Below are 57671 nucleotides of genomic sequence, written 5' to 3'. Positions count from 1 at the left end.
GCCAATGCGGAACATCGCGCGTTTTACGAGCGGATGACCAGTGCCCCCGGCCTGCAAAGCCGGTTGCAACAATTCGGCGCGCCCGACGAAGGCGCCGCCTGGCAACGGTTTGCCGAAAAACACTTTCCCGCTCCGGCGGATAGCGAAGGGGAGAAAGTGAAGCGTATGGATTACCGCTGGTGGGCCGCTGCTGCCGTTATCGTAGCCGCCGTAGCCGGGATCTGGCTTTGGAAGCCGGGGCAGGAAGCCGCCCAGGCCCCTGTGGCCGCGGTGCAGCAATCGATTCTGCCGGCCACCAGCAAAGCCGTGCTCACCCTGGCAGACGGTACCACCATTCCGCTGGACAGCGCCGGTAACCAGACCATCCCGCAACAGGGCGCCACGGCCAGCCAGCACGGCGGATCGCTCGTGTACCAGCCCGGCGGAAAGGAAGGAGCGTTGCAATACAACACCCTGCGCACGCCGCGCGGCGGACAGTTCCGCATCGCCTTGCCCGACGGGTCGCAGGTTTGGCTGAACGCCGGATCGTCGCTGCGGTTTCCCGTGGCGTTCGGGCCGGGAGCGAGGAAAGTGGAACTGACGGGCGAAGCGTATTTCGAGGTGCGCCCGGATGCAGCGAAACCCTTTACGGTGGCAGTAGACGGGAAGGCCGAAGTAGCGGTGCTGGGAACGGAATTCAACATCAACGCCTATGCCGACGAGCCCGCGATCCGCGCGACTTTGGTGAAAGGCTCCGTGGCGGTGACGGCGGGCGGGCAAACGCGGAAACTGGCGCCCGGGCAACAGGCGGCGATCAGCGGCGGCGCCCCGGTATTAGATGCGCGGCCGGATGTGGAAGAAGCCCTGGCCTGGAGGAACGCCGTGTTCTATTTCAGGAACGCAGACGTAAAAGCCGTCATGCGGCAACTCCAGCGGTGGTACGACGTGGAAGTGGAGTATCGCGGGATTGTGCCCGACCGCCGGTTCGACGGCGAAATACAACGGAACCTGCCGCTGCAGGATGTGCTCGATGGCCTGCGGGTTTCGGGCATGTCGTTCACCATTGAAGGATCGAAGATCATCATACAACCATTATAAAAAAACAGAAACCGGAGGTGATTGGACCCACCCCCGGCGAATGTCAGGCATCTTAGCAACGAACTTGAATTACTATTAACCAGACAATGCAAATCTATGCAATTGACCGATCATGCCGGCCCCTGTTTTGGAAAGGGGCTGCTTTCAACCAAACTCAGACGAATCATGAGATGGACAGCATTTCTTATCCTGGCGGCCTGCCTCAACGTTTCCGCCACTACCTATGCCCAACGGGTGACCGTGAAGCTGCAGAACGCTTCGCTGGAGGAAGTGTTTTCTGCCGTGAAGCGCCAGACCGGCTACCTGTTCTTTTACGATAGGGAACTGTTGCGCAGTGCTGAGAAAGTGACGATCCAGGCTAGCAATCAACCCCTGGAATCTTTTCTGCTGGCGGTTTTTAAAGACCAGCCGCTGGATTATTCCGTGAAGGACAAGACCATCTTCATCAAACCGAAACCAGTTACTCCTGCCGCTCCTTCCGCCAATGCAGCCAGACAGGAAGTGACGGGTACCGTTACCGGAACGGACGGAACCCCGCTGCCCGGGGTCACCATCCGCATCAAGGGCACCCAGGCGGGCGCCACCACCGATGTTGACGGGAAATTCAAACTGAACGCTGAACCCGGCGATGTGCTGGTGATTTCCTACATCGGCTTCGAACAGCAGGAAGTGACCGTAGGCGCCGGCGCACTCAGCATCCGCCTCAAACCGAACATCAGCGCGCTCGACGAAGCCGTGGTCATCGGTTACGGCTCCGCCGTGCGGAAAAGCCTTACCGGCTCCGTGTCTTCCGTGAGAAGCAAAGACATTGCCAACAGTCCGGTAACGGATCCGCTTGCCGCGATGCAGGGCCGCGTGCCCGGGTTGTTCATCACGGCCAACAGCGGCTTGCCCGGCACCACTTTCAACGTGACCCTCCGCGGCCAGAACTCGCTGCTGAAGGCCAATGGACCGCTCTTTGTCATTGACGGGGTGCCTTATCTCGAGGAGTCGATGAACACTACCATCCCGGTTGCCGGCGGAAATCAAAGTCCGTTGGCCGCCCTCAATCCCGCCGATATCGAAAGGATAGATGTGCTGAAAGATGCCGATGCAACGGCGATCTACGGCTCGCGCGCCGCCAATGGCGTGGTGATGATCACGACGAAGAAAGGACGCGCCGGCAAAACGTCCGTTAATGCGAACGTTTACAGCGGCGCAAGCAGAGTCGTAAACCGGATGCCGATGCTCAGCACGGCCGAATACCTCGCCATGCGCAAGGAAGCATTCGCCAACGACAACCTCACGCCCACAACAGATAATGCGCCCGACCTGCTCGAATGGAGCCAGACCGAAAATAACGACTGGCAGAAACGGCTCATTGGTAATACTGCCAACCAGACCGAAGCCCAACTTTCCGCTTCCGGCGGTACTGCACAAACCCGGTATCTGCTCAGCGGTACCTTCAGAAGGGAAACCACTGTGCTGCCCAACGATCTCGCGTACAAGCGGGGGACCGGGCACTTCAGTCTCGATCATAAAAGTAAAAACAGCCGTTTCGGGTTCCGGGTTTCAGCCAACTACACCGGAGATAAGAACAATTCGCTGCCCAGCGATATGTCTTACGTTTTCAGCCTTTCGCCGAATTACCCGGTGTATGGGCCAGATGGCAAATTCTACTGGTTCAGCAGCGATCAAAACCCCATCGCCCCCCTGTCGCGCACATATAATTCCAAATTGCGGAGCCTAATCACCAACGGGGAAATCCGTTATACCGTGCTGCCAGGCCTCACGGCCAAGGTAACCGGCGGGTATACCAATACCACCATGGAACAGATGCAGATCACGCCGCCGTCGAGCCTGAACGCGCAGAGCTCCGCCAATGCGTCTACGTATTTCGGCGATACGAAAGCGCATTCCTATGTGGTGGAGCCGCAGCTGGAATTCAAGCGGGCCATCGGCAAGGGCGACCTTTCCGTGCTGGCCGGTACCAGTTGGCAGGAAAATATCCGCGACGGCAAGCGCACCGACGCCAGCCGTTTTTCTGGCGAAGAATTCATGCATATCATGGATTCGGCGGGCGTCCGCAATGAGAACCTTAACTATTATATGTACCGCTACAATTCCATTTTTGGCCGCGTGACATATAACCGGGACGGGAAATATATCCTGAATGCCAACTTTCGCCGCGATGGTTCCACCCGGTTTGGGCCAGACAACCGCTGGGGTAATTTCGGCTCCATCGGCGCCGCCTGGATCTTCTCCGACGAGCCCTGGATGAAGCAACTGAGCTGGCTTTCGCACGGGAAACTGCGCGGAAGCTATGGGTCCGTGGGAAGCGACAATATCGGTTACTACGATTACCTCGCCAGCTGGGCCGCCTCCAACAGCGCATACATTTATGATGGCAGTACCGGCCTCACGCCTTCCCGCATCGCCAACCCGGAATATCATTGGGAAGTATCCCGCAAATCGGAAGGCGGCATCGAGCTGGGATTCCTGAAAAACCGCATCCTTTTCAATGCCGGATATTATCACAGCCTGACCGATAACCAGCTCATCGATCTCTCGCTGACGCCGCAGGTGGGTTTCTCCGGCCTGCGCGACAATTTCGATGCCGTAGTGCAGAACGCCGGCTGGGAGATGGACCTGACGACAGATAACATCCGCCGCGATCATTTTTCCTGGACCACTTCCGTCAATATCACCATTCCGAAAAACAAGCTGAAGAAGTTCGATGGCATCGAAAAAACCGTTTACCGCGACAAGTATGTAGTGGGCGAACCGCTCACCATCGTGAAAGGATACCAGTTCCAATATGTGGACCCCGCGAACGGGAAGCCTGTATTTTGGACCAAAGATGGAAGCGGCGGCCGGCCGGTAGAGTTCACGGATTTCGTGATCCTCGGCAATGCCATGCCCGAATACTACGGCGGTTTGCAGAACTCGCTGAAGTATAAGAAAGTGGAACTCGATTTCCTTTTCCAGTTCGTGCAGCAGGAAGGTGGTGAATATAACTATGGACGACTGGCGAATGCATATGGCATGCGTTTCAACCAGGGCCGTGAAGCGTTGGACCGCTGGCAGAAGCCCGGCGACATAACTGACATTCCCCGCGCAACCACCACCCAGGCCAATACCCTGTTCGACGTTTACCGGTTGTCCAGCGCGGTGTGGGGCAATGCCAGCTACATCCGCCTGAAAAATGTTTCGCTGCGGTACGACCTGTCGGAGTATGCGCGTAAAATCAAGCTGAACCGTCTGGTGGTATATGCCAATGCGCAGAACCTGCTGACGTTCACGAACTACAAAGGGATTGACCCTGAAACACAAGGCATCCGCCTGCCGCCCGTGAAGGCCATTACCGCAGGTATCCAGCTGAGTTTATAACTATCATCCAAAAGCATCAAGATGAAACGAATTTCGCTTCTTATCATATTCGCCGCTACGCTTACCGCGTCGTGCAACAAATATCTCGACACGCCTACGCCGAAAACGGAAGTAGGAGACGAGAAGGTGTTCGCTACCGATCAGAACGCCACATCCGCCGTTACCGGCATTTACATCAGCATGAACAGCCTTAACTATCTCTGGGCCAACGTGATGATGAATTTTCTCGCCGGTATTCATGGAGACGATGTTTATTATGCCAGTAACTTCGAAGACTACGATGTATTCAAACAGGCGCGTCTGTTGCCGAACAGTACCTACGTTGAGCGGTTCTGGAACGCCATCTACAGTTATATTTATACGGCCAATGCCTGTGTGGAAGGGCTGACTGCGTCCACGACGCTGACGCCGGCGTTGAAAGATCAACTGCTTGGAGAAGCACGTTTCATGCGCGCCTACTTTTATTTCTATCTCGTAAATATGTATGGCGATGTGCCGCTGGTGCTCACGACAGATTATCGCGTTTCCGAGAAGCTTCCCCGGGAGAAAACGGAAAAAGTGTACGACCAGGTGGTGGAAGACCTGCGTGCGGCGAAGCAATTGCTGGGCGACAACTATCCAAACGGTAACCGGGTTCGCCCGAACAAAACGGCCGCATCCGCGATGCTGGCGCGGGTGTATCTCTATCGCCACGAGTGGGCGCTGGCTGAAACGGAAGCCAGTGCCGTGATCGGTAACGGAAATTATGAACTGTTGAAGGACCTCAATTCCGTGTTCCTTGCCAACAGCCGGGAGGCTATTTTCCAGCTGCAATCCGTGAACGTGGGTGGAGGAAGAAATACCTGGGAAGCGCAGGTGGCCATTCCCGCAAACGCTACCGCAGGCCCGCTGTTCCGTTTGGATACGATCAACCTGATCCGGAAATTCGAAACGGGCGATGCCCGCCTCGCCAACTGGACAGGTACCCGTACGCTCGCGAGTGGCGCCACCTATTTCTGGCCGGCCAAATATAAAGTACGCAATGCCACGCCGGTGCAGGAAAACACCATGCTGCTCCGTATGGGCGAGCAATTCCTCATCCGTGCCGAAGCGCGCATCCGTCAGCATAAGCTGGACGACGGCCGTTCCGACCTGGATTCCATCCGCCTTCGTGCCAATCTGCCCAAGCTGAACACTGCGCTCACGCAGCCGCAATTGTTACAGGCCGTGGAAAGTGAAAGGAAATTCGAATTGTTTGCGGAATGGGGCCACAGGTGGTTTGATCTGAAGCGTACCCAACGCTCTACCGACGTGCTGGGGCCCATCAAAGGCGCCGAATGGCAGCCGACCGATACGCTCTACCCAATCCCGGCATACGCTATCAGCACCAATCTCAACCTGACGCAGAATGAAGGCTATAAGAAATAAAATAAGCGTTGTAATCCTCCTCCTCATAACCACCGGCCTCACCGCGCGCTCGCAGGAGCGTGTGGTGATCGCGCCGGCGAAACCGGAGCCGGGAGACACCGTCACCGTTACGCTGGACCCCTCCGTGCCGGGAGGTCCTATCCCCGCCGGCGCAACCGCCGTAACGGTACAGTTCGTCACTTCCAACTTTTACGACCTGCCCATCCGCATCCCGATGGCTAAAACCGACGGTAAATGGACCGCCAGCTTCCGGCTGGCGCCTTACGCGGCCTTCGCCACGTTCCAGCTCACCAGCGGCAACACGATCGAGCGGCCCGCGGCCGACCGCCTTTTCGAAGTGATGGTGTACAAAAAAGGCCTGCCCGTCCGCCATGCCTTGTTGTACCGCGGCGGCAGCATGGCCGCGCAAATGGGCAAAGCGCCCGGGACGGCGGCGGCTTCCGCGGAGCTGTACGAACAGGAATTGAAGGCGTTCCCCGACAACTACGAAGCCCAATTGCGGCTGCTGGTATACCGGGAGCAGGTGGCGAAACTGGCTTCGGAAAAGAAAGCCATCCGCCGCCGGATGCACGATGTCATCGAAGCCAGGTGGAAAGAAGCGCCGTCCGACCGCGGGAACCTCAACCGGGTAACGATGGGCTACCTCATCATCGGGGAGCCCTCGCGCCTGGATTCCATCCGCAAGCAAGTGGGCGCCCGCTATCCGGAAACCGCACTGGGCCGGAGCCTGCATGCAGATTTCATCGGCCGGGAAAAAGATTCCGCGCGCCGCATCTCCCTGTTGGAACTGGCGCTGGACAAAGAAACGGAACAGAACGAAGCGGATTTCTCGCCCTTCCATGAACAGTTGTTCGAACTGTACGCCCGGGCGAAAGACTCCGCCAAAACAGTACTCCATGCAGGGAAAGTGCACCACGACATGGAAAGCCCCCATCTCCCGCGCTTCTACAAAAGCATGGCCGAAACCCTCATCGAAAACGCAGTGGCCCTGCCGCTGGCGCGCCAATATACAGAAATGGCACTGGCTATGGCCGACCGATGGCCCGCCGGGCTCATCCGGTACTTTCCGGAAACGGGGCATATCATTCCGCTGGTAGACGACAGCACCCGCCGGGCGGTAACCGGCCAGGCAAAAGGGAACCTCCTGTCCATGCTCGGCCTCATCGATATGCTGGAGGGGAAAGACGGAGAGGGTGAAGCGCACATGCGTGCCGCGCTCGCCGCTTCGCACGACCACGAAACCCTCGAAAACGTAAGCCGCTTCTACAAACAGACCGGCCGCGAAACGGCCCTGGCGGAAATCGGCGCACGGCGCCTCGGGGAACTGAAAGCGGCCGTGGCCAAACAAATGATCGACAAACCCGCGCCGGAGCTTTCGTCGTTCGTTGACCTGAAAGGCAATCCCGTAAACCCGGAAAGCCTCCGCGGGAAAGTGGTGCTGATCGATTTCTGGGCTACCTGGTGTGTGCCCTGCATGCAGGAAATGCCCTTCGTGCAGAAGCTCTACGATGAGTTCAAAAGCAATCCGGACGTGGTTTTCATGATCGTCAACAGCGGTACGAGAAACACTTTGCAGGATGCGCAGAACTGGAAGGGGAACAAAACGTATTCCTTCCCCGTGTATTACAATACCGATCCCAACATCGGCGAAAAATTCAATTTCAACATCATTCCCGCCACGTACGTCATCGACAAAAACGGGCGGATACGATTTGCCAATATAGGATTCGAAGGAGCGGAAGTGGAGTCTCGCCTCCGCGTCCAACTACAAATGGCATTAACACCTTGATACGGAAATCATGCAAATGCAACTGCCCCGGCTCTTTTGGGCCGGGGTTTTTTGTAACTTGGGCGGATGCGCTTCATCCGTTACTTTTTGTACCTCGCCTGGCATTGGGATCTTGAAATGGCTTTGTTCGTCATCCGCCGGGAAATTGCCGGTGAGCGGAAGTACGGCCTGCGCACCATCGGCACCCATTACCTGGGAGATGCCATCTCGGATTCGGCCAGAGCGCAGGCCACACAATATGAGCCCATCAATTATTATTCCGCCGAATGGCTGCTGAACCATGTAACCGATGCCGAAAAACAAACCGGTTTTCTCGATGTGGGCTGCGGGAAAGGGCGCGTGCTGGCCATGGCAGAATTTTATGGATTTGATGATATCACCGGGATCGAGCTGTCTCCCGAATTATGTAAATCCGTGAAGCCGGGGAAGTATGAAGTACGATGTGAAGATGCGCGGCGGATGGAAGTCTCCGATCGAACGGGCGTCATTTTCCTGTTCAACCCTTTCAACGAAGCGGCGATGGTGGATTTTGTGGAGCGGGTGAAAGAAAGCCGGGCCCGCCGCCCCCGGCAGATCAAGGTGCTGTATGCGAACCCGCAGCATAAAAATGTTTGGCTGAACGCGGGCTGGAAAGAAACGGCGGCTTTTGAAAAGTTGCGTTTTTTGAAGGGATCGGTGCTGGAGCTGGCGGATTGAATCACCGTTTCCCGTAATACTGCGGATCGAGCTGGGAGCGGTATTCCGGATGGCGCTCCACGAACCCCGCTACAAACGGGCAATACACCATCACCGGCTTTTTCAGGGACGCGGCCAGCCGGAAAGCTTCCTTCGCCAGGGCGGTGGCCACGCCTTTACCTTCCATAGCGGCCGGTACGGTGGTATGCATGAACGCGATATCTTTTTTATAATAGCGATAAGTGAGCGTGGCGGCTTCACCGGCTAACCAGACTTCCAGCTGCTGGCTCGCTTCGTTGTTGATGACGGCGTATTGCGCGGGTTCCATGATGCCGGGTCAGAGGTTGGTGACAGTTGGGTCTACGATGCGTTTCCATTCAGGGTGGCGCTTCAGGTAGGCTACCACCAGCGGACAAAGCGGCACCAGGGTATAATGGTTTTCTTCCAGGTACGCGAGTGTCTTTTCGATGAGCGCCGTGGCTACGCCTTTGCCTTCCAGCTCGGCGGGCGCTTCGGTATGGATGAGCCAGATCTTCTTCCCGCTTTCCTTATATACGATAATGGCGGTATGCCCTTCCACCGTTAGTTCGAATTGGTGGTCCGTTTCATTCTTCACCAACGGAAGTCCCATGTATTCTTCTTTCATGTCGTCAAGTTACAGATAATAACAACACCAGCCGCGTCATTGTTGTTGCAGCCAGGGGATGGCTTCGGGGGAAGTGGTGAGGTAATACAGCGTATACCCTACGTCCGTAACGGCATATGTCCGGAACCCGGCTTTGTTGTACCAGGACACGTTTTCCGGAACGGACGTTTCCAGGTAAACCGGGCGGTTCGCCGCAGCTGCCAGTTCGAGTACACCGTTGAGCAAATGCCGGCCCGCACACCGGCGCCGGGTATCCGGGTTTACGCCGATGAACCAGAGATAGGCCATGGGCACTTCCGGCCTGACGGATTGTACCAACTTCCTGCGGGCCGTTACATTCGGCAAATTTTTCCATCCGATCGAGCGCAAGACCAGCTTTAGATCGAGCCAGCGGGTGAGGAGGTTTTCCGGCTTCCGGTCGGGATACAGGACCAGGGCGCAACCGTTTCCGTCGTCAGACAGCAGCACATCGCCATGCCGGATGCAGAGATCAAACGCATATTCCATCAATCCACGGATATTCCGTTCTGTATCCCCGTGCCTGCGCACGGCGGCGAGCACGCTCCGGTTCTGTGCGAAGGAGCGGGTGAGGATATTGGTCACGAGGGCTTTATCGGCACGGTTAGCGTGTTTCATAGCTTAAAACTACTGACTTTTTTGTGGAATGGCTTCGGCCACCTGCCCGGGCGCTTGCTGCGTTTGTACGTAAGCATTGGTTACGCATACAGCCAGTTTATGAATACGAAACGATCGTGTGTACATAAGGGCCGTTGGCCCGTTGCAGGCATAGCATGGCAGGAAGCCCGGGTGGAAAGAATAAAACCGGCTACCGGGTTTACGGTAGACGGTTTGCAGAAGATTTCATTTTCAAGGAACAGAATATTATGGTGCAACGCAGGAGCGGCGTATTGCGCGGCGGGCAACAAGTTGCGACCGGAGCGCCATGGCAACGAGCGCGGCGATCCCGAAAGCAGCGCCAGCCCAGGGCGCAGCCGCGATCCCGTATCGCGCGATCACCCATCCGCTGACCGTTGTTCCCACCGTAATTCCCAAATTACCATACGATATCGCGAGTGTATTGGCGAAGGCCACGGCCCCCGGTGCCGCGGAGGTCAAATACGCAGCTGCGGTGAGATAACAGGGCGCATAGAAAAATCCCCACAGCGCCAGTACCACCGCATTCACCACGATCCCTCCGCCCACGGCGATGCTCATGAACGGTATGAACAGCGCACCGGCGAGAAACACGGCCGTAGTCAGCGATAGCTGCTTCCCGAGCAATCTTCCGGCGATCCAGTTGGCAGGGATGCCCGCCAGGCCAAACACCATCAGCATATAACTGATCCGTTCCTCATCCATTCCTTTCACCTTTCCTAAAAAATCCGCGAAGTAACTATATGTACAAAACCACGCGGCGATGAGCAGTACATTGACAATACTGCTGGTCACGAACACGGGATCGCGTAAAATGGCGGCCTGGCTGCCCAGGCTTTCCTTTTCGCTTTTCGGGATTTGCGGCAGCCCGATAAGGATCGCCAGCAGCGCGGTAAGACTGATGGCCGACTGCGCCCAGAACGCCGCCTGCCAGTTGATGCGCCCCGCGAGCCAGGTGGCGAACGGAACGGTAGTCACCATGGCGATGGCGATCCCGCCCAGCACGATGCCCATCATCCGCGTCGCCTCCTTCGGCGGCGCTGCCTGGATGGCCGCAGCGATGGCTGTGGATACAAAGACGGGGTGCAGGATGGCGGGCAATACGCGCACGGTGAGCAATAGCCAGAAAGGCGGCGCCAGCGCGGATACGACGCCGGTAACAATGAACATGCCGATGGCAAGGCTCATGATGAGTTTGCGGTTCACGCGGGAAAAAAGCAGCGTCATCGCCGGGCCGCCGAGCGCGATTACCATGGCGAACGCACTCAGCAGCCAGCCCGCTTTTTCAATGGGGATTCGGTAGTGTTCGGCGATCTGCGGCAAAATCCCGATCACGCCGAATTCGGTAGTAATGATGCCGATCAGCCCGAGGCATCCGATGTATGCGGTCTTTTTCATTTTATTTATCCAATGCGGTGTAGAAAACATTTTTGAACAGCGTGCCTAAATCCCAGTACGAATCCGGAAGATATTCCTGGGTATACACGATGCCGACGATATCATTCGCCGGATCGGCCCAATAATGCGTGTTGAACGCGCCGCCCCAGAAGAACGATCCCACCGGAACAGGGCCGGCAGCGTGGTTTTGCGGCGTAACGAGACTAAAGCCCAATCCGAACGAGAAATCGGGCCAGTCCCACTTCGCCGCGGCGCCCGGCGGAATTTGCGGGGTCGTCATCAGGCGGATGGCGGCGTTGCCGATGATCCGCTTTCCTTTATATACGCCACCGTCCAGCAGCAGTTGCAGGAACTTCGCATAATCAGTGGTAGTGGAACTGAGGCCCGCACCGCCGGAGACGATAATGCCGTCCTGCAGCGGATAGCCGGCGTCGTTGCCTTCGTATATCGGCGCGGTTTGGCGGTGTAAACGGCCGCCGGCAGCGGAGAACACGGGCACGAGGCGCTTCGCTTTTTCGTCGGGAACGCGGAAATATGTGTCGTGCATCTCCAGCGGGCGGAAGATCCGTTCCCGGAAGAACACCTCCAGCGGCTGGCCGCTCCAGATTTCAACGAGCCTTCCCAGCACGTCGATGTTCAGGCCGTAGGTAAAAGCTTCTCCGGGATTGTGCACCAGCGGTTGCTGCGCGATCTGGTCTACGAAGTCTTTCAGGTTGCCGGGACTGCCGATGCCGGTGGGCACTTTGTTTTTCGCGAAAATGGCCTGGAACCGCGGATCGCCGGTGATCAGGGGGTACGAAATGCCGGAAGTGTGCCGCAGCAGATCGCGCACGGTCACGGGCCGGTTGGGCGCTACGGAAGTATACGTCGTGTCTGCCGCGTTGAAATCTTTTATGACACGAAGGTCCGCGAAAGATGGAATGTAGCGGGATACCGGCTCGTCCAGCAAAAAGCGCCCTTCCTCCCAAAGCATCATCACGGCAAGACTGGTAACGGCTTTGGTTTGCGACGCGATGCGGAAGATATCGCCGGTTTGCAGCGAACGGTTTTCATCTGCTTTTCCGAAGGCTTTGCGGTAGATGATTTTCCCGTTTTGGGAGAAGAGCAGGTTTATGCCCTGGACTTTTCCGGTGCGGACGAGCCTTTGTGCGAGGGAGTCTATTCGGGCTTCCTGAAATGTAGCGGGGGCGGGCTGTTGGGAGAAAGCGGGCTGCGTCAGCAGGAGGGCTCCCAATGCAAGCATGGTTGTATTTTTCACGTAAAAAGAAATTTGATACAGCAAATGTAGAGGGGTTACCCTTACCTTTGTATGCATACAACTAGTTGTATGGTACTAACAAATTTGTAAGTAATGAGCAAGCGTAAGGAAAATTCATCGAACAGCATTAACCGCGATTACATCATCGAATGTGATCTCACCTATGCGATCTGCCTCGTGGGCGGCCGCTGGAAATTGTTGATCCTATGCAGGCTGGAAGAAGGAGCGATGCGTTTTAGCGAATTGCGCCGTTCCATTCCCAACATCACCGAAAGGATGTTGACCTTGCAGTTGAAAGAACTTGAGCGCGACGGGTTGGTCCGCCGGACCGTATACGCCGAAGTGCCGCCGCGGGTAGAATATGAGCTGGCGCATGTGGCCAAAGAATTGATTCCCGTGTGGAAACAGTTGAGCGATTGGGGCCAGCGGCATCGCAACTGCCGGATGCAGGCGGTGAAGGCGAGCTGATTGCGGAAAGTTTCATATAAAAGGAGGATGGAGCGCCTGTTTAGGCCGATCCATCCTCCTTTCTTTTTGTATTTCGATCTATTGTATTGATAATCAGTCAGGTTAGCTCGAACCCATCCATTCTTTCATTATATTTCATATCTAGTTCTAAATAATTACAGGTAATTATTTTTTGTTTAATTTTACTTTTGTTCTACTTTAGCGAATGTCCCTCAGATGAAGTGTAAGTTCCACGATCATCCGGTTTAATCCGGCTGCATCATTCGCAAGGTTTTACGGGAAAACACCCGGTGGCGCCACCGGGAACGATCATCCAGGTTACTACCGGTTATGCACCGGCACGATGAATTTATGTATTGAATGAAAGGCTGAGTAAACATTGAATGAAACCAAAATCATCCACAGTATGAAGAAACATCTTTCCACTAATCCGTTCCGCTACGCGGTCTTCCGGCAGGAGTAATAACGGTTACCAATATACGCTGACTTGAAAGGTACTGGCGGGATCGCTCATCCCGCAGGAGGGGTGTTTTTTCCTGGAATTACCGCCGGCGCAGGTTCCCGGATCGCCCACGGGCCGCGCGCCCACATTGCCACAAGGGGAATCATTACATTATAAAACTTGTTGAATGAAACATTTTTTCCTTCTCATGACCGGCATGCAGTTCGGGGTATTCGCCCACGCAGCCACGGAGGACGTATCGCGGAAACCCGCCGTCTTCCGGCCGGGCATTTACGACAAAGCACCCGCCAGGCCGCATCCTTTCCAGGATTCGGCGATCGTTGTTCGCGGACGTGTGACCGACGTTAACGGCGACCCGCTCATCGGGGTCAACATCAAAGTGAAAGGCACGAGTAAAGGCGCTACATCAGACGCCACGGGCGCTTTCTTCGTTTCCACCACTTCGGCCAGCAAAGTGCTGGTTTTCTCGTACGTGGGTTACATCACCCGTGAAATCACCGTACAGAAAACCCAGCAGCTCAACGTGCAGCTCGCCGCCGATCCCAAAAGCCTCAACGAAGTGCTGGTAACGGCGCTCGGCATCAAGCGGGAAGAAAAAGCCCTCGGATATGCAGCCTCCGTTGTTAAAGGCGAACAACTGACCGAGGCCATTTCCGGTAACTGGACAGACGCGCTGTCGGGCAAAGTAGCCGGTGTGAACCTCGTCCGCTCCAACAGCGGCCCCACCGGTTCCAATAAGATCATCCTCCGCGGCGAAAACAACCTCACCGGCGAAAACGAAGCCCTCATCGTGGTAGACGGCGTCGTGATCAACCAGGGCAGCGGCCGCAGAACGGCCGTGGGCGGCGAAGCTACTTACGGCACCGGAAGCGATAACATGCCGGCCGACTATGGCAGCGGCCTGAACGATATCAACCCGGAAGACATAGAATCGCTCACCGTGCTTAAAGGCCCCGGCGCTGCGGCGCTGTACGGCGGCCGCGGTGCCAACGGCGCCATCATCATCACCACCAAATCCGGTAGCAGCAAACGCAAGGGCATCGGCGTTTCCCTCAACTCCAATGCGTCTATCGAACAGGTGAACCGCTGGCCCGACCTCCAGTTCGAATACGGCCAGGGCCTCGACGGCGCCGCGTATTATTCCTATGGCGCAGGTCCGGACGGCGGCTCCACCAGCAGCACCAGCTCGGCTTACGGGCCGCGGTTCGACGGGCAGATGTTCCACCAGTTCGACCCCGTTACGCAGAAACAGGGAACGGAAAGAACGCTGTGGCAACCGTATCCCAACAAGGTCAATTCCTACTTCGACGACGGCAAAACCTTCACCAACACCATCTCGCTGGACGGCGGGACCGACAAAACGACGGCCCGCTTCTCCGTGACCAACGTCCACAACACCTGGATTTTGCCCAACACCGGGTACGACCGCAATACCGTGGCACTGTCCGTTAACTCGAAAATCAACGACCGGTTGCAGATTTCGTCGAAGGTGAACTATACCAATAAATATTCCGATAACCTCCCCGGCGCGGGTTATGGCAACCAGTCGATCATGTACTGGTACATTTTCTGGCAACCCAACGCCGACATCGACTGGCTGAAGAATTACTGGGAACTGGGGAAAGACCAGTTGAAGATCATGTTCCCCTTCAGTACGTTCCCCAGCAATCCTTACGCGGTAGCGTACGAATATCTCAACAAATCCAACCGCCACGGCCTTACCGGCAACGTGTCGGCCACGTATAACATTACCAAAAAACTCAGTTTACAGGTGCGTACCGCGATGGACTTCGGGTACGAAGACCGCTCCCAGCAACGGCCTTACGATGCGGCCGCCAAGTTTCAGTTTGGCAGCTTCCGGACGCAGAACATCATGTCGCAGGAGTTCAATTCCGACTTCCTGTTGCGCTACAATACCAAAGTGGGGCGCGATTTCGAGCTGAACTTCACGGCAGGCGGCGCTGCATTGCGCAACCGGTACATCCGCGACGAGGTGCGGGCGGATTCGCTGGCGTACCCCGGCGTGTATTCGCTCGCCAACAATCTCGGCCCCCTCGTTACCATGCCTTTCCGCACTTCGTACCAGATCAATTCCCTTTACGGATTGATTTCCGCGTCGTATAAAAACTTCCTGTTCGCCGACATTACCGGGCGGCAAGACTGGAACAGCGTACTGGCCACGCAGCGCCGTATCGCCAATTCCGGATTCTTCTACCCGTCCGTGAACCTCAGCTTCGTGGCCAATGAAGTGATCGATCTGCCGAAAGCGATCGATTTCGCCAAGCTGCGCTTTTCGCTGGCGAGCGTAGGCAGCGGCGGTACTACGCCTTACCTCACCGAATTCACGTATCCTTCTGCGGGCAGCCTGTACGCCGGCGGTTTGCGGAACCCTTCCATCCTCGCCAATTCCGACCTTCGCCCGTTGCGCACCGTCACCTATGAGGGCGGTGTGGCCATGAAGATGTTCAAAGGCCGTCTGGGCCTCGATCTGGCGATGTATTCCGGTTTCACCAAAGACCAGATCCTGTCCCGCATCATCGACCGCTCTACCGGTTGGTCGCGCGCGATGATCAACGCCGGACGGGTTAATAATAAGGGAATAGAAGTGGCGTTGAACGGAACGCCTTACAAACGCGGCAAATTCTCGTGGAACACCAGCGTGGTATATTCTTCCAATACCAATACCATCCGCGAGCTCGACGATAGTTCGGTAGTGCTCGTGACCGGCCCCGTGGGCGGCGGCCAGATCGTAGCCAAGCCCGGCGGAAGCATGGGCGCGGTGTATGGCCGTGGCTACCAGCGATCGCCCGACGGACAGATCATTTACGATGAAAAAACCGGTTGGGCGAAGCTGACGGAAGAAGTGATCTATCTCGGCAATACCATCCCGAAATGGAAATTGGGCTGGACGAACGATTTCTCGTACGGACAGTTTCGCCTGCATCTGTTGTTCGACGGGCAGTGGGGTGCCGTGGCGCATTCGCTCACACATTACAAACTGGCCGAACAGGGGAAAACGAAGAACACCCTGCCAGGGCGCTACAACGGCATCATCGGCAACGGTGTGATCCGGACGGCCGACGGGAAGTTCAGGCCGAACGACGTGATCGCTACCGACATCGACGAATATTACCGCTCGCATTACGGGCAGGATAATGCCGAAGGCAGCACCTTCAGCACCGATTTCATCAAGTTCCGAGAAGCGCGCCTCGATTATTCGCTGCCCGGCAGTCTTGCCAAAAGATTGCGCATGCAGAAAGCGACGGTGGGCGTATATGGCCGTAACCTGGCGATCTGGTCGGACTGGCCGGCGTTCGATCCCGAATTCGGAACGCTGAGCGGTACGGATATCGTGCAGGGTTTTGAGGTGGGGCAGTTCCCGTCTACCAGAACCTTCGGTGTAAACCTGGTCATTGGCTTCTAAATTTTTCAACATGCAGAAGATGAAACACGCAATAATCGGCGCATTGGTACTTTTCGGAATGGCGACGCAGTCATGTACCAAAGACTTTACCGATATCAATACGAACCCGAACGAAACGAAGGTGGCCACGGCGCATGCGCTGATGGCGCCCGCGTTGGTGAATACGCTGTCGGCGAATATGATCCGCAACCGGAATTTCAATAATGAACTGATGCAGGTGTCGGTGGATATTTCCGAGTCAGACGGCAAGGTGTTCCGCTACGATTTCCGCGCCACCTGGGCAGATTACCTGTACAATGCCTGGTATTCGGAACTGACCAACTTTAAGGATATGGAGAAGGTGGCCCGCGATCCCAGGTCGTACAACCGCTCCTATATCGGTATTTCGCTGATCTGCCAGGCCTGGGTGTATTCCATGCTGACCGATACCTACGGCGATGTTCCCTATTTCCAATCCAACCTCGCCCGCGACTCCGCGATTTTCGAGCCGCCGTTCGATGCGCAGAAGGATATCTATTTCGATCTATTCAACAAGCTGGATACCGCCAACGTGTATCTTAACAATACCACTTACGGTATCAACGCCAACAGCGATCCCGTGTTCAACGGCGATATCAACAAATGGCGCCGCTTCGGCAACTCGCTCTACCTGCGGCTGCTGATGCGCATTTCCGGGAAAGCGGAAGTGGCGGATGTGGCCATAGCCAAATTCAAGGAAATAGCGGAAACGAAGAAATCGAGTTATCCGGTCATCGATACCACCGAGCAATCGGCCATCCTCCGGTGGACGGGCGCCGGGCCGCTGGTGTCTCCGTTCCTGAATGTGCGTGAGCAGGATTTCAGGGGGCCTGGCGTTGGGGAGTTTTTCATCAACAATCTGGTGAACTGGAACAATCCGCTCATCGATCCTTCAAAGGGCAACAACAACGTGAACCGCTGGCGCATCGCTCCCTACCAGGGCGGTTACAGCGGCGTGCCGAGCGGTTACCAGATGGGGCAGGCGCCCGTCCGCAGATCATACTTCTACTCGCAAACCACCACCACACTGTTTAATCTGCAGACAGACGCCCTCACCGGCCAGATGCTCAATGCGGCGGAAGTGCAGTTCATGCTGGCGGAAGCGGTGGTGAAAGGATGGATCGCCGGCAGCGCGGAAGCATATTATACAAGAGGTATCAAATACACCATCAAACAGTGGATCCCGGCGTGGGACGATGTAACGGATTATATCGACAAAGCCGACCTGCACTGGAACGAAAGCGGATCGGAAGACGAAAAGATGGAAGCGATCCACATCCAGAAATACTACGCGATGTTCCTGATGGACATGCAGCAGTGGTTCGAGTACCGCCGCACCGGGCACCCCGTGCTCCCGAAAGGCCCCGGCCTGCGCAACAACGGCGTGATGCCGGCGCGGATGAACTACCCGGTGTATGTACAGTCCACCAACCCCACCAATTACAAACTGGCCGTTTCCCGCCAGGGATCAGACGTGATCTCGACCGAAGTTTGGTGGCAGAAACCGTAATGCTGATACAGTCCAAAAAAACGCAACATGAAAAAAATCGCTTTATATACAATAATGCTGATCGCGGCCGGTTGCTGGGGATGTGCGAAAGACGACACCTATCCCGGCGCGAAACTCAGTCCATACATCGCTATTTATGATATCCGCTCCATGTATAAAGGGCAGGACCTTCAGTTGAATGCCGGGAATATGTTCGGCGCCCATTCGCTCCGGTGCCTCGTGGTGTCTGACCACCGCGCCGGCAATATGCCCGATGGCATGCTGGTAGTGCAGGATTCCAGCCGCCTGGCGCAGCGCGGCATCGCCATCCCGGTTGGCGCCGCGGCCGCGCAATACGAAGCCGGAGATTCGGTGATCATTCCCGTTTCCGGGGCAACGCTCACCAGGCGCGAAGGGATTTTCCAGCTCGCGGGCGTGAGCGCCGCAGGGATTCAGGTCATCTCCAAAAACAATCCGCTGCCCATCAACCGGGTTACGACCAACAAGATCATCGCGAACCCGGAAGTGTACCAAAGCACGCTGTGCATGATCGTGAAAGGCGGGTTCGATCCGCTGCCGGGCCCGGGCGATGTGCTTTCCGGTAATAAATTACTGAACGACGGGTTCGGCGATATCCCTTTGATGACCGATCCGGAGTCGGACCTGGCGAATGTGCAAATGCCCGTGCTGGCGAATTTTCGCAGCCTGATCTGGATGAAACCGGGAACGGGCGGAAATTTCGTGCCGGAGCTGCGCGTGCGCAAGGCGGATGATATTACGACGCTGAGCTCCACCGTGGAGATCGCGCCGATCATCATCACCGGGTTCCTGGCCGATCCTGCCGGCAGCACAGACAATAACTACGAGTATATCCAGCTGATGGCTACCCGCGACATCGACTTCGCGGTAACGAACTATTCGCTGGTGACGACCAATAATGCCGGTACCTCCACGCCCACGGGCATCCCGCAAAACGGATGGGCGACCGGCGGACTGCGGACGTACAAGTTCAATCTGACTTCGGGTACCGTCAGCAAAGGGGAGTTCTTCTACGTAGGATGTTCCACCAGGCTCATTAACGGCACCGGCTCAACGAGCATCGCCAACGCAAAATGGATCCGTTCGTTCAACTACGGCAGCACCGCCGGCGACGGCTTCGGTCAGAAAACGGGCAACCTGCTGGCCAACAGCGGCAACGCCTCCGGCATGGCGGTGTTTGAAGGAACGGCGGTGACGAAAGAATCGCGGCCGGTGGATGTGGTGATGGTGGGCCAGAACGGCCAGATCCTTTCCGAAGGCGCCAACCAGATCGGATACCGCATCACCAATACCGACTGGTACGATGTGATCAATCCCATTTCACTGGCATCGCAACCTTTTTTCCGCTCCGGGACCAACACCTTGAGCGTGAGCTACGTGGCGGGCGTGTTCATCAAGCTGGGCGGGGAGTACAGCCCTGCCCTGGGCCGCTGGATGAAAGCGAGGATCCAGGTCAATACCAAACTGACGGCCGAGTCGCAGTTAGTGGATATCGAAGGGGAAGAGGCTACCAAACTCAGGTGATTCCCGCAGTTCTATCATGAAAAGCCGCTCCATTTGGGGCGGCTTTTCTGTCAATTACGCTTGTTATCCTGTTGCTGATCGTTTTGTCGGTGTCGATGCCCGAACCTTCCGTTTAATATTTAACCGGCCTCCTTTGATGCCCTTCAAATATCCTTGTTATGCCCGCAGGCTTCACAGTGTAAGGAGGGCGTTTTAGGTAATATTTCACCCTTCGCGTTTACCGATTGAATCTATTATTGTATACAAATAAACCCTACATTCGTTTAATACAATTGAAAAACAATAAATTACCATCTACTAAATATTTTTTGAAAGAAATTGACCGAAAGGGATAAATGTTTACATAAAAGCACTACATTTGTTTACATAGTCATTCAACCAAAGTAAACGCAAATTCCACCGGAGGCGTCACCAGGGAAACGGGTACGCATCTCATTTATTCCATTATAATACAGCGATCATTCCGGCCATCGGGTCGGGGAGAGGCGTATTTTCATCGCCGGCCAATGGATGGTTTTGCACATTTTGCCTATGACGATACATGCAGACATGAAGCACCACCGCGGCATATTTCTCCGTATGTCCGCAATGGCTTTTTACGCAGGAGCACAACGGTAATTATTCAATTCTTTAATCTTCTATTTCACTGAAGTATGGATCGTACAATTCATATCGGGAAAAATGCACGGTTGTCGGCCGTCCGCAAATCGGCGGCGGTAAAGGCCGCGGCGTTCTGCATCGCGGTGATGGGCGCAGGCGTTTTGCCGGGCATGGCCAGCGCAAGGCCGGTATTGGTTACCGCCAGCGAACGCATCATTCTCAGCCAGATTTCCGGTAACGTTACCGACGAGGGAGGCGCCCCCATGCCGGGCGTTGTAGTAGCCATCACCGGCACCTCCAAAGCCGTGATCACCGACGGAAAGGGTTTCTACACAATCAAAGACGTGCCCGAAGGCGCCACCCTTACCTTTAAAATGGTGGGTTACGTTACCCGCCAGGTGCCGGCCAATCAATCCGTCATCAACATCCAACTGGAAAAAGACATTAAAACCCTCGGCGAAGTAGTGATCACCGACGGTTACCGGAATTTCACCTCCGCTACCTCCACCGGTTCCATCAACACCGTCAACGGCAGCACCCTCGAAAACAAACCCTTCGCCAACTTCGCGCAGTCGCTCCAGGGCCAGGTAGCCGGTCTTACGGCCCCCATCACCAGCGGCCAGCCCGGCGCCAACATGGACATCCGCATCCGCGGGGTCAGCTCCCTGCAGCTGAGCAATAACCCGCTCATCGTCATCGACGGGATGATCGTGAACGCCGGCCAGCTCACTTCCTATTCCACCACATCCAACGCCCTCGCCGGCCTCAACCAGAACGATATCGACCGCATCGACGTGTTGAAAGACGCGGCGGCCACGGCGGTATACGGTTCCCGCGGCGCAGCCGGTGTGATCCTCATCACCACCAAACGCGGCAAATTCGGGAAAACGCAGGTAAGGGTAGATGCGGAAGGCGGCGTATCCAGCGAAATACCTTTGCCGAAAGCGGGGAAGATGCTCAATGCGGAACAATATGCGATCATGTTCCGCGAAGCCCTTGCCAACGGCGGCAGCACGCCCGCGCAGATCGAGGACCTCGCCAACAGCTACGGCCTCAACAGCGGTAAAAGCAACGATTGGTACGACCTCATCACCCGCACCGGCAAACAGCAACAATACAACGTGAGCCTCAACGGCGGCGGCGAAAAAACGAAATTCTTCGCGTCGGCCGGGTATTTCGGGCAGGAAGCCACCACCATCGGTGCAGACCTCAAAAGAATCTCGGGGCTCGTCAACCTCGACCACCAGATCAACAAGCGCCTGCAATTATCGCTGGGCCTCAATATCTCGAACATCGGGCAGAACACACCCACCACGCAGAACTTCTCGTCGAACCCCATCTGGGCCGCACGAGGCCTACGACCGTTCCAGCTGGCGTATAAGGACGATGGTTCCATCAATAATTCCACTTCCGGCAACACCAACTTTCCGGGGATTTATAACCCGCTGTGGACAACGGAGAACGACAAACGCTTCCTGTCCATGTTCAAAACACTCGGCAACGCAAAGCTGCGCTACAACATCTGGGACAAACTGTTTTTCACCTCTTACGTGAGCGCCGATTACAATACGCTGGAAGAAACCACTTACCTTAACCCCGTTATGGGCGACGGTGCCGGCACGCTGAAAGGCCGCAGCCGCAACTATTACTCCCGTTTCTTCAACTGGCTCACCCGCAACCAGCTCGATTACCGGTACGACATCGACGCGGCCAGCGATTTCTACGCCACGGCTTCGGTGGGTTACGAAGCGCAGCGTTCGAAGGAATATAAAATGTCGGCAGACGGGATCGGTTTCCCGTCGTCGCACCCCGGGCTGACGGCCCTCGGCAATGCCGGTACGCCACAAGGCGTGTATGGCGATTACAGCAATTATTCTTTCGTTTCCACTTACGGTAACGCCAGCGTGAACTATCAGAATAAATACGCGCTGAACGCTTCGCTCCGCCGCGATGGATCTTCCCGCTTCGCGTCCAACAACCGTTTCGCGACGTTCTGGTCGGTAGGCGGCACCTGGAACCTCCATGAAGAGGCGTTTTTCGAAAAGCAACGCATCTTCTCCGCGCTGAAGCTCCGCTCTTCCTACGGTACCACCGGCAACGCGAGCCTCGGCAACTACCAATGGCTGCCACAGGTGAGCTACGGCCTGGGATCTTCCTATGCAGGTGTGATCGGGCAGGCGTACAACGTGATCGGCAACATCGACCTTACCTGGGAAACTTCCCGCAAGTTCGACGTAGGCGCAGATTTCGGGTTCGCGAAGAACCGGTTCATGCTGTCGGTAGATTACTATTATAATAATATCGACGGGCTCATCCGCAGCGTGCCGACTTCGCTCACCACCGGTTTCCCTTCCGTGTTGCAGAACGTGGGCGCCATGGCGAACAAAGGCTGGGAATTCATGCTCCGTGGAGATATCGTCCGCAGCCACAACTTCACCTGGAACAGTAATTTCAACGCCGCTTTCAACCGGAACGAAATCACCAAACTGCCGGCCAATACGCCCGTGCAGAATGGTAACTTCTACCTGAAGGAAGGCTATAGCTTCAATACGTTCTACATGCGCGAATATGCCGGTGTAGACCCGCAAACCGGCGATCCGCTGTTTTATACCGACGAATCCCATTCCGCTACTACCAACAAACCGGGCGATGCGAAAATGGTCCCGCTGGACCGGATGTCTGTTCCGAAAGCGACAGGCGGTTTCAACAACATGTTCACGTACAGGGGCGTTTCGCTGGGCGTTGATTTCAGCTATGCATTGGGATATTCCATCCTCAGCGCGCAAGACGTTTATTTCACGCTGGGCAACTATTACATCAATAACAAATACCAGTATATCTACGACCACCGCTGGACCACGCCGGGCCAGATCACCGATGTGCCGAAGTTCACGACGAAGTCGGATCTCACGGTGAGCACTTACCGTCTTTACAAAGGCGATCATATCCGCCTGAAAAACATCCAGCTGGGATATGATTTCAACAACCTGGCATTCGTGAAAAGACTGGGCGTTTCCAAACTGGCATTGTACGGAAGGGCTACCAACCTCTTCACCAAAACGTTCGATAAACGCCTGCCCTTCGATCCGGAAGTTTCCTACAGCGGGCTCGATACGCAGGATATGTTCCAGTACAAAACGTTCACCATCGGCATTAACGTGGGACTTTAAAAATTCTGACACATGAAGAAAAGACATGCATATATCGCCATACTGACCGCCGCCAGTTTCACGGCAGCGTCTTGCGGAAAGAACTTCCTGGACGAAGAGCCCTCCACCAGCGTGTCGGCCGGCAACGCCATCATCTCCGAAGGCAGTATGCTGGAAGCCATGAACGGTGCGTACCGCAACATGACCGGATCTTTATATTTCGGCCGGAACGTGCCCCTGTTCGGCGATCTGCTGGCAGACAACGTGTACCTGTCCAGCTCCAATTCCGGCCGGCTGATCCCCATGAACAACTACACGTTCGTGGGCTCCTCCGCCGAGGCGGCCAACATCTGGTCGTCGGCCTATTTCGTCATTCAACAGGCGAACCGCGTTATCAATTCCGGCCTGGCCGCCACCAATAACGTGAACCACATGCTGGGCGAGGCGTATGCGTTGAGGGCGCTGAACTATTTCTATCTCGTGAACCTCTTCGCGAAACCCTACGCGGAAAACCCCGAGGCAGACGGCGTTCCGGTGGTGATATTGCCCACCAGCGTCGGCGGATCGCTCATCAAGCCCGCGCGCAACAAGGTGAAGGAAGTCTACGCACAGATCGTTTCCGATCTCGACAAGGCGTTCGACCTCATGCCCGCCGCCGGTATGAATGTGCACCCCGCCAATACGAATTTCCTGTCCAAATACGCCGCAAAAGCCCTCCAGGCCCGCGCTTACCTCTATATGGGAGAATACGCCAAAGCCCGCGATGCGGCTAAAAAGGTAGTGGATGAAGGCGGATATTCGCTCGCAGCCACCGAAGCGGCTTTCACGGCCTTCTGGGCGTCGAACGCAGCGCGGACGGATAAGCAGGAAACGCTTTTCGAACTGAACAACAACGCTACCGCCAATGCGGGCGTGGAAGGGCTGGACGCGATCTATTCCTCCAAAAGCCTCGGCGACATGCTGGCTACCGACGAGCTGTACGATCTCTATTCCGCCACCGACCGCCGCCGCAGCCTCATCGTAGACGGTGCGCGCGGTACGCAGACCGTTCATTACGTGAACAAATACCAGAACGTTACGAATACCGACCGCGACGAGATCAAGCTGCTCCGTTATGCGGAAGTGCTGCTCATCCTCGCCGAATCGGAAGCGCGGCTCAATAACAACACCGAAGGACAGAAATACCTGAACATGGTAGCGCAAAACCGCGACCCGAACCAGGCGGCTTATACCTTGACCGGCGCCGCACTGGTGAATGCAGTGATCGTGGAGCGCCGCAAGGAGCTGGCTTTCGAAGGGTTACGCCTGTTTGACCTCTTCCGCCGGAATGCTACCTTTAACCGGCCCGACATGGGGGCGAAAGCGCATTCGGCCTACGTGGAAGTAAAAACGACGGACTTCAGGAGAGTGCAGCCCATTCCCGAAACGGAACTGGCGGCCAATCCGAATATGAACAAGAATCCGGGTTATTAGGATACTACTGTAGTTTGCGCCGGTTCCCCGGGGGCGAAAGCTCCGGGGAATCCGGTTTTTATCAACGATCATGAGATGGAATAGATTATGAATATGAAAGTGAATTCCGGCTGGCTGATCTGGGCCTTGCTGAGCTTCGTTTCAGTGAACGTTTTTGCCCAGCAGTACCCGGCGGTAGTGGGGGATAAGTATGTGAAACGGCAGTTCGCCCGCCAGGCGAAGCTGAACGGGAAATCGGCCGTGGTAGTGAATGCCCGCGAAAACGGAAAGGTGGTGGGATTAAAGAACGGCGTGAAGGCAGACCCCTCCGGCCCGGCAACCCTCACCTTCACCGTAAAAATCCCGGCGAAAGGGTGGTACGAACTGTCGACCTTCGCCGTGCCCGAACAGGAAGGCTCGCCGGCAACAGCCGCCCACGTCAAAATACAGATCGGCGAGCACAGGCCCACCAAACGCATTTTGTTCGACGCCTACCACGGCAACCACCAGGTTTCCGGGAAATTCGAGATGGAAGCCGGGGAACAATCCGTAAAAATCTGGCTGCCCGGCGGGATGCGCCTGGCCTGGATCGAATGGAAGAACGCCAACGATCCCGCCATCCCCGAAAAAGCGCAACGCTACGAGCCCCGCATCACACCGCCCGCCGGTCATCCGCGCATCTGGACAACGGCGCAACAGCTGCCCGTCATCAAAGCGCGTCTCGACCAGGGCGAAAATAAAGCCGCGTGGGAAAAAGTCCGCGCCACCGCCATTGCTCCCTTCCCGTTCAAATTCGATCCGCAGGAAGAGATTTTTTACCGGGAAGATGTGGAGAAAGCAGTGGAAACGAAAGCTTTCTATTACCTTATGACCGGCGATAAGGCCGTGGGCCGTGAAGCCGCGAAGCTCATGCAGGATTACCTGTCTGTCCTCGAATTCGGGAACGTGACCTATGGCGACATCACCCGCGAGATCGGCCGTTCTATTTACGTGACCGCACTGGTGTACGACTGGTGCTTCGACCTGTTAAGCAAATCCGAACTGCAAAACCTCCGCTTCCACATGCTCCGCCTCGCGCGCGACATGGAAATCGGATGGCCGCCGTTCATGGACAGCATCATCAACGGCCATGGCAACGAAGCCCAGATCAGCCGCGACCTGCTGGCGATGTCCATCGCGCTGTACGACGAAGATCCCCTTCCTTATAAATACACGGCCTACACCGTGCTCGAAGAGCTGGTGCCCATGCGCAAATTCGAGTACGGATCGCCGCGCCATAACCAGGGCGTGGATTACGGCGCATACCGCCTCATGTGGGAAATGCATGCCGTTTGGCTGTTTTACCGGATGACCGGCCACCCCGTGTTCGACGACAATATCAAGCATCTCCCTTACTATTGGCTCTACATGCGCCTGCCCGACGGCTACATGCTCCGCGACGGCGATATGTTTTCCGTGAAAGGCGGCGGCAGCGCGCCCCTGTACTGGAAGCAACCCATGGCCATGTTGCTCGGCTATGCCTACGCCAACGATCCCCTGCTGAAGGCGGAGTTCCAGCGGCAGGGCGGTTTGCCGGACAACCCGGTCTTGTTCCTGCTGGTGAACGATCCTGCATTGAAAGCGGACCATGATTTGACGAAACTCCCGCTGACGAAGGATTTCGGGAAAGTGCTCGGTGGCGTGGTGGCGCGGACGGGTTGGAACAACCAACCCGGAAGCAAGGATGTGATCGCGGAAATCAAAGGTGGGGGTTACCATTTCGCCAATCACCAGCATGCCGACGCCGGTGCGCTCCAGATTTATCATCACGGCATCCAGGTGGGCGATATCGGTTTGTACCTTTCTTACGGAACGCCGTACGATTTCAATTTTAATAAAAGATCGATCGCGCATAGCATGATGCTGGCCATGGACCCGCAGGAAAAACTCCGCTTCCGCACCAAACTGCAGGACGGCGGCGCGCGCTTCAACCAGCGGTTCCCGCAATCGCCGGAAGAAACCACTACCGATCCCTGGTTCGATAACGGGAAGGTGATGTCTGCCGCGTTTGGGCCCTCCGCGCAAAAGCCCGCCTTCAGCTATTTCAAAGCCGATCTCACCGGGGCGTATTCATCGAAGATCGCGCAATACGCCCGCGGGTTCCTGTTCCTGAATCTTTTCCGCGAAGACGTGCCTGCCGTCATCATCCTGACCGATGACATGACCACGGCCGATCCTTCGTTCAAAAAATACTGGCAGATCAACACGCTGCACCAACCGCAAACCGATGGCGACACCTGGGTGCTGCGCAACGCGCTGAACGGCGCCGAAGGCAAAACCCATGTGAAAATGCTTCTTCCCGCCGCGGGAGACCGTACGTTGGAAGTGGTAGGGGGTGCCGGTGCCAACAGTACATTCGGTAACCGCTTCGAAGTGAAATCCGCCAAACCGGAAGCCAGTGCTTTCCGCATGATGGTGTCGCCCGCTGCGCCGCATTCCCGCGACCGGTTCCTCACCGTTTTCCAAATGGCCGAAGGCGGTGCGAAGCCGCTGCCCGTCCAGTTTGTGGAGAAAGACGGTATGTATCGATTGACCGTGGCGGACAGGGTGGTATGCATGAGCGCAGGCGCCGCCGATGCGGAAAAGCCCTTCACCGTGGAGGTTCCGGCAGGTGCGCAATGGCAGGTGGTGCTCGCCGGACTGAAACCCGGATTCTGGAATATCCGGCAGGAAGGCGGTGGAATGGATGTCAATATGGATGTGGTGGCCGGTAACAATACGGTTCACTTCACCGCCGGTGCAGGAAAATACCGCGTGACCCCAACCAGGGCTTACCACGCGAAAGATGTGGAATAATCCGACAGTATGAAAGCCGAATCCCGATAGGGGAAAGTTAATGAAGGGCTGCGAAGTAAAATCCTCGCAAACCAGGTGATGTCCGGTTCGCGGCCGAAGGAATAGGCCCCAACGCCAAAAGGGCGCCCCAGGAAGAGCGGCCCCAAAGGCTTGCGGTTGCCGTGTTTAAGCAGTGATCAACGTAAGCCCGCTCAAATCGGCCTTTCCGCTTTTCAGCATTTCCATCGTCAGCCGGTCGGCCTGGCAATTGACGAATTTGAGGTGCTTCAGGCTGCGGGTGCTGCATTTGAAGAAGGTGTTGATCAGCCGTGTGTTTTGAAAGGTGACTTTGGAAAACGCACAATTGTCGAAATACCCGTCTTCCACCGTTCCTTCGAAAATCACTTCCGAAAAATCCGATTCGCGGAAAACCGTACCCTGTACAACGGCGCCCGCCAGGCTGCTTTTGTGGACGCTGCTGTGTTCGAATTCCGCGCCAGACAGGTCGGAACCGGTAAAATCGCAATCCTTGAAGTGGCTCCAGGTGAATTTGGCGCCGCGAAGGGAGCAATCGGTAAAGTTATCGTTCGTGACGTACGATTTTTCGAGGTGGCTGCCGTTCATATCCGACCCTGAAAAATCACAACCATCGATCATATTGCCTTTCAGCAGCAGGCCGTGCATGTCTGAACCGATGAATTTGCAACGTTGGAGATTGGAGCCGCTGAATTTTTCGTGGAGGTTTTTCAGGCCGGAGAAGTCGGCGTCCACCCAGCTGCCGCCAGACATATCCCAGACCGGTTTTTTATCGGGCGGCGCTACGGTTTGCGCAGCGGGTGGGAAGGCGGTGAAGATCGTTTCCGTTTTTTCGGTGGACGGGAAGCCATCCGAAAAGTAATTCAGGTCTACCTGCAATATTTCCGCGAGGCGGTTGAACGTAACGATATCCGGCATGGATTCTCCGCGCTCCCATTTCCCTACTGCCTGTGAACTGATAAACAGGGATTGCGCCAGATGGGCCTGGGAGATATTCAGTTTCTTGCGGGCTTCGGCGATTTTGTTGCCGATGGTTCTGGAATTCAGCATAACGATGTCGGTTTTTAGTGACGCCACAAAATTGATCCCTTCGCTTTTCCGGATCAAATAAATGCCACCACATTTGGTTGTGAAGCCGCCACTATCCGTTGTTTTTCAACAACCAGCGGTAGTTTTCTCCATGAAATGGCAATTGCGGGCCTATAATTGAAAGGTAGATATAATACTGATAATCAAAAGGATAAATGAAAACCACTGACAGTTGTTTTTTAGATAATTGATTTATTTACAGGTAGTTATAAAAAAAATAGCAACCGGCCGGCGGAAAGACGATTTTAGTCTGTTAAAGTTTTTCTTATTTTGTATCAAATCTAATTCGCGATGTTGGAAGCAACAGATGAAGCGTTGTGCGGCCAGGTTCGGTTGGGTGATGCCGCTGCTTTTAATGTGCTGTACGACCGGTACCGTCATCAGCTATATGGTTACGTTTTGAAGCTCTGCGGCTCGCAGGACGTGGCGCTGGATGCTGTGCAGGAGGTGTTTATGCATCTCTGGCTGCGCGCCGAAGCCCTGGACCCCGCCCGCTCCATTAAGTCCTACCTCTTCCGTTCCGCCCGGAACTTTGTGCTCGACTATCTGAAGAAAGCCGTGCATCAGCAGGCATTCCGGCAATATTTCATGCATGCGTTCGAAGAAGGGACGGCTTCGTCCGAACATCTGCTCTATTCCAAACAGCTCGAAACGCTCAAACACAACGCCGTATCCCGCCTGCCTGCCCAGCGCCAGCTGATTTACACCATGAGCAAGGTAGACGGATATAGCAATAAGGAAATCGCCGACAGGCTGGGCATTTCCATCAACACCGTCCGCGATCAGCTTGTGAAGGCGTCCCGTTTCGTCCGGGTGTACCTTTTACGGAATGCGGACATCGCCGTGTTGCTCGCCGCGATATATGCCGCGCAGCAGGGTTAAAATTTTTTTTTCGACGGGGATCGTCTTTCCCCATTTTTCGATCGTATTACTTGTGATGGAGGACAAACAGCAAAGGATCAGGCAATTGTTCGTCAAACTGGCGGACGGCACCTCCACACCCGATGAGCGGAAGGAGTTGCTGGATTACCTGGAGGGGGCGCCCCTCCCGGAAGCCCTGCCGCTGGCCGATGAGCTCCCGTTAACCGGGAACTGGCCGCGAATGCCGGAGGATGCCGGAGAACAGATCAGGATGCGCATCCTGGATGAAGTCCGCCCCGCCGCGCCGGCGCGCGTCCGTAGGATCGGGTGGTGGAAAGCCGCTGCCGTATTGCTGCCCGTTGTTGGATTCAGTACCTGGCTGCTGTGGGACCGGTCCGCCGATAGCCAGTTGTATGTCAACAACACGCGGTCGGTACAGGTCATCCGGCTCGAAGACGGCTCCGAAGTCAGCCTCAACCGCAACGCCCGCCTCACGTTCCGCGGCGGCGCCAACCGTGAGGCCTGGCTGGAAGGGGAAGCGTTCTTCACCATCGCCGGCCATGCGTCCAAACCCTTTATCGTTCACACCCGCCAGCAGCTGGATATCACCGTGCTGGGTACTTCTTTCAACGTAAAATCCGGAGAGCAGGCCACGGAAGTGGTGCTCAATACGGGTAAGGTGAAGGTGGGAGACGGCGGGGAAGCAGTGATCCTGCAACCGGGCGAAATGGCGGTGTACGACGCAAAGGCGCACCAGGTATCTACCCAACAGGCGGATACGCTCATGCACACGTCCTGGAAAAACGAACTGCTGCCTTTCCGCGAGCGCCCGCTGAAAGAAGTAATGGGCTACCTGCAGGCACAATTCGGTTATGCCGTGACGTTCGACGGGCCGGAGACGGAAAAACTGGTCTTTACCGGCTACCTGTCTACCAGCGACCTGCAACAATCGATCCTTACGCTGGAACAAACTTTCTCCATCAAAATCAGAATCGGGAACAGACGACTACATGTGAACAAACAATAGCGTTTCAGCCAAAACTAACACATCCTCGCTATGAACAGAATCAAAACCATCAGCTCCGGGCTGATCATGGTTGCACTATTGCTTTGCAATCTCCCCGTCACGAGCGCGCAGCCGGGGCGCGAAACAGCTACACCGGAACAGGTTTCGCTCATTTCCGTTATGAACGACATGGAACACCGGTTCGATGTCAGGTTCAATTACAACGCCACGTTACTTAAAGGAAAGAAAATCGCTTCGCCCGATAAGACCGGGTTCCGGAAAGACAACATCGAAGCCGAACTGAACCGCTACATCGCCCCGCTGGGCCTCGTTTGCCGGAAAATCGGCGGCAAACTGTACGTGGTGAAAGCCGAAACGCCCGCCCAGAACGCCGCGGCTCAATCCGGCAGCTTCACCGCCCGGGAAATCACCCTCCGCGGCTCCGTGGCCGACTCCACCGGCGCGCCCATGCCGGGTGTGGTGGTGCGGTTGAAAGGCGCTTCCCGCGGAACGATCACCGATGGCAACGGCGCGTTTACTTTAGCCGGCCTCAAAGCCGGCGATGTGCTCGTGTTTTCGCTCGTGGGGTATAATCCGCAGGAATACACCGTGGGCGCGGAAGAGAACGTACGCATCGTGCTGCATGTGTCTGCCATCGCGCTGGACCAGCTGGTGGTAACGGCCCTGGGGATCCGGCGCTCGGAAAAAGCCCTCGGCTACGCCGTGCAGAAAGTGAAGGGCGAAGCCTTGCAGACGGTGAAGGGCGTGGATATGGCCACGTCGCTGACCGGCCAGGTGTCTGGCCTCGTCGTGAAAAACTCCACCGAATTCTTCGCCAAACCGACCATCGAACTGCGGGGCGAAGGCGCCCTGCTGGTGGTAGACGGCGTGCCGTACGGCAACCTCACCCTACGCGACGTACCGTCTGACGATATCGAAAGCATCGACGTCCTGAAGGGGCCGACGGCTTCTTCGCTCTACGGCTCGCGCGCGTCTGGCGGCGTGATCCTCATTACCACGAAGAAAGCCTCCGGCGGAGGGCTCTCCGTTTCCATCAACAGCAACACCATGCTGCAAACCGGATTCCTCGCCATCCCGAAAGTGCAGGGCTCCTACGGCCGCGGACAAAACGGACAAATCGATAACGACTACGTTTGGGGACCCAAGCTCGATATCGGGAACACCGCCACAGACTGGAACCCCGAAACCAAACAGTTCGAAGACAACCGTCCGCTCCGCTCCATCGGGAAAAACAACCTGAAGAACTTCATGGAAACGGGCGTTGTGACCAATAATAACATCAGCGTGTCGCAAAGCGGGCAGAACGGCAGCTTCCGGGCATCGCTCAATCATATATATAATAAAGGACAATTCCCCAACGCCCGCGCCAACATGTTCAACTTCACCATGGGCGGCGAACTGAAAGCGACCGATAAATTTACCCTCGAGGCGCATACCGGCATCAGCAAAAGGATGGCGCCGCAGGTTTGGGGATCGGGATACGGCAACCAGGGATATATTTACCAGCTCACCATGTGGACCGGCCCTGAATACGACATCCGCCAGTATAAGGATTACTGGAAAGTGCCCAATAAAACCCAGAACTGGATGTACACCAACTGGTACGATAACCCTTACCTCATCGCCAACGAAAAACTGAACGGTATCCAGCAGAATACCGTCAACGCCAGCCTGACAGCCAATTACCGCTTCACACCAGACCTGAACCTGCTGGTGCGGATCGGATATGACAACTACAGCAACCAGGAAACTTATCAAAACCCCACGGCCAACATCTTCTCCACCCGCGGTGGCTGGGATGCGAAAGGGTATTACCGCAACATCGCCTCGAAAGGATGGAGCATGAACGACGATATCATGCTGTCCTATAAAAAGAAAGTGAAGGATTTCACGATCGATCTCATGGCCGGCGGAACGATCTATTATTATACGAACGATACCGTTTCCGCGGCTACCCGCAACGGACTGTCGTCTCCCCGCTATTTTTCCATCGCAGGATCGGTAGGCCCGGCGGCGATTACGCAGACGCATGGCGCCCGCCAGGTAAACAGCCTGTATGGCCGGGCAGCGTTCGGCTGGAAGAATGCAATCTTCGTGGAAGCAACGGGGCGTAACGACTGGAACTCGGCGCAACCGAAAGAGCACCGCGATTATTTCTATCCTTCCATCGGCTCGAGCGTGGTGCTGTCCGAACTGTTCAGGATGCCGAAGTTCACGGATATGTGGAAAATCCGCGGATCGTGGGCAAATTATAAGACGCCGGCGGAGGTATACGAAATCAACCGGCTGTATTCCACCACACCGCAGGCATGGAATAACCTGAATTCGGCCAACTATCCCAGCAATCTGCTGCCGCTCAGCGTGCTGCCGACTTCTATCCGGACCTGGGAAATCGGTACGGCCGCCTATTTTTGGCGCAACCGCCTTAATGTGGATATCGCCTATTTCAACAAACTGTTCTATAACCGGAAATTCAATCCCCAGATCCCGCAATCCTCCGGGTTTACTTCCACCATCGTCAATTTCAATGAAAATGAACTGCGCAAAGGATTCGAGATCACGGTGTCTGGCAGCGTGATCAAAAGAACGAATTTCGAATGGCAATCCACCATCAACTACACCGTCAACCACAGGTATTACCAGTCGCTGGACAGTGTGTATTCGCAAAAGACTCCCTGGGCGGCACCGGGCAAACGGAAAGACGTTTATCTCGACAATTACTGGCTCCGCGATCCTAACGGCAACGTGGTCCACAATAACGGGATGCCTGTGCTGAGCGATTATGACATGAACTACGGGTACACCGATCCCAAGTTCAGCTTCGGTTTCATCAATACCTTCCGTATCGGTGATTTCACCGTAGGGCTGAATGTGGACGGGCGAATCGGCGGCGTGATGTACAACTATGTTAACGACAAGATGTTCGATACCGGCACCCATCCCGATACGGATAACAACTGGCGGTTCGATGAAGTGGTGAACAATAAAACGAACTACGTGGGCCAGGGCGTAAAAGTGGTGTCGGGCGATGTGACGTACGACAACTACGGCAATATCCTCACCGATACACGTAAATACGCACCGAACGACGTGGCCGTTTCTTACCAGGACTACACCCAGAAATTCAGGGCCGGCGATTACGGTGTGCAGAAGAAAACTTTCGTGAAAGTGCGGGAAATGTCTTTGGGCTACCGCCTTCCTTCCGGATTCCTGCATCGTTACGGCATCCGTAATGCTTCTGTGGCGGTAACCGCGCAGAACCTGTTCCTGTTCACCAAATTCCGCTTCTCCGATCCGGACGTAGACACGGAAAACCTGAATTCGCCCTCGGCGCGGATGCTGGGCATGAACCTGCGGGTAAATTTCTGACCGGGTCATTCATCCATCAAAACATCGACACATGAAACAAAAGCAACTTTATACGATCATATTGGGAGCAACCGTGCTGGCGGGCTGTTCCAACTTCGAGAAAATCAACACCAACCCGGATAAGACCGATAAGGTCAACTCCGGCATGCTGGCCACCAGCATGCTCCTCAGCGTTACGCGCAGCACTATTGCCACTACCAAGGGTTTTATGCAGCCTTATATGTTGGGCAAATACATCACCTGGGGCGAGAACCAGGAAAACTTCCAGTTCAACCGCCTCAACCGGGCCAGCTTCGAGCGGCTGGCAGTGCTGCGCAACGTGTCGCCCATGGTGGCCGCTGCGCTGGACGAGGCACAACGGAATTCATATGCCGGCCTGGCGGCGTTCATCCGCGCCTGGCAGTTTTATCAAACCACCATGCAGGTGGGCGATATTCCGTATACCGACGCCATTAAAGGAGAATCTGACGGGTTGGTGCAGCCGAAGTACGACAACCAGAAAACCGTTTTCCTGGGCATCCTCCGCGAGCTCGATAGCGCAAACGCGCTGCTGTCCCGCGGTTCCAACTTCGACGGCGATCCTATCTTCAACGGCAAGGTCGACAACTGGCGCCGGGTGGTGAATGGTTTCGAATTGCATGTGCTCATGCAATTGTATCGCAAAACGGCGGATACGGACCTCAGGGTGATCCAGCGTTTCCAGGACATCGTGAACAACCGTCCGCTGATGCGCAATTACAACGATAACTTCGCGCTGGCTTACAACAACACGCAGGGGCAGAACTATCCCTGGTCAGACGTGCCGGCCGGTTCGGGGAACTCTTTCGTGAAATCGAACTATACGATGCTCACGTCCACTTTCCTCGATCCGCTCAAAGCCCTCGGCGACCGCCGTCTTTTCTATTTCGCGAAACCTTCGCCCGTGCAGATTGCCGCAGGGAAGCTCCCTTCCGACTGGGACGCCTATCCCGGAGCGGAGCCGTCCGATCCTTTCCCGGTGCTGCAAGACAAGCGTGTGTCCAAAGACTACGCCGACCTGAACAACCGGTATGTGCAGTTGGTGAATGCGGAGCCGGTTAGTGTGTACGGGTATTGGGATCAGCAGTTCGCATTGGCGGAAGCCGCGCTCCGCGGATGGATCGCCAATTCGCCCGCCCAAACGTATTACGCTGCGGGCATCGGCGAGGCGATGCGCTTTACGGCAGATTACACGCCCGATAACGTCGATTATCACCACAACATGAAAATCGACAACGCCTACATCCAGGGTTACATTGCTGCCAACGCACTTGCCGGGTCCACGGCGCAGCAGCTCCAGCAGATCATCACGCAGAAATACATCGCCGGGTTCCTGCAGGGCGCGAATTATAATGCCTGGTACGAAAACCGGAGAACGGGGTATCCTGTTTTCAAGCTCAATTCCAGCTCGAACCTGAACACGCCCAGCACCGCATTTCCTGTGCGTTGGCTGTACCCGTCTAACGAACTGACCAATAATAACGCGAATATGGACGACGCCGTGAAGCGCCAGTTCCCGGGTGGCGACAACACCAACGGGGTGATGTGGATTTTGAAGGATTGATGAATTTTATGACTTGATAAGGGGCGCCCGGACTGAGAGGTCCGGGCGTTTTTTTTGGGGGTGTGCGGAGATTGGCTGGATTATTCTATGCGTGATATGCGTAGAATATATGATTTATTCTACGCAAAATAAGCGTAGGATAGTTGGTGGTATGGGCCAGAAAAGGTATATTCGACGTAAAACCTGCAGAGAATGTTTATTTACCGTCGAAAAGAGTGGCCGAATTTTAAGTGGGATATGGAAGTGATTTCCGATATCCTGGCGAATGTCAGGCATGAGCAGGGATTTTTATTGGGGAGAATGGAGGGATTTGGGTTCAATTATCAGGATGAGGCGACGTTGAAAAATCTGACGCAGGATGTTTTAAAGTCCAGCGAGATCGAAGGCGAAATATTGGATCCGCAGCAAGTACGTTCATCTATTGCCCGGCGTCTGGGAATTCATGTTGCGGGTTTGGTTCCGACAGATCGGCATGTGGATGGTGCGGTAGAAATGATGTTGGATGCAACGCAAAACCATGCAGACTTGTTAACGGAAGAGCGTCTGTTCGGTTGGCATGCTGCATTGTTTCCGACCGGTTGGAGTGGCATGCATCGGATCGTGGTCGGACGGTGGAGGGATAATACTGCGGATGATCCTATGCAGGTAGTGTCTGGCCCGATGGGGAGAGAGACCGTTCATTTTCAGGCGCCCGATGCTGATCGGTTGCAAATGGAAATGGATGCATTTTTACGTTGGTTTAATGAAACGACAAACCTGGATCCTGTCCTGAAAGCTGCCATCGCACACCTTTGGTTTGTCACCATTCATCCATTCGATGATGGCAACGGCCGGATAGCTCGCGCTATCATGGATATGCAGTTGGCGCGTGCAGACAGGAGCAGTCGTCGTTTTTACAGTATGTCCGCCCAAATACGGAATGAGCGGGAAGCGTATTTTAAAGTATTGGAAGAAACCCAAAAGGGCCCGTTGGATATAACGGAATGGCTGCTGTGGTTCCTGCAATGTTTGGGTCGTGCATTGTCAGCAACGCATACTACGCTTGCCGATATCTTAAGGAAAACGAAATTCTGGGATCTTCCCGGGGCCCAATCCATCAATGACAGGCAAAGATTAATGCTTCAGAGAATGCTGGATGGGTTCGAAGGAAAAGTTACTTCCAGCAAGTGGGCAAAGATTACCAAAGTTTCGCAGGATACTGCAATCCGCGATTTGCAGGACCTGGTGGAGCGTGGTTTGCTTGAAAAGGAAGCCGCCGGGGGAAGGAGTACGAGTTATGTGTTCTGCTGAATTCAGGGGATAGGGGCACGAGGGATCGTGCCTTTGTCTTTGATTGGCACAGAAGCGGATCTGTTTGGAGGAGGGCATGCGGCTATGATGCTTTCGCGGGTATAAAATGCCGGATTTTTGTACGGTCAACTTTTTCTTCCGCGTAGAACAATTCGTAATTGTTTTGCAGGTTGATCCAGAATTGAGGGGTGGTACCAAAGGCTTCCGCTAATTTAATGGCCATTTCTGCGCTGATGCCGTTATGACCGTTGATGATAGCAGACAAATTCGGACGGCGTACACCGATGCCTTCAGCTACTTCCGTAATGGTTAACCCTCGCTCTTCAATAAACATTTCTTTCAGCACTTCTCCGGGATGGGCGGGGGGAACGCCACGTTTAATCGCAGTTCCGGGTGTTTTTTTAGGTTTTGGCATTGGTAGAATCGAGATTTGTTATTTGATTTTTTGTGCTGTACTAGTGATAGTCGATATAATCTACGTTAAAAACTTCTCCCTGGTCAAAACGGAAAATGATCCGGTAGTTTCCGGTAATTGTTATTGACCAGTAGCCGGCGTAAATTCCTCTCAGCAGATGGATGCCGCTTCCAAGCTGTTTAATGTCTTCTTCAGCGGTTACAGCGTCTAAAGCGGTTAGGATCATGCCTATCTTGCGGAGATGTGCCGTTGGGAGACCAGTAGCTTTTCCTTTTTCATAATACAGCCGCAGGCCTTTATGTAAAAAACTTGTGATCATTACAAATGTAATATGTTATATGACATGTGACAAATTGATTTTTTGCCACGTAAAATCATCGAAACATCCGATAACTAAGATGTTTCAGTAGTGGAAAAGGACGAATAAATTCATTTGAAATTCGGATTGGTGAGGGGTTGACCTGGAAATTCGATGATAATAGAGTAGGGAAGTAAATACAGGAGATCCGCCTGTCCGGTATTTCATGCTATTGAATACATGTAAAAGAAAGAGGGCAACTTCAAATACTTTTGAAATTGCCCTTTCGTACCGCGTACGGGAGTCGAACCCGTCATTCCTCCGTGAAAGGGAGGCGTCTTAGCCGATTGACCAACGCGGCATTTCCCGTTTGGGATTGCAAAGGTAATATCCATTTCGAAATTTCCAAAAAAAATTTCAGTTAAGTAAATAGTTATTGATTAATCCCCGCTAACCTTGTAATTTCGCTACTCAATTTTTCATCTACAAACTACAGTGTAAAATGGGAACTTCTCTTAAAATTGGTATTAATGGTTTCGGTCGCATCGGCCGCCTGGTCTTCCGCCAGATTTACAACATGCCCGGCATCGACGTGGTAGCGATTAACGACCTGACCAGCCCCGCGGTTTTGGCACATTTGCTGAAATATGACTCTGCACAAGGTAGATTTGGACAGGACGTGAAGCACACCGACAACGCTATCGTTGTAAACGGCGAGGAAGTGAAGATATATGCCCAGAAAGATCCCTCCCAGATTCCCTGGAAAAACCACGATATCGACGTGGTAATCGAGTGCACCGGCTTCTTCACCGACAAAGCCAAAGCCGAAGCGCACATCACCGCCGGCGCTAAACGCGTAGTCATCTCCGCCCCCGCCACCGGCGACCTCAAAACCGTTGTATTCAACGTAAACCACGATATCCTGGATGGCTCCGAAACAGTTATCTCCTGCGCTTCCTGCACCACCAACTGTCTCGCTCCCATGGCCAAAGTAATGAACGATAAATTCGGCATCGTTACCGGTCTCATGACCACCATCCACGCATACACCAACGACCAGAACACCCTCGACGCTCCGCACCCGAAAGGCGACCTCCGCCGCGCCCGCGCCGCAGCCGCCAACATCGTGCCCAACAGCACCGGCGCCGCTAAAGCCATCGGCCTCGTACTGCCCGAACTGAAAGGCAAACTGGACGGTAACGCCCAACGCGTTCCCACCATCACCGGCTCCCTCACCGAACTGACCACCATCCTCTCCAAAAAGGTAACGGCAGAAGAAGTGAACGCCGCCATGAAAGCCGCCGCCAACGAATCTTTCGGCTACACCGAAGACGAAATCGTAAGCTCCGACATCATCGGCATCCACTTCGGATCCCTGTTCGACGCAACACAGACCAAAGTGATGACGCAGGGCGACGTTCAAATGGTGAAAACCGTTTCCTGGTACGACAACGAAATGTCTTACGTTTCCCAACTCGTACGCACCGTGAAGCACTTCGCAGGCCTGATCTCCAAATAATCAAGCCAGCAGATCATATCGCCAACCCTCCGCATCCAGCTGAAACACAGCCGTGCGGAGGGTTTTTTGTCTTACTTTCCTAAAACTCACCCAACATGAGCCAATTCTCCCAGCATAATTTCAAAGGCCAGAAAGCCGTAGTGCGCGTGGATTTCAACGTGCCACTCAACGATAAGCTCGACATCACCGACGACACCCGCATGCAGGCCGCCGCTCCCACCGTTAAAAAAATCCTCGCAGACGGCGGCGCAGTCATCCTCATGAGCCACCTCGGCCGCCCGAAAGACGGCCCCACCGATAAATATTCCCTCCGCCACCTGGTAAACCACCTCATCAAACTGCTGGACGGCGCCACCGTGAAATTCGCGGAAGACTGCATCGGCGAAGCCGCCGAAAAAGCCGCCGATAACCTCCAGATGGGCGAAGTCCTCCTCCTCGAAAACCTCCGCTTCCACAAGGAAGAAGAGAAAGGTGACAAGGGATTTGCCGAAAAACTGGCCAAACTGGGCGATGTTTATGTGAACGACGCATTCGGCACCGCCCACCGCGCCCACGCCTCCACGGCCGTGATCGCCGAATTCTTCCCGAAAGAGAAGAAAATGTTCGGTCTCCTCATGGAAGCCGAAACCGCCAGCGCCGAAAAAGTACTCCACAGCGCGGAAAAACCCTTCACCGCCATCCTCGGCGGCGCCAAGGTATCCGACAAAATCCTCATCATCGAAAACCTCATGTCCAAAGCCAATAACATCATCATCGGCGGCGGCATGGCATACACTTTCCTCAAAGCACAAGGCAAGGAAATCGGCAACTCCCTCGTGGAAAACGATAAACTCGACCTCGCCAACGAACTGCTCGCCAAAGCGAAATCCCTCGGCGTTCAACTCCTCATCCCCGAAGATTCCATCGCGGCAGATAAGTTTGCGGCAGACGCCAATACCCAGGAAGTCTCCAACGACAATATCCCCGCCGGCTGGATGGGCCTCGATATCGGCAAAAAATCCATCGCGAAATTCAGCGAAGTGATCGCCGCCAGCAAAACCATCCTCTGGAACGGGCCCATGGGCGTGTTCGAAATGCCCGCCTTCCAGGGCGGCACCAAAGCCGTAGCCGAAGCCATCGTGAAAGCGACCGAAAACGGCGCGTTCACCCTCGTAGGCGGCGGCGACTCCGTTGCGGCGGTAAACCAGTTCGGCCTGGCCGATAAAGTAAGCTACGTATCCACCGGCGGCGGCGCCATGCTCGAATTCTTCGAAGGCAAGGAGCTCCCCGGCATCGCGGCGGTTAGAAAGTAAGAAGGTATTAATACCATAAATAAAAAGCCCGGCCTGGTCGTACCAGCCGGGCTTTTCCGTGAAAAACGGTCATTATTTACCGCTCAGTTCCGCAAAATACTTGTGGAAATAAGGGATGGTTTCGATGCCTTTGTAATAATTGTCCAGCCCGTACTTCTCGTTGGGAGAGTGTAGGTTATCGCTGTCGAGCCCGAAGCCCATGAGCACCGTTTTCAGCCCGAGTATCTTCTCGAACAGGGCCACGATAGGGATGGAGCCGCCGCCGCGAACGGGGATGGGCTGTTTGCCGAAAGTGGCGTTGATGGCTTCGCTCGCCGCTTTGAAGGCGACGGAATCCGTCGGCGTAACATAAGGAGCGCCGCCATGGTGGGGCGTTACCTTCACTTTTACGGATTTCGGTGCGATGGAAATGAAATGTTTGGCGAACAGGTCGGAGATCCTTTCCCAGTCCTGGCCGGGCACCAGGCGCATGGAAATTTTCGCGAACGCCTGGGAAGGCAATACCGTTTTGGCGCCTTCGCCGGTGTAGCCGCCCCAGATACCGTTCACTTCGCAGGTAGGCCGGGTGCCGGTGCGCTCGAAAGTGGAGTAGCCTTTCTCGCCCCAGAGCTCGTCCACGCCCAGGTCTTTTTTATAGTCTGCCTCGTCGAAAGGCGCGCTGTTGAGGGCTTTGCGCTCTTCGTCGGTCAGTTCTACCACACCGTCGTAGAATCCGGGGATGGTGATGTGGTTGTTTTCGTCGTGCAGCGAAGCGATCATTTTCGCCAGGATGGTAGCCGGGTTGGCCACCGCGCCGCCGTATACGCCGGAGTGAAGGTCGCGGTTCGGGCCGGTCACTTCCACTTCCATGTACGCCAGGCCGCGAAGCCCCGTGTCCAGGGAAGGCGTGTCGAGGCTGATCATGGCCGTATCGGAAATCAGTACCACGTCCGCTTTCAGGCGGTCTTTATTTTCGGAAAGGAATTTGCCGAGGTTGCCGGAGCCCACTTCTTCCTCGCCTTCGATCATGAATTTCACGTTGCAGGGGAGGGTGTTGGTGTTGAACATGGTCTCGAACGCCTTCACATGCATATAAAACTGGCCTTTATCGTCTGCCGATCCGCGCGCGAAAATTTTACCGTCTTTGATCACGGGCTCGAACGGCGGGCTGTCCCACAGGTTCAGCGGGTCGGGCGGCTGCACGTCGTAGTGGCCGTAAACGAGTACGGTAGGGAGTTTCGGGTCGATGATCTTTTCGCCGTAAACGATCGGATGACCGGCAGTCGGGCACACCTCCACTTTGTCAGCGCCTGCTTCCACCAGCCTTTGCTTTACCGCTTCGGCGCATCGTTTCGTATCTTCATTATGGCGGGAGTCCGCGCTGACGGAGGGGATCCTCAACAGTTCCAGCAACTCGTTCAGGAAACGGTCTTTGTGCTGGGCCTGGTAATCTTTCCAAACTTGCATTTTTGAGCTATTAAACGTTCACAATGGACGCAATTTAGTGGAATTTGGCACTCGGCCCGTTTCCGGAGGGCGAAAAATGATGGCCGGCCTGCCTGGGGGCCGCTGGCCGCGCCGCCGTTGTGTCACTCCCTTGTGCGGCAGCAGGGCTTTTCGGCATCGCTTCGCGGCAGGCGGGCACAAAAAAGGAAGGGCGTACCCTTCCTCTCTGGAGTATAACGAACTGTTTGCTGCTTAGGAAATGAGCTTTTGCCGCAGCAAAAACTCGAGTTGCTCGTTGACGCTCAGGAGTTTCTCCGTCAATTCCCGGTTCTCCTTGCGGAGGGCGTACACTTCATAAGCCTTTTCGATGTTGTGGCGAAGTTCGTCTTCATTCCAGGGCTTGGAGAAGTATTTATATACCTGTCCCTTATTGATCGCGTCGATCACGGCATTGATATCCGCGTACCCCGTGAGCAAAACCCGTATGGGCTCGGGGTATTTGTTGAGAATGGATTCGAAAAATTCGATCCCCGTCATTTTGGGCATTCTCTGGTCCGAAATGATAATGTGAAACTCGTGGTCTTCCAGCAACTTATAGGCCTCTTCGGCGGATTCTGCGGTCTGCACCGTATAAATTCTTCTGAAAGAGGCTTTAAAAGCATTCAGATTGTGAATCTCATCATCTATATAGAGGATGTGAATATGTTGTGCACTCATTATGTACGCAGTAGACTTTAAGTAAGTTAATAAAAATAAGCGAGTTAGCGAACAATGAAATGTTACGCGGGTGTCAAAACTATCAAAGGATCGGCATTCCCGGTCGTTCCCCGCTGCCGCCCCCGTTTGGCGGTGTGGGCGGGAAATCCGATCCAAACATAGATATTTTTTGGTATCCCGTTTTCAACTTTCTGACGACCGCCGTTAATGAATTGGTAACCGCTGGAAGTTGGCTGGTAACCGCTTTCCAGATCAAACCTATTTTTGTGCTTTCCGTTATTGTTTGTAGGTTTGAGCATACCCGTTATTTTTATTAAAAATAGAATCAATATGAAAACTGGAATCATTGTGATCATTCTCCTGGTATTGCTGGGCTTTTTTGGTTGCAGCAAGTACAATGGAATGGTAAAGAGCGACGAAACGGTTAAAAAGGCCTGGGGTAACGTAGAAACCCAGTACCAACGCCGGGCCGATCTGATCGATAACCTGGTAAGCACCGTGAAAGGCTCCGCCAATTTCGAACAGGAAACCCTTACCAAAGTGATCGAAGCCCGCTCCAAAGCCTCTTCTGTTCAGGTAAACGCAAACGATCTCACTCCCGAGAACATCGCGAAATTCCAGCAGGCGCAAAGCGAACTGGGCGGCGCGCTCAGCCGTTTGCTCGTAACGGTTGAACAGTACCCTCAACTCCGCACCACCGAACAGTTCCAAACCCTTATGGCTCAGCTCGAAGGCACGGAAAACCGGATCGCGGTAGCCAGGAACGATTTCAATACCGCTGTTAACGACTTCAACAGCAGCATCCGCACCTTCCCCAATAACCTCATCGCCGGCATCGGCGGGTTCAAGGAGAAAGGTTACTTCAAGGCGGCCGAAGGCTCCGATCAGGCGCCCAAAGTGAAATTCTAATCCAAACGCCTCCGCAGAAGGCGGCCCGGGGGCAGCGAAACACTGCCCCCGGCCGTCTTTTACAGGATGCCCAACATACGTTTCCCAATGAAACTGTTCCCCTTCAGGAAAAAAGAATTCTTTACCGAAGACGAGAAATCCCGCCTCGTTCAGGCCATCCGCCACGCCGAAAGGCTCACCTCCGGCGAAATCCGCCTGTTCGTGGAAAGCCATTGCGAATATGTGGACCCGATGGACCGCGCCCGCGAAGCATTCCTCTCCCTCGGTATGGAAAAAACAAAACAACGCAACGGCGTACTCCTCTACATCGCCCTCCGCGATCACCAGTTCGCCATCCTCGGCGACCAGGGCATTCATGATAAAGTGGGCAACGACTTCTGGAAACATGAAGCCGATATCCTGCGCCACCACTTTTCCGGCCAGCGCATCGTAGAAGGCATCGAAGTTTGCGTGAAGGAAATCGGGGAATCGCTCCTGCAGCACTTCCCCTACGAATCCGGCGACGCCAACGAGCTGCCGGACGATATTGTTTTTGGAAAGTAGATTAGGAAAATGATGCACAAGCTAACAAACAAGACATTCTTTCGCTGGTTCCTCGCCATGGGGCTGGTTTGGTTCGGACTGGGCGCCTTTGCCCAGAACATCCCGGCCAAACCTGTACCACCCCGGCTCGTCAACGATTTCGCAGGCATCCTCGTGCAATCGGAAGTCAATGAGCTGGAAAGGAAACTCGTGGCATACGACGATAGCACTTCCACCCAGATCGCCATCGTCATCATCAAAACCACCGGCGATTACGATATCTCCGAATACGGCCTGAAAATCCTCCGCGAATGGGGGATCGGCGGCAAAAAGAACAACGGCATTCTGATCCTCGCCGCTATGGACGATCGCAAGATCCGCATAGAAACCGGCTACGGCATGGAAGGATCGATCCCCGATGCCGTCGCCTTCGGGATCATCAATAAAATTATCAAGCCTACGTTCCAACAGGGGCATTATTACCAGGGGCTCGACGAAGCTACCGACAAAATCATCGCCGCAGCGGCCGGTGAATATACAGGCGTTCCCCGCAGCTCGAAAGACGGCGGCGGCGGCGGTGGCATCTTCGGGCTCATCATCCTTATTATTATCCTGATCGTCATTTTCGGCTCCCGCGGCGGAGGCGGTGGTGGCGGACGGGTGATCAGCCGGCGTGGCGACAGCATCTTCGGCGGCATCCTCGGCGGCATGATCGGCAGCAGCCTCGGTGGAGGCAGCCGTGGCGGCGGATGGGGCGGCGGCGGAGGCGGTGGCTTCGGCGGTGGAGGTTTCGGCGGCTTCGGCGGCGGCTCCGGAGGCGGAGGCGGCGCCAGCGGCAGCTGGTAACAACCGTGCCATTCCCTGCAACGGATTTTCAGTCAGCGCATTGCGGAAGAATTCGTTACATTCGCTACCTGACCGAAAATCCGTTTTTTTATGTTACTCCACATCCTGAACGGCGACGCAACCCTGGAAATATTCGAAAAAAGCGGCGTACCCGGCCGCCCCCTCGTCTGGCGCGAAATGCTCAGCGAAGGCAAAACCCCCGCTGGCTGCGACCTCGGCCTGTTTTTCGAAAAAAGGGGCGCTTACCTGCACGATGTGTACGGAATAAACCGGGAAGCATACATTTCAGACATCGGCAACACCCGCAAAATCCTCCAGCAGGCCTCCCAGTTCGAAGAGATCGTACTGTGGTTCGAATACGACCTGTTTTGCCAGGTGAACCTCATCTTCCTTATCAATTATCTCCTTCGCCTGAATACACCCATGCCCCGCGTCAGCGTGGTGCAACCGGGCAGTCACCCCGATGTGCCCGATTTCCGGGGGCTCGGCATGCTGAAACCGGAACACTTTCCGCCCCTGTTCGAAAGCCGCAGGTACCTCGAAGCGGGCGACTGGCAGCTGGCTTCCCTGGCCTGGGAGGCGTATACGGGAAACGATCCCCTTGCCATAGCGGCCCTCACCACCCAATCGGCCCCCAACCTGCCGTTCCTCGGCGGTGTCCTGCTGGCTCACCTGCAAAGGCTCCCGTCGGAAGAAAACGGGCTCAACAGCATCGAAAAGTTCTTTTTGGAACAAATTACACTGGCGCCGTTGTCCGAACGCGCGCTCTTTTCCATTTTCTGGGACGAAAAGAAGATTTTCGGGTTCGGGGACTTCCAGCTGCGCGCCACCCTGCAACGCATGGCAGACGCGGGCGTGGTGCAGCACGACAGCGAAATGGTGCGGCTGACGGACCTCGGCCGTGAAGTGCTCCGCGGCGAGCAAGACTACCTGGCCTTTGCACCGGTTTCCAACGCCTGGCTGGGCGGTATCCCGCTGGGAGGGACGCCCTGGCGCTGGAGCAACCGCGAAGGGAAAGTGGTGAAAAAATAGTCGGAGAACGTCTTCTTGATCCTTGTCGGCGGAATCTGCCGCTAAGCTTCCCGCTGATGCAGGCAACCCTTTGCCCCGGCGTTCCGTATCCATCGAAAAACCGATATGAAAAACATGCGATGCTGGGCTTTAGGCCTGATATTGGTGTGCTGCCTGCCGGCGGTTTCCTGCAAAAAGGACAAAGACAAGAACGATAACATCTATTCCGCGAAAAACACCGCCATGACCGGCGCCCAGGAAGTTCCCGCCGTCACCACGACGGCTACCGGCAGCTTCGACATCACCTACAACCGCGATTCCAAAATGCTGAACATCACCGTGCGCTGGCAAGGCCTCAGCGGCCCCGTAACCCTGTCGCACATTCACGGCCCTGCCGATAAAGGCGTAAACGCCGGCGTACTGGAAAATTTCACCACCGTCATCCCGAAAACGGAAAGCGGCAACTTCTCCACCAGCTTCACCCTGAACGGGACCACCCAGAAGGAGGAAGACCTCCTCGCCGGGAAATGGTACGTGAACATCCATACGGCGGCCCACCCGGGCGGTGAAATCCGCGGGCAGATCGAACTGACTTATTAATTAATTGATAGATAGATGACCGGAGGCTACAACAATTCCGGATCGGTGAACGGCGATGATAGCCACTCCGCCGCTCAAGTGAGTGACACAACGGCGGCCCGGCAGCGCATTCACTGCTGGCCCGGCATGAAAACGCATACGGCATGAGGCCGTTAAAAGACGCACCGGTTTCTCGAAAAACAGGAACAAAACCCCAAAGAAGAGGGCTGATTTTCATCAGCCCTTTTTATATTTTAAGCAATGGGAATATATCACCTCGCCTGTTTTTATTTCCATGCATCCAGCAAAAAACGGATCCAGTTTTTGTACATGATATTGTCGATGTCGTTGCTTTTATAACCGCGCTGGCGGAGGATGTCGGGTACTTTCTGCAACCCGGCGATCGTTCCGAGGTCGCCCGGAGATTGCTCGGTTCCGAATGCTCCGTCGAGGTCGGAGCCGATAGCGGCATGTTGGGAGTTGCCCGCGAGTTGACAGATATGATCGATGTGGTTGGCCACGTGCTCCAGTGAAACACCCGTATTTTCGGGCGTGCTTTTGCCGCGTTCCCAGCCGGGAATGAGCATCCACGCGTCGAACGCCGTGCCGATCACCGCGCCTCGCTGGATCAGCAGCGAAAATTGTTCGTCGCTGAACTGGCGGTTGTGCGGCACCAGGGCGCGACTGTTATGATGGCTGGCCCAAACCGGGCCGGTATAGAGGTCCATGGCTTCGGAAAAACTTTGGTCGCACAGGTGCGTGGCGTCGAGGATGAAGCCGAGGCGGTCCATTTCCTTGAGGAGCGCGCGGCCTTTGGTGCCGAGGCCGCCGGTGGAATCGGTGCCGTAGGCGTATACGCCGGGACCGTAGTGCGCGGGGCCGATGGCGCGTAACCCGTAAGCCCAGGCTTTTTCGACGCAGGCCAGTTCATAAAAGGAATCGGCGCCTTCGAGGCTGAGGATGAACCCGATGGGCAGGGAGCTGGTGTCTTCCGCCGTTTCCCATAGTTTGAGATGGGCGGAAAGCTCGTCGGCATTGGTGATCTGCTTCATTTCGCCCCGCTTCACCATCGTCTGGTACCAGGCAAGCTGGCCCTGCGTCTGCGCCCAGGCCTGTTCCTGCGAATGCCAGCCGGGCAGGGGATTGTCGAGCCCCACGTATCGCGCTATTTGCGTAGCTACGCAAAGTCCCACGCGGCCTTTGCGCATTTCGGGGAGTGAAACGGTGCCGCGCTCGCGGTCGGGTTTATCGGTAAGGCCTTTCTCCCGGTCACGGATGGCCTGCACGGATTTGGTAAGGTCGCGGTTCCACTCCATGGCGTTCATGCTCAGGTCCAGGTGCGCGTCAAAAATCATTGATTGCATAGATATATTCTGGTTGAATGATTCGTGGTTATATTAATCTTCCCCGCGCGATCGGCCAGGTATCGGAATGGTTTCCGTTTTCGATCACGAGCGCTTCGTTGTACAGTGCCACAGTGGGGCAGATGTGCCAGGGCGTTCCGTAAAGCACATCACCCACCTGCAAAGTGGCAGCTTCGGGCGTTTTCACGACCAGGTGCTCTTCGCTTTGGGAAATTACTTCATATTCTTTCAGTTGATGGAAGAAAACGCGGCGGGTGATGGGGTTTTCGGCGGAAACGGCCTTGTGTCCCAGGTCCAGCGTCACGCAGCCTTCCTGCGGTTTCGAAATGACGCGGGTGAGCAGCTTGGCCGCTACGAGGAATGGCTGGTCGGGCAGACCGGTTCCGTACCCTTCGTCCCACAACAGGCAGGTGCCCGGGCTGCAAACGACCGTTCCCCTGCGGGCGTGAACGGGGAAGGTGGGCGTTCCTCCGGCGATGATTTCCGGAGGCAGGATGTCTGCGGCGAGGCGTGCCACGGGTTCGAAAGCGGCGTCGCATTCGCGGGTGCGTTCGGCGAGGTCGGGGTTGCGGATGTGGCCGTCGTAGACGTGCAGGCCCGCGGGGTCTGCGTTGCCGAGTTGTTGCATGCCGCGCCAGAAGTCGGCCGCTTTATCGGGGCTGATACCGGTTCTGTGCATGCCGTTGTCTACATCGATGTACAGCCGGGCTTTTGAGCCGAAAGCTGCGTGAAGGTCGTTCATCAGCCGTGCCGAGGCGATGTTGTCTGCCAGCGAAGCGAAGCGGGACGCGGGAAACTGGCGCTGAAGATCGACGAAAGCCTTTGCCATGGGGGCGTTAAGCTGATAGGCGAGCAGGATGTCAGGAGCGCCGGCTGCTGCCAGCATGCGGGCTTCGGCAATGGTGGCGCATTTGAACCGGCGGATGCCTTTGTCCAGCTGCATGCCGACAACGGGCCCCATTTTGTGGGTCTTGACGTGTGGCATGAGTCTTTCCGGACCGCCTGCCATGGCGATCATGCGGTCGATATTTTCGGCGATGCGATCGGGAAAAACGAGGAGCGCGGGCGAGGGAAGGTTTCCCGGAAGCGCGACGGGTGGCTGTACGTCAGTTTGCATGAATGGTTCAGTCTGATAATTCAAAAATAGCTTCTATCTCGACGGTGATGTTATCCGGCAGCGAGCCCATTCCCACGGCGCTTCTCACGCCCACGCCGTTTTCCGGCCCCCAGATTTTGGCGAACAGTTCGCTGCAGCCGTTGAGTACATGCGGATGGGTGCCGAATTCCGGGGTGGCGTTGACCATCCCCAGTATTTTGATCACCCTTTTGATGCGGTTCAGGGAGCCGAGTTGTGAAACGAGGGTCGAGAGGATGGTGAGCCCCACCTGCTGCGCCGCGAGCCTGGCGCCGTCTGCGTTCAGTTCCAGCCCGGCTTTGCCGCGAAGCAGCGAGCCGTCGGGCAATACCGGCCCGTGGCCGGAAACGTAAACGAATTTATCGACGATCAGCAGGGGCTTGTAAACCCCTTTGGGCGCGGGTGGCGGCGGAAGCACATGGCCCAGTGCGGCAAAGTTTTCGGCTGCGGTCATCACGAAATTTGTTTAAAGTTAATCCAATATTTTTTGCAATTACAATAGAAATATTTGCAGTATTTGCAAGTTTGTTAACTTTCGAGTCATGGTTTTGTTGCAGTTTTAGCAAACTGGCGGAAGTTGAAGGACCTGGGTTTAATGTTGGTTTCGCGTTCCCGCAATGATTTTTCGCCGTGACTTGGCGCGGCCCTGTAGAAACCAGTCGGACCATCCACATCTTTCCATTATCAGCTTCCGGTTGCATCGCTATGAAAATTAAATAATCTTCCGGCTACGCGGAATGACCGATATCATTCATTTTCATTCATTTTTCGGAAGGTATCAATACCATCAATAAAAACTGAACAATATGGCAACGTTTTTCCTGGTTATACTTGCAGCCTTCCCGTGGCTTACAGGAATTGTTGCAATACCAGTACGCCGATAAGCCCGCAGACGGACACGATCGTTTCCATGACCGACCAGGTGGCGAAGGTTTGTTTGAGGGTAAGGTTGAAATATTCCTTGAAGAGCCAGAACCCGCCGTCGTTCACATGACTGAACATGAGGCTGCCCGCCCCGATGGAAAGCACCATCAGCTCCGGATGCACCTGCTGTTGCTGTATAATGGGCAGGAGAATACCGACGGTGGTCAGGCCCGCCACCGTAGCCGATCCTACGCAGACACGGATCGCTGCTGCAATGAGCCATCCCAGCACCAGCGGGGATACGGAAATGCCTTGCATCGACTGCCCGATGTATGTGTTGATGCCGCCATCCTTGATCACCTGCATGAAAACCCCGCTGCCCGCGATGATAAGCATGATCGGAGCCACGTCCTTGAACGCCGCCTCGAGCGACTTCATGAGTGCCTTCATGGGTGTACCACGCCGGAGGCCCAATAAATATACTGCCGCAAGCAGTGAAAGGAGCATCGCGATATTCGGATCGCCGATGAGCGACACCGCCGGGCGAAGTGCGCTGTCTGCCGCCAGGAACGGATCAACCGCCGTGGTAATGGTGAGGAGGATGAGCGGGAGCAGTGCCGTAAAAAGACTGATGCCCAGGCCGGGAAGCGCATCGTCCGGCCGCTGCTCGATCTGGATCAGTCCCTGTTCTGGCGTCACCTCCATTTTCCGGAGCGTCCTGCCGAACAGGGGGCCGGCGATGGCGATGGTTGGTATGGCGATGATCAGGCCGTACACGAGGGTTTTGCCCAGGTCGGCCCCCAGTTGCTGGCTGATGGCCGTGGGAGAAGGGTGCGGTGGCAGAAAACCATGCGCGGTGGAAAGTGCCGAGATCATGGGGATGCCGATGTAGAGTAGCGGCAGCCGTGTGGAAAGCCCCGTGGCAAAGATGAGCGGCACCACGATCACGAAGCCCGCCGTATAAAACATGGGGATGCCTACCAGGAGCCCTGCCAGCGCCATGCCCCACTGGATATGCCGGGTACCGAAAATCCGGACCATCGAGGAAGTAATGCGCTGCGCCGCACCGCTGTCGGCCACCAGTTTGCCCAGCATGGCGCCGAATCCGAGGATGGTAACCAGCGAGCCCAGCGTGGACCCAATGCCGCCGGTGATCGACTTCCCGATGGCAGGCCCGTTGAGCCCGCAAGCCAGCGCCAGGAAAATGCTGACGATGATAAAAGAGATGAAAGTGTCGAGCTTGATCCACATGATCAGCACGATCAGGAAAAGAATGGATAGTACGACGAGCAATAAGGGCGATAGCATGGACAGTGGAATTTATTCCCCTGAAGATAGCAAAGCCGGTTTAGAAATACCATAAAAAAGCAGCTCCCCACGGTGGGAGAGCTGCCAAAAGGATATCGGAATCTGAATGAACGGCACAACGGCAGCCATTGGAGGCACTGCCGCTGCTTACCTTCCATTACTCTTCCTTCGTCTGTTCTTTTATTTTCTGAACGGTCTGCAGGATGTGGGTCGCCTGTTTGCTAAGCTCGTTGCGGAGCTCGCCGGTTGAAGCGGCGGCGGCCTTTTCCTGTTTTTTCTTGGCGAGCGGCTGCATCAGGTTGATGATGTAGTTGTTCACCCAGCTGTTGTTGAATTGTGTAATGGCGTCGTACACATCGGTCACGCCTTTGTTGACAAGGGCGGTATTGTCGATCTGGCCGAGGATGCCGAGGTACAGGATGGCTGCGCCGATCTTGTCCTGGCCGGTACTGTTCGCGAGATTGGTGGCAAAGTAGGGCACGTCTGCTTCGCTGCCATTCTGTGCGTACACATTCGCGATAGCGGTACCCAATCTGCCGCGGGCGTCCTTTTCCATGGTCTTGGCAAGGGCGTAGGCTTTCTTCACGTCGAGATCGGCGAGGCCCACTAGGCCGGCGCCTTCCACGAGGTAGGAGCGGTCTTTCAGCGCGTTTTCGAAGAGGGTGGCGTATTGCGGGTCCTTCAGTTTGCTGAGCTGCTTCAGTGAAGCGGCACGCACCGGGGATGCGGGATCGTTTTTCGCGAGGTCGGTCAATACGGGGATCGCAGCGGTTTTTACGTCGCTGTTGTCCATCTTCAGGCCGGAAATAGTGAGGGCGCGCAGGCCTTCGTACTTATCGCGCAGGGCTGCGATCACGATGGCGCGTGCGTCAGCATTGCTGGTCTGCTGTTTCAGGCACTCCTCGATCGCTTCGCGGCGGTCGCGGTAGGTAGTGGCGTTTTTATACTGGAACACGTAAGTAGCCAGGTTGCGGCGGTCGGTTTTTTCGAGAATGAGGATTTTGTCGCCGTCCACATTCACGAAGTCGGGCTTGCCGCTCACCGGGAAGCTGAAATTGCTCGTCTTTTCGGTGATGCGCACGTTATGCCGGGTCTTCTTTCCGCCTTCGTACACATCGATCGCGATGGGCAGGTCGAAGATCTTCTCGCCTTTCTGCTCGATGGTTACGCCAGCGAAGCCGGATTTGCTGTAGTCGTAGGAAATATCGAGCGTGGGGTAACCCTGGCCGAAATACCACTGGTTGAAGAACCAGTTGAGGTCCTGCCCGGTAACCTCTTCAGCTGCGAGGCGGAAGTGATGGGCTTCTGTTGCCTTGAATGCGTGGGTCTTCAGGTAAAGGCCCATTGCTTTGAAGAATGCGTCGTCGCCCATATAATTGCGCAGCATATGGAGGATGCGGCCGCCTTTCTGGTAGGTAACGGCGTCGAACATGTCTTCCTGGCTGTGATAATGGAAGCGAACGAGGTGGCGGTCGCCACGGTATTGCGCGGATTCCATGTAATTATGCATGGCCGCATATCCGTGCTCGTCTGCCGCATCTTTACCGAACTTGTGCTCGAACCAGAGGTATTCGCTGTAATCGGCAAAAGATTCGTTCATGGTGAGGTTGCTCCAGGATTCGCAGGTGGCGAGGTCGCCGAACCAGTGATGGAACAGCTCATGGGCGATCACCGATTCGCCGAGGCGTTCGTCATCGTCCAGCAGTTCGCGGTCGGTTTTCTGCACGAAATCGCCGTGAATGGTAGCGGTGGTGTTCTCCATGGCGCCGGATACGTAGTCGCGCACTACCACCTGGCTGTATTTCACCCAGGGATAGTCGTACCCGACGAGTTTCGAGAAGAAGGTCATCATTTCGGGCGTGTTGCCGAAAATAGCCCTGGCGTGGGGAGCATATTCCTTTTCCACGTAGTAGTTCACTTCTTTCCCGCGCCAGCTGTCTTTCACAACGGCGAATTCGCCCACCGCCATCATGAAGAGGTAAGGGGCGTGAGGGAGCTCCATGCGCCAGGTGTCTGTGCGGGTACCGTTGGCGTTGGATTTCTGGCTTACCAGTTTACCGTTGGAGAGGGTGACGTACTTTTTGTCGACCGTCATGGAAATCTCCGAAGTGGTGCGCTGGTTGGTTTTGTCAATAGTGGGGAACCATGCGGAGGAGGCTTCGGTTTCGCCCTGCGTCCAGATCTGCGTAGGTTTGTTGGGCTCGGTGCCATCGGGGTTGATGAAATAAAGCCCCTTGGCATCGGTGATCGCCTCGCTGCCTTCGGCTTTCAGTTCGTCGGGCTTGGCGGTGTAATCGATATAAACAATATAGGAATCGTTGCTGCTGTATGTTTTGTTCAGTTTGACGCGGATCTCCTTTCCGTCGTATACATACTGAAGCGGCGTGCTGCGCGCGGTTTTGAGAAGCCCGTCAGAAGGGAATTTCACGACGGATGCGCCTGCCGGCTGAACGAGGGTTACGGAACGGATGTCCATCCCTTTGGCATCCAGCGTCAGGCTGTCGGTCGGGTAAAAGTGGGGTTTAAGGGTCAGCCAGGCCTTGCCGATCAGGTGGCGCCTGGCGTAGTCGAAACGTACATTGAGTTTCGTGTGGACTACATTGTTGATTTTGGTGGGAGACGCCCGGTAGATGCTGAGCTGCGGGTCCTCTTTTTCCGCCGCGCTTTGCGCGAAAGCGGGAGCGTAGATGCCCAGCATGGCTACCCCGGCCATCAGGATAGCCGGAATGTTCTTAGTTGGTAAATACATGCAAAACGATTTGTTCAAAAATAAGCGCCCTCGGGGAGGGCAGGGGTCAAATTTAAACAAATGGCCCAAAAACGACGCAAGCGGTTAAAATTGTTATTTTTGTACAGATAGGACATGTTATTTATATGATCAAAGCTACCGTAAACGGCCGCAAGCCGTACGAAATAAATCTTTCCGGCGCCGATGGCAGGCCGGAGTGCAACGGGAAGCCCGTATCCTGGTCTGCCGAACCCCTGCCCTCGGGCGGGTTTAGCGTGCTGGTAGACGGGAAGAGCTTCGTTGCTGAAGTTGTGGGGACCGACCGGCCGGAGAAAACCGTCACCCTTCGCATCGGCCAGTCCGTTTACGAAGTGGGGCTCGAAGGGCCGATGGACCGCCTCCTCGCATCCATGGGGCTTACCCAGGCCGCCGCCAGGAAAGTGAACGATATTAAGGCGCCCATGCCCGGCATGGTGTTGAAAATACTCGTAGCGCCTGGGCAAACCATCAAAAAAGGCGATCCGGTACTCATCCTGGAGGCCATGAAGATGGAAAATGTATTCAAATCCACTGCAGACGCGGTGGTGAAAGAGATCAGGGTCACCGAGCGGAAGGCCGTAGAAAAAGGCGAAGTGCTCATCGTGCTGGAATAATATTTGTATCAGTCATCATTATGCAATCAATCAAACTAAAACTGTTGTATCTGGCGTGCTGCCTGTTCATCGCAACGGGCCTGGCCGCGCAGGATGCGTCGTATTTTGTATATATACAGCACGAAAAGCAGCAGCCTTTTTACGTCAAACTCGACGGAAAACTGCTCAGCTCCTCCGTGAAAGGGTATGTGATCCTTCCCAAAATGGAAGCCGGCAAAGTGCCGGTAACCATCGGTTTCCCCAAGGGAGAAGCCCCCGAACAACAATTCACCATCCGTCTCGCCGGTAACCGCGATTACGGATACCTGCTTAAAAATAACGGCGACCAGGAATGGGCACTGTACGACCTTCAAACCTTCGCTTCCCTCAAATCGGCCGGTGCCGGTGGCGCTCAACCCGCCGAAAAGCCCGCTGAATCGGAAGCTGTGGCCGTAACCCGCATTTCCAGCGATAGCGCCACGCCCGAACAGAAGGAGCTGATCAATAACGTGCAGGCCGATGTAGAGGCCGCACTGGCGAAAAAGAAAGCGGAAGAAAAGGCTGCCGGGGAACAATCCGCAGAAGAAACACCGGCCCCTTCGGCTGAAATGCCTGCCGACACAACCCCCGTTGTTGCGCAAACTGCTCCAAAAAAGAAAAACAGCTTCGCAGAATCGTTGGATAAGGTCGTGACGGATGATCGCCCCGCTGAGATGGATTTCCCGAAACCCAGGCCTGCCGCCGCTACGGAAGCGCCAGTGGATGTGCCGGCCCCTGCCGCCGAGCCTGAAAAGCCCGCTAAAAAACGGAAGAAAGGCCAGCGCGATCCGCTGACCGAAGAAGAAAAGGAATTGCTCGGCTCCGTAATGGAAGAGGAAAAGCGTGCTGCGGCCGACGAAGCCCTCAAGGAAGCAGAGGCCGCCGCCGCCGGAGATGCTGCGAAAGAAGCACCCAAAGATGCGCCCATGGAACAGCCGGTAGCAGAAAAAGCGCCGGAGGAAAAGCCGAGAAAGGCGAAAAAGAAGAAGGGAGGGTCCGAGCCGGAATTCATAGATTTTGGGGAAGCACCGGCCGCCATGCCTGCTGCTACACCCGCCGCCACTGTGCCGGAACCGAGATCTGTGCCTGCTGAGGAGGAGGGGGCCAGCGCGAAAGACGCCCGTGAAGCCCGCCGTCAGCAAAAGAAAGCAGCCCGTGAAGCCGCCGACCGGGAAGCCCTCGCGCGCGATAGCCTCGCAAACATAGGCTGGCATGATGCTGCGCCGGAAACGAAAGAGAAGAAATCCGATCTGAAAATGGTGAACAGTGATTGCCCGAAAGTCCTGGAAACCGAGGCCTTCCGCAAATTGCTGCGCACGATGAACAGCCGGAGAACGGACGCGGATATGGTAGATGCCTTCCGTAAAGGCACCCGGAACACCTGCGTAAGTACCGAGCAGGTAAGGGCGCTCGCCCAGCTCATCTCGTCCGACGAAAACCGCTACCAGCTGATGGATGCGGCCTATGCAAGGACGTACGATTCCGACAATTTCTCCAAATTGTCCGATTTGCTGACCGATAATTACTACAAGAATCGTTTCAAAGCAATGCTGAAACGGTAAACGATAAAAAAGCGTATGTCAAATGGTGAATGGATGTGTCCGTTCACCATTTGTCGTTTTAAAAATGCCTACTTTCGCGCATCATGGCCAGGTATTTTATCGAAGTTGCTTATATGGGTGCCCGTTTCAGCGGGTTCCAGGTGCAGGAAAACACGTTGACGGTGCAGTCGGAGATCGACCGCGGCATCAGCGTGCTTATGCGTGAGCGGGTGGAAACGACGGGTTCCAGCCGTACGGATGCGGGAGTGCACGCACGGCAGAATTTCCTGCACTTCGATATGGAGCAAGCGCTTCACCCGCAGTTCGTATACAAGATGAACGCGATTTTGCCGCCGGATATCGTAGTGAAAGGGGTGTACCCGGTTGCTGACGGCCTCCATAGCCGTTTTGCGGCCACGGGGCGTTCTTACGAATACACGTTATATACTTCGAAAGACCCGTTCCTGCGCGATCGTGGCTATTTCTTCCCGTACCGCCTGAACATGGGCCTGTTGCAGGAAGCGGCCGCGATATTGATGGAATACCGCGATTTTACTACGTTCTCGAAGCGGAATACCCAGGTGAAAACGTTCAATTGTACCATCCGGGAGTCTGCCTGGAAGCAGGAAGGCGAGCGTATAGTCTATAACGTGAGTGCGAACCGTTTCCTGCGCGGGATGGTGCGCGGGATGGTGGGAACGATGCTACGCGTGGGCCGGGAGCGGATTTCGCTGGATGAGTTCAGGGTCGCGATCGAAAGTAAGGATTGCACGCAGGCGGATTTTGCGGTGCCGCCGCAAGGTTTATGTTTGATGGAAGTGCAGTATCCTGAAGGTTCGTTTGGAAAAAGTTTGTAGCTGGAAGTCTTTCCTATGGCTGTTTCTGTATTTTTCTTCGGGGAGCGGGCGAAAAACATTTGGAAAGACGGAATAAAACACGCTACCTTTGCGACCCGTTAACGCGGAAAACAACAAGTTCTTTATGAGGCGCCTTTACGGATGTATCTGTTTGGAAATCAAGCTGGATGCGGATTGCAGGATGAAAGATGGATATCTTCGGACGGCATGAAAAAAAAGTGAAGGAATAATTTGGTTGAAAGAAAAAACTTTCGCTATCTTTGCGCCCCCTACAACAACGAAATACTTCAGTTCTTTACATCGTTTTTTATAGTCCGCCGGATCGCTGAAAGGCAAGATGGCAAAGGTTTTCAGAAGAAACCGATCATCGAAAAAAGATGAAAATTTTCTTCGGAAAAATTTGGACGGAATGAAAAACATCTCTACCTTTGCACTCCCATCGAAACAGGGTGGTTCACGAAGAAAGTTCGGGTGTGCAAATTGAAATGATGATATGGGCTTAAGGCCTGCGGGTTCGCAACCTGGATATCAAGCAACAAGTAGTTGAGATTTTACCGCAGCAATTGCGGGGAGGTCCAATGAAAGATCTTTGAAAGTTTGGAAACAACAGCACGTTACAGAGATGTAACAAAACACAGGTAATGTTAGCGACAACATTAAATTGAAACGTCTAATTTACGTAGAGTAAAATAGTCAGTTCAAA

General features: G+C 55.2%; 43 protein-coding genes and 1 tRNA gene (1 of these 44 running past the window's edge). 27 read left to right on the top strand and 17 right to left on the bottom strand.

Annotation, left to right across the window (positions count from 1 at the left end):
- The 5 genes from EJ361_RS03720 to EJ361_RS03700 all read left to right on the top strand — a co-directional run.
- On the top strand, positions 1–1077 hold the 3' portion of the coding sequence (locus EJ361_RS03720) for a FecR family protein (RefSeq protein WP_126244020.1). Its footprint begins 105 nt before the window's first position; 1077 of the gene's 1182 nt are visible here — the last part of the coding sequence; the start codon falls outside the window, past its left edge; the stop codon is at positions 1075–1077.
- A 165-nt stretch (positions 1078–1242) separates the two neighbouring features.
- Positions 1243–4446: a TonB-dependent receptor gene (locus EJ361_RS03715; protein ID WP_164714068.1), complete on the top strand. Its 3204-nt coding sequence runs from the start codon at positions 1243–1245 to the stop codon at positions 4444–4446.
- A 21-nt stretch (positions 4447–4467) separates the two neighbouring features.
- Positions 4468–5853, top strand: a complete 1386-nt coding sequence (locus EJ361_RS03710; RefSeq protein WP_126244018.1) for a RagB/SusD family nutrient uptake outer membrane protein — start codon at positions 4468–4470, stop codon at positions 5851–5853.
- Positions 5834–7642, top strand: a complete 1809-nt coding sequence (locus tag EJ361_RS03705) for a TlpA family protein disulfide reductase (RefSeq protein WP_126244017.1) — start codon at positions 5834–5836, stop codon at positions 7640–7642. Before EJ361_RS03710 ends, EJ361_RS03705 begins: the two co-directional genes overlap by 20 nt.
- A gap of 66 nt (positions 7643–7708) precedes the next feature.
- Positions 7709–8338: a class I SAM-dependent methyltransferase gene (locus EJ361_RS03700; protein ID WP_126244016.1), complete on the top strand. Its 630-nt coding sequence runs from the start codon at positions 7709–7711 to the stop codon at positions 8336–8338.
- Position 8339: 1 nt separating this feature from the next.
- On the opposite strand, the gene EJ361_RS03695 is transcribed toward EJ361_RS03700, so the two are convergent.
- From EJ361_RS03695 to EJ361_RS03675, 5 genes are all read right to left on the bottom strand, one after another.
- Positions 8340–8645 carry a GNAT family N-acetyltransferase gene (locus EJ361_RS03695; protein ID WP_126244015.1) on the bottom strand — a complete coding sequence of 102 codons (306 nt, stop codon included), beginning with the start codon at positions 8643–8645 and terminating at the stop codon, positions 8340–8342.
- Between the two features lie 9 nt (positions 8646–8654).
- Positions 8655–8963 carry a GNAT family N-acetyltransferase gene (locus EJ361_RS03690; RefSeq protein ID WP_126244014.1) on the bottom strand — a complete coding sequence of 103 codons (309 nt, stop codon included), beginning with the start codon at positions 8961–8963 and terminating at the stop codon, positions 8655–8657.
- A gap of 36 nt (positions 8964–8999) precedes the next feature.
- Positions 9000–9599 (bottom strand): GNAT family N-acetyltransferase, encoded by a 600-nt coding sequence (locus tag EJ361_RS03685; RefSeq protein WP_126244013.1) that lies wholly within the window; start codon positions 9597–9599, stop codon positions 9000–9002.
- A gap of 246 nt (positions 9600–9845) precedes the next feature.
- Complete coding sequence (locus EJ361_RS03680; RefSeq protein WP_126244012.1) at positions 9846–11015, bottom strand: MFS transporter; 1170 nt, start codon at positions 11013–11015, stop codon at positions 9846–9848.
- A 1-nt stretch (position 11016) separates the two neighbouring features.
- Positions 11017–12258 (bottom strand): serine hydrolase domain-containing protein, encoded by a 1242-nt coding sequence (locus EJ361_RS03675; RefSeq protein ID WP_164714067.1) that lies wholly within the window; start codon positions 12256–12258, stop codon positions 11017–11019.
- 108 nt (positions 12259–12366) lie between these two features.
- Here EJ361_RS03675 and EJ361_RS03670 point away from each other — a divergent pair, with 108 nt between their 5' ends.
- The 7 genes from EJ361_RS03670 to EJ361_RS03640 all read left to right on the top strand — a co-directional run bounded on the left by EJ361_RS03670 (position 12367) and on the right by EJ361_RS03640 (position 27734).
- Complete coding sequence (locus tag EJ361_RS03670) at positions 12367–12741, top strand: winged helix-turn-helix transcriptional regulator (protein WP_126244010.1); 375 nt, start codon at positions 12367–12369, stop codon at positions 12739–12741.
- A gap of 629 nt (positions 12742–13370) precedes the next feature.
- On the top strand, positions 13371–16628 hold the full coding sequence (locus tag EJ361_RS03665) for a SusC/RagA family TonB-linked outer membrane protein (protein ID WP_205686928.1): 3258 nt from the start codon (positions 13371–13373) through the stop codon (positions 16626–16628).
- Positions 16629–16647: 19 nt separating this feature from the next.
- Positions 16648–18156, top strand: a complete 1509-nt coding sequence (locus tag EJ361_RS03660) for a SusD/RagB family nutrient-binding outer membrane lipoprotein (protein WP_240646539.1) — start codon at positions 16648–16650, stop codon at positions 18154–18156.
- 27 nt (positions 18157–18183) lie between these two features.
- Positions 18184–19698, top strand: a complete 1515-nt coding sequence (locus EJ361_RS03655) for a DUF5689 domain-containing protein (RefSeq protein WP_126244008.1) — start codon at positions 18184–18186, stop codon at positions 19696–19698.
- Positions 19699–20351: 653 nt separating this feature from the next.
- Positions 20352–23468, top strand: coding sequence for a SusC/RagA family TonB-linked outer membrane protein (locus tag EJ361_RS03650; protein WP_126244007.1), 3117 nt, complete (start codon positions 20352–20354; stop codon positions 23466–23468).
- 12 nt (positions 23469–23480) lie between these two features.
- On the top strand, positions 23481–24920 hold the full coding sequence (locus tag EJ361_RS03645) for a RagB/SusD family nutrient uptake outer membrane protein (protein WP_126244006.1): 1440 nt from the start codon (positions 23481–23483) through the stop codon (positions 24918–24920).
- Positions 24921–25013: 93 nt separating this feature from the next.
- Positions 25014–27734 (top strand): hypothetical protein, encoded by a 2721-nt coding sequence (locus EJ361_RS03640; RefSeq protein ID WP_126244005.1) that lies wholly within the window; start codon positions 25014–25016, stop codon positions 27732–27734.
- A gap of 165 nt (positions 27735–27899) precedes the next feature.
- Here EJ361_RS03640 and EJ361_RS03635 read toward each other — a convergent pair whose 3' ends face one another.
- Positions 27900–28799 carry a pentapeptide repeat-containing protein gene (locus EJ361_RS03635; RefSeq protein ID WP_126244004.1) on the bottom strand — a complete coding sequence of 300 codons (900 nt, stop codon included), beginning with the start codon at positions 28797–28799 and terminating at the stop codon, positions 27900–27902.
- 330 nt (positions 28800–29129) lie between these two features.
- Between EJ361_RS03635 and EJ361_RS03630 the strand changes: the two genes are divergently transcribed.
- The 5 genes from EJ361_RS03630 to EJ361_RS03610 all read left to right on the top strand — a co-directional run bounded on the left by EJ361_RS03630 (position 29130) and on the right by EJ361_RS03610 (position 36967).
- On the top strand, positions 29130–29720 hold the full coding sequence (locus EJ361_RS03630; RefSeq protein WP_126244003.1) for an RNA polymerase sigma factor: 591 nt from the start codon (positions 29130–29132) through the stop codon (positions 29718–29720).
- A 55-nt stretch (positions 29721–29775) separates the two neighbouring features.
- Complete coding sequence (locus tag EJ361_RS03625; protein WP_164714065.1) at positions 29776–30726, top strand: FecR family protein; 951 nt, start codon at positions 29776–29778, stop codon at positions 30724–30726.
- A 30-nt stretch (positions 30727–30756) separates the two neighbouring features.
- Positions 30757–34095, top strand: coding sequence for a SusC/RagA family TonB-linked outer membrane protein (locus EJ361_RS03620; RefSeq protein ID WP_126244001.1), 3339 nt, complete (start codon positions 30757–30759; stop codon positions 34093–34095).
- 31 nt (positions 34096–34126) lie between these two features.
- Entirely contained in the window at positions 34127–35677 is a 1551-nt protein-coding gene (locus EJ361_RS03615; protein ID WP_126244000.1) for a SusD/RagB family nutrient-binding outer membrane lipoprotein, read from the top strand.
- A gap of 192 nt (positions 35678–35869) precedes the next feature.
- Positions 35870–36967, top strand: coding sequence for a Fic family protein (locus EJ361_RS03610; RefSeq protein ID WP_126243999.1), 1098 nt, complete (start codon positions 35870–35872; stop codon positions 36965–36967).
- A gap of 82 nt (positions 36968–37049) precedes the next feature.
- Here the strand turns inward: EJ361_RS03610 and EJ361_RS03605 are convergent, their stop codons facing one another.
- The 3 genes from EJ361_RS03605 to EJ361_RS03595 all read right to left on the bottom strand — a co-directional run bounded on the left by EJ361_RS03605 (position 37050) and on the right by EJ361_RS03595 (position 38041).
- Positions 37050–37382, bottom strand: coding sequence for a HigA family addiction module antitoxin (locus tag EJ361_RS03605; RefSeq protein WP_126243998.1), 333 nt, complete (start codon positions 37380–37382; stop codon positions 37050–37052).
- A 40-nt stretch (positions 37383–37422) separates the two neighbouring features.
- Positions 37423–37701, bottom strand: a complete 279-nt coding sequence (locus EJ361_RS03600; RefSeq protein WP_126243997.1) for a type II toxin-antitoxin system RelE/ParE family toxin — start codon at positions 37699–37701, stop codon at positions 37423–37425.
- Positions 37702–37969: 268 nt separating this feature from the next.
- Positions 37970–38041: transfer RNA gene (locus EJ361_RS03595), tRNA-Glu, on the bottom strand.
- Between the two features lie 141 nt (positions 38042–38182).
- Between EJ361_RS03595 and gap the strand changes: the two genes are divergently transcribed.
- Entirely contained in the window at positions 38183–39199 is a 1017-nt protein-coding gene (gene gap / locus EJ361_RS03590) for a type I glyceraldehyde-3-phosphate dehydrogenase (RefSeq protein ID WP_126243996.1), read from the top strand.
- Between the two features lie 95 nt (positions 39200–39294).
- A complete protein-coding gene (locus EJ361_RS03585; RefSeq protein WP_126243995.1) occupies positions 39295–40491 on the top strand; it encodes a phosphoglycerate kinase in 1197 nt (398 codons plus the stop codon).
- A 72-nt stretch (positions 40492–40563) separates the two neighbouring features.
- On the opposite strand, the gene EJ361_RS03580 is transcribed toward EJ361_RS03585, so the two are convergent.
- The 3 genes from EJ361_RS03580 to EJ361_RS03570 form a co-directional block, all read right to left on the bottom strand.
- Positions 40564–41937, bottom strand: coding sequence for a dipeptidase (locus EJ361_RS03580; RefSeq protein WP_126243994.1), 1374 nt, complete (start codon positions 41935–41937; stop codon positions 40564–40566).
- A 231-nt stretch (positions 41938–42168) separates the two neighbouring features.
- Complete coding sequence (locus tag EJ361_RS03575; protein ID WP_126243993.1) at positions 42169–42633, bottom strand: response regulator; 465 nt, start codon at positions 42631–42633, stop codon at positions 42169–42171.
- A 62-nt stretch (positions 42634–42695) separates the two neighbouring features.
- A complete protein-coding gene (locus tag EJ361_RS03570) occupies positions 42696–42932 on the bottom strand; it encodes a hypothetical protein (protein WP_126243992.1) in 237 nt (78 codons plus the stop codon).
- A 31-nt stretch (positions 42933–42963) separates the two neighbouring features.
- Here EJ361_RS03570 and EJ361_RS03565 point away from each other — a divergent pair, with 31 nt between their 5' ends.
- The 5 genes from EJ361_RS03565 (at position 42964) to EJ361_RS03545 (ending at position 46521) form a co-directional block, all read left to right on the top strand.
- Positions 42964–43542, top strand: coding sequence for a LemA family protein (locus EJ361_RS03565; protein WP_126243991.1), 579 nt, complete (start codon positions 42964–42966; stop codon positions 43540–43542).
- A gap of 87 nt (positions 43543–43629) precedes the next feature.
- A complete protein-coding gene (locus EJ361_RS03560; RefSeq protein ID WP_126243990.1) occupies positions 43630–44085 on the top strand; it encodes a TPM domain-containing protein in 456 nt (151 codons plus the stop codon).
- Positions 44086–44097: 12 nt separating this feature from the next.
- Positions 44098–44910, top strand: coding sequence for a TPM domain-containing protein (locus EJ361_RS25990; RefSeq protein ID WP_126243989.1), 813 nt, complete (start codon positions 44098–44100; stop codon positions 44908–44910).
- Between the two features lie 90 nt (positions 44911–45000).
- Positions 45001–45942, top strand: a complete 942-nt coding sequence (locus EJ361_RS03550; RefSeq protein WP_126243988.1) for a hypothetical protein — start codon at positions 45001–45003, stop codon at positions 45940–45942.
- A 105-nt stretch (positions 45943–46047) separates the two neighbouring features.
- Entirely contained in the window at positions 46048–46521 is a 474-nt protein-coding gene (locus tag EJ361_RS03545) for a CHRD domain-containing protein (protein ID WP_126243987.1), read from the top strand.
- A 266-nt stretch (positions 46522–46787) separates the two neighbouring features.
- Here the strand turns inward: EJ361_RS03545 and EJ361_RS03540 are convergent, their stop codons facing one another.
- From EJ361_RS03540 to EJ361_RS03520, 5 genes are all read right to left on the bottom strand, one after another.
- Positions 46788–47864, bottom strand: coding sequence for a dipeptidase (locus EJ361_RS03540; protein WP_240646537.1), 1077 nt, complete (start codon positions 47862–47864; stop codon positions 46788–46790).
- A gap of 28 nt (positions 47865–47892) precedes the next feature.
- Positions 47893–48981: a D-TA family PLP-dependent enzyme gene (locus EJ361_RS03535; RefSeq protein WP_126243986.1), complete on the bottom strand. Its 1089-nt coding sequence runs from the start codon at positions 48979–48981 to the stop codon at positions 47893–47895.
- Positions 48982–48988: 7 nt separating this feature from the next.
- Positions 48989–49453, bottom strand: coding sequence for a RidA family protein (locus EJ361_RS03530; protein ID WP_126243985.1), 465 nt, complete (start codon positions 49451–49453; stop codon positions 48989–48991).
- A gap of 395 nt (positions 49454–49848) precedes the next feature.
- Positions 49849–51171, bottom strand: a complete 1323-nt coding sequence (locus tag EJ361_RS03525; protein WP_126243984.1) for a gluconate:H+ symporter — start codon at positions 51169–51171, stop codon at positions 49849–49851.
- Positions 51172–51328: 157 nt separating this feature from the next.
- The gene (locus EJ361_RS03520; protein ID WP_126243983.1) at positions 51329–53920 is read right to left on the bottom strand and encodes a M1 family aminopeptidase; all 2592 of its coding nucleotides are present in this window, start codon (positions 53918–53920) and stop codon (positions 51329–51331) included.
- 125 nt (positions 53921–54045) lie between these two features.
- On the opposite strand from EJ361_RS03520, the gene EJ361_RS03515 reads away from it, so the two are divergent.
- From EJ361_RS03515 to truA, 3 genes are all read left to right on the top strand, one after another.
- Positions 54046–54552: a biotin/lipoyl-containing protein gene (locus EJ361_RS03515; protein WP_126243982.1), complete on the top strand. Its 507-nt coding sequence runs from the start codon at positions 54046–54048 to the stop codon at positions 54550–54552.
- Between the two features lie 20 nt (positions 54553–54572).
- Complete coding sequence (locus EJ361_RS03510; protein WP_126243981.1) at positions 54573–56132, top strand: DUF4476 domain-containing protein; 1560 nt, start codon at positions 54573–54575, stop codon at positions 56130–56132.
- 83 nt (positions 56133–56215) lie between these two features.
- Positions 56216–56968 (top strand): tRNA pseudouridine(38-40) synthase TruA, encoded by a 753-nt coding sequence (gene truA, locus EJ361_RS03505; protein ID WP_126243980.1) that lies wholly within the window; start codon positions 56216–56218, stop codon positions 56966–56968.
- The last annotated feature ends 703 nt before the right edge of the window (positions 56969–57671 follow it).

Origin of the sequence: Chitinophaga rhizosphaerae (assembly GCF_003958645.1) — a bacterium.
Classification (GTDB): domain Bacteria; phylum Bacteroidota; class Bacteroidia; order Chitinophagales; family Chitinophagaceae; genus Chitinophaga; species Chitinophaga rhizosphaerae.
Note: the sequence above shows the minus strand (reverse complement) of the source record. Positions and strands in the feature narration are given on the sequence as shown.

What these genes read in the sequence shown, in the direction of transcription:
- EJ361_RS03715 (WP_164714068.1), top strand. Translation starts at nt 1,243, where the DNA reads ATGAGATGGACAGCATTTCTTATCCTGGCGGCCTGCCTCAACGTTTCC.
- EJ361_RS03710 (WP_126244018.1), top strand. Translation starts at nt 4,468, where the DNA reads ATGAAACGAATTTCGCTTCTTATCATATTCGCCGCTACGCTTACCGCG.
- EJ361_RS03705 (WP_126244017.1), top strand. Translation starts at nt 5,834, where the DNA reads ATGAAGGCTATAAGAAATAAAATAAGCGTTGTAATCCTCCTCCTCATA.
- EJ361_RS03700 (WP_126244016.1), top strand. Translation starts at nt 7,709, where the DNA reads ATGCGCTTCATCCGTTACTTTTTGTACCTCGCCTGGCATTGGGATCTT.
- EJ361_RS03695 (WP_126244015.1), bottom strand. Translation starts at nt 8,645, where the DNA reads ATGGAACCCGCGCAATACGCCGTCATCAACAACGAAGCGAGCCAGCAG.
- EJ361_RS03690 (WP_126244014.1), bottom strand. Translation starts at nt 8,963, where the DNA reads ATGAAAGAAGAATACATGGGACTTCCGTTGGTGAAGAATGAAACGGAC.
- EJ361_RS03685 (WP_126244013.1), bottom strand. Translation starts at nt 9,599, where the DNA reads ATGAAACACGCTAACCGTGCCGATAAAGCCCTCGTGACCAATATCCTC.
- EJ361_RS03680 (WP_126244012.1), bottom strand. Translation starts at nt 11,015, where the DNA reads ATGAAAAAGACCGCATACATCGGATGCCTCGGGCTGATCGGCATCATT.
- EJ361_RS03675 (WP_164714067.1), bottom strand. Translation starts at nt 12,258, where the DNA reads ATGCTTGCATTGGGAGCCCTCCTGCTGACGCAGCCCGCTTTCTCCCAA.
- EJ361_RS03670 (WP_126244010.1), top strand. Translation starts at nt 12,367, where the DNA reads ATGAGCAAGCGTAAGGAAAATTCATCGAACAGCATTAACCGCGATTAC.
- EJ361_RS03665 (WP_205686928.1), top strand. Translation starts at nt 13,371, where the DNA reads ATGAAACATTTTTTCCTTCTCATGACCGGCATGCAGTTCGGGGTATTC.
- EJ361_RS03660 (WP_240646539.1), top strand. Translation starts at nt 16,648, where the DNA reads ATGAAACACGCAATAATCGGCGCATTGGTACTTTTCGGAATGGCGACG.
- EJ361_RS03655 (WP_126244008.1), top strand. Translation starts at nt 18,184, where the DNA reads ATGAAAAAAATCGCTTTATATACAATAATGCTGATCGCGGCCGGTTGC.
- EJ361_RS03650 (WP_126244007.1), top strand. Translation starts at nt 20,352, where the DNA reads ATGGATCGTACAATTCATATCGGGAAAAATGCACGGTTGTCGGCCGTC.
- EJ361_RS03645 (WP_126244006.1), top strand. Translation starts at nt 23,481, where the DNA reads ATGAAGAAAAGACATGCATATATCGCCATACTGACCGCCGCCAGTTTC.
- EJ361_RS03640 (WP_126244005.1), top strand. Translation starts at nt 25,014, where the DNA reads ATGAAAGTGAATTCCGGCTGGCTGATCTGGGCCTTGCTGAGCTTCGTT.
- EJ361_RS03635 (WP_126244004.1), bottom strand. Translation starts at nt 28,799, where the DNA reads ATGCTGAATTCCAGAACCATCGGCAACAAAATCGCCGAAGCCCGCAAG.
- EJ361_RS03630 (WP_126244003.1), top strand. Translation starts at nt 29,130, where the DNA reads ATGTTGGAAGCAACAGATGAAGCGTTGTGCGGCCAGGTTCGGTTGGGT.
- EJ361_RS03625 (WP_164714065.1), top strand. Translation starts at nt 29,776, where the DNA reads ATGGAGGACAAACAGCAAAGGATCAGGCAATTGTTCGTCAAACTGGCG.
- EJ361_RS03620 (WP_126244001.1), top strand. Translation starts at nt 30,757, where the DNA reads ATGAACAGAATCAAAACCATCAGCTCCGGGCTGATCATGGTTGCACTA.
- EJ361_RS03615 (WP_126244000.1), top strand. Translation starts at nt 34,127, where the DNA reads ATGAAACAAAAGCAACTTTATACGATCATATTGGGAGCAACCGTGCTG.
- EJ361_RS03610 (WP_126243999.1), top strand. Translation starts at nt 35,870, where the DNA reads ATGTTTATTTACCGTCGAAAAGAGTGGCCGAATTTTAAGTGGGATATG.
- EJ361_RS03605 (WP_126243998.1), bottom strand. Translation starts at nt 37,382, where the DNA reads ATGCCAAAACCTAAAAAAACACCCGGAACTGCGATTAAACGTGGCGTT.
- EJ361_RS03600 (WP_126243997.1), bottom strand. Translation starts at nt 37,701, where the DNA reads ATGATCACAAGTTTTTTACATAAAGGCCTGCGGCTGTATTATGAAAAA.
- gap (WP_126243996.1), top strand. Translation starts at nt 38,183, where the DNA reads ATGGGAACTTCTCTTAAAATTGGTATTAATGGTTTCGGTCGCATCGGC.
- EJ361_RS03585 (WP_126243995.1), top strand. Translation starts at nt 39,295, where the DNA reads ATGAGCCAATTCTCCCAGCATAATTTCAAAGGCCAGAAAGCCGTAGTG.
- EJ361_RS03580 (WP_126243994.1), bottom strand. Translation starts at nt 41,937, where the DNA reads ATGCAAGTTTGGAAAGATTACCAGGCCCAGCACAAAGACCGTTTCCTG.
- EJ361_RS03575 (WP_126243993.1), bottom strand. Translation starts at nt 42,633, where the DNA reads ATGAGTGCACAACATATTCACATCCTCTATATAGATGATGAGATTCAC.
- EJ361_RS03570 (WP_126243992.1), bottom strand. Translation starts at nt 42,932, where the DNA reads ATGCTCAAACCTACAAACAATAACGGAAAGCACAAAAATAGGTTTGAT.
- EJ361_RS03565 (WP_126243991.1), top strand. Translation starts at nt 42,964, where the DNA reads ATGAAAACTGGAATCATTGTGATCATTCTCCTGGTATTGCTGGGCTTT.
- EJ361_RS03560 (WP_126243990.1), top strand. Translation starts at nt 43,630, where the DNA reads ATGAAACTGTTCCCCTTCAGGAAAAAAGAATTCTTTACCGAAGACGAG.
- EJ361_RS25990 (WP_126243989.1), top strand. Translation starts at nt 44,098, where the DNA reads ATGCACAAGCTAACAAACAAGACATTCTTTCGCTGGTTCCTCGCCATG.
- EJ361_RS03550 (WP_126243988.1), top strand. Translation starts at nt 45,001, where the DNA reads ATGTTACTCCACATCCTGAACGGCGACGCAACCCTGGAAATATTCGAA.
- EJ361_RS03545 (WP_126243987.1), top strand. Translation starts at nt 46,048, where the DNA reads ATGAAAAACATGCGATGCTGGGCTTTAGGCCTGATATTGGTGTGCTGC.
- EJ361_RS03540 (WP_240646537.1), bottom strand. Translation starts at nt 47,864, where the DNA reads ATGCAATCAATGATTTTTGACGCGCACCTGGACCTGAGCATGAACGCC.
- EJ361_RS03535 (WP_126243986.1), bottom strand. Translation starts at nt 48,981, where the DNA reads ATGCAAACTGACGTACAGCCACCCGTCGCGCTTCCGGGAAACCTTCCC.
- EJ361_RS03530 (WP_126243985.1), bottom strand. Translation starts at nt 49,453, where the DNA reads ATGACCGCAGCCGAAAACTTTGCCGCACTGGGCCATGTGCTTCCGCCG.
- EJ361_RS03525 (WP_126243984.1), bottom strand. Translation starts at nt 51,171, where the DNA reads ATGCTATCGCCCTTATTGCTCGTCGTACTATCCATTCTTTTCCTGATC.
- EJ361_RS03520 (WP_126243983.1), bottom strand. Translation starts at nt 53,920, where the DNA reads ATGTATTTACCAACTAAGAACATTCCGGCTATCCTGATGGCCGGGGTA.
- EJ361_RS03515 (WP_126243982.1), top strand. Translation starts at nt 54,046, where the DNA reads ATGATCAAAGCTACCGTAAACGGCCGCAAGCCGTACGAAATAAATCTT.
- EJ361_RS03510 (WP_126243981.1), top strand. Translation starts at nt 54,573, where the DNA reads ATGCAATCAATCAAACTAAAACTGTTGTATCTGGCGTGCTGCCTGTTC.
- truA (WP_126243980.1), top strand. Translation starts at nt 56,216, where the DNA reads ATGGCCAGGTATTTTATCGAAGTTGCTTATATGGGTGCCCGTTTCAGC.